Genomic DNA, 44673 nt, shown 5'->3' with positions numbered 1-44673 from the left:
CCGGTCTGCGCGCCTACGCCAACAGCGCACCCGCCGACGGCCAGTACGCCCTGACCTTCCCGCGCGAGCAGTTCTGGTTGTACGCGGCGTAAGCCCCGCGGCAGAAATGAGAAAGGCAGCCTCGGCTGCCTTTTTCTTTGGAGCGGTTGTTGAATGCGGCCATCAGTCCTTGACTACCGGGAGGTGCTCCGGCTCGGCCTCCGGCGCCACGGTTTTCCGCAAGAAGACCGCCGCCAGGATCAGCCCCAGCTCATAGAGCAGCCACAGCGGCACCGCCAGCAGCAACTGCGACATCACATCCGGCGGCGTGACAACCGCCGCAATGATGAACGCTCCCACCACCACATACGGCCGCGCCTGGCGCAGCTTCTCCAGGCTGACGATGCCGAAGCGCACGAGCACCATCACCACCACCGGCACCTCGAAGGTGATACCGAAGGCGAGGAACGTGGTCATCGCAAAGCTCAGGTACTTGTCGATGTCGGTCGACATCTCGGCCCCGAGCGGCGCGTTGTAGTGCGCCATCACCTTGAACACCGTCGGGAAGACGAGGAAATACGCAAACGCCACACCGCACAGGAACAGCACGTAGCTGCTCACCACCAGCGGCATGATCATGCGCTTCTCGTGCGCATACAGCCCCGGCGCCACGAAGCGCCAGACCTGGTACAGCACCCATGGCAGTGCGATGAGGAAGGCAGCCAGCAGCGTCACCTTCATCGGCACGAAGAACGAGCCGGTGACGTCGGTCACGATCATGTGGCCATTCTTGGGGAGCGCCTGGATGAGCGGCCGGGAAAACAGGTTGAAGATGTCCGGCGCCCAGTAGACGAGCCCGAGAAAGATCAGCAGGACACCGGCACCGGCCTTGACGATGCGCTCGCGCAGTTCGACCAGGTGCGAGATGAAGGTTTCCTGCGCGCCGTCCTCGGGCGACTCTTGCGGATCGAGCGGAGCGGCACTCATGTCGGGTGGGAAGGGGATGCGGTCAGGGCGCACATGCCGGCGCCCGGAGGATCATTCGAAGAAAGAGCGCGCACGCGATTGCGCGGCGACGATGGGCGGGCGATGACGCTTGACGCGGGCCGCCCCCGATTGCGCCCACATGCGCACGCCCTGCTTCTGGCGGTACCACTTGGGCATCGAGAGCTGCTTGTTGCGCCAGCTGTTGCGGCCGTTGCGCGACTTGGCCGGTGCGGGCCGCCAATCGGGCGCCGAGGTGGCCGTCTGCTGCAATGCCGGATCGCCGAGCGCCTCATTCAGGCGCTCGTTGATCTCGCTCGTGTGTTTGCTGACCTCTTGGTGGATGGTCTGCTCGACATTGCGTGCGGCCTGTTCGAACTCGGTGCGCATCTTGCGCAGTTCCTCGAGTTCGATTTCGCGGCTGACTTCGGCCTTCACGTCGGCGATGTAGCGCTGTGCGCGGCCAAGCAGGGCGCCAGCGGTCCGCGCCACCTTGGGCAAACGCTCCGGGCCGATGACGACGAGCGCCACCGCGCCAATCAACGCCAGCTTGGAGATGCCGAGATCGATCATCGGTCAGCGCAGCCGTGCTCAGCCTTGCTTGGACTTGTCGCGCGCCTCGACGTCGATCGTCGTCGAGTCATGCAACTCGCGCGGCGGCTGGCCGGCGGTCTGCTGCGGGGCGGCGGGCTTGTCGTCCGCGGCGCCTTCGCGCATGCCGTCCTTGAAGCCCTTCACGGCGCTGCCCAGGTCCGAACCGATGTTGCGCAGCTTCTTCGTGCCGAACACCATCATGATGATCACCAGCACGATCAGCCAGTGCCAAATGCTAAAGGAACCCATGTCCTACTCCCACGTGAAATACCGCAAGTGGCGCCGCAGCGGTGGCAGCGCCATTGGTTGATGTTACTGGTTGGCGTACATCGGCTTGCTGTCGTTCAGATACAGCCAGCCCTTCACAATACGATACAGCATCCAGATGCCCAGAACCCAAAGCACCGCAAAGCCGATGAACGCGAGGGGAATGAGCACCACGCCAACCAAACCCCACAATACGCACCACCAGAACGAACGGATCTGCCACCGGAAGTGCGATTCGTACAGCGTACCGCGCACATCATCGCGCTTGACGTAGTCGATGATGATGGCGATCAGCGCGGTGACGCCGCCGGTCAGCCAGAATATGGCGTAGAGGGCATACAGGATATGCGTCAGGCGCTGCAGTCCGGCCAGACGCTCCGCGTCGTCCGTCACCACCATTGCCGCTCCGTACTTGTCCACGCTGCCTCCCTGCGACGATTCGCCACCGTAGTCAGTCACCCGCTACCTTATTCGCCCACCGCGTCCCGCGCCTGCGACTTGCGCAATGCCTTTTCCTCCAGGCCCGAGAGCCCTTCCCGGCGCGCGAGTTCATTGACGACGTCCTCCGGCGTCAGGTCAAAGTGCGACAGCAGCACCATGGTGTGGAACCAGAGGTCGGCCACTTCGTAGACGACCTTGGCGCGCGCGTCATCGGTCATGCCGGCAGCGCGGGCGTCCTTGGCGGCCATGACGGTCTCGGTGGCCTCTTCGCCGATCTTCTTGAGGATGGCGTCGTCGCCCTTGTTGAACAGGCGGGCGATGTAGCTTTTCTCGGGGTTGCCCCCATTGGCGAGCTTGCGCGATTCGAGCACCTCGCCCAGTCGGCGCAGCGTGTCACTCATGGTGGTGGCCGGTCTTGCCGGCGTAGATGTCGTCAGGATGCTTCAGCACGGGTTCGACCGTGTGCCAGTCGCCGTCTTCCGCGCTGCCCTCGAACTTCTGGAAGAAGCACGCGTGGCGCCCGGTATGGCAGGCGATGCCGCCAATCTGGGTGACACGCAACAGGACCACGTCTTCATCGCAGTCGAGGCGGATTTCGTGCACCTTCTGGATGTGGCCGGATTCCTCGCCCTTGTGCCACAGGCGCTTGCGCGAGCGCGACCAGAACACCGCCTCGCCCGTTTCGACAGTCTTCTGCAGCGCCTCGCGGTTCATGAAGGCGAACATCAGCACATCGTTGCTGCCCTGCTCCTGCACGATCACCGGTACCAGGCCGTTATCGTCCCAGCGGACCTTGTTGAGCCACTTCTTGGTCATGATCCGATCCGTACAGGAATGCCCTTTTCCGCCATGAACTGCTTGGCCTGGCCAACGGTGTATTCACCATAATGGAAGATGCTGGCCGCCAGCACCGCGTCGGCGTGGCCTTGCTGGATGCCGTCGGCGAGGTGCTGCAGGTTGCCGACGCCGCCGGAGGCGATGACCGGCACCGGCACGGCATCGGACACGGCACGCGTGAGTTCGAGGTCGAAGCCGGCCTTCGTGCCGTCGCGGTCCATGCTGGTCAGCAGGATTTCCCCCGCGCCGCGCTGCGCCATTTCGCGCGCCCATGCCACGGCATCCAGCCCCGTGCTCCTGCGGCCGCCATGCGTGAACACCTCCCAACGCGGCGTTTCGCCTTCGGCAGACACCTTCTTGGCGTCAATCGCCACGACGATGCACTGCGCACCGTGGCGGGCGCTGGCGTCCGACACGAGCTGCGGATTCGCCACCGCCGAGGAATTCATGCTGATCTTGTCCGCACCGGCATTGAGCAGGCGACGCACATCTTCGAGCGCACGCACGCCGCCGCCGACCGTCAGCGGAATGAAGACCTGCGAGGCCACGGCCTCGATGATGCCCAGCATCAGGTCGCGCCCGTCGGACGTGGCCGTGATGTCGAGGAAGGTGATTTCGTCGGCGCCCTGCTCGTCGTAGCGGCGCGCGATTTCAACGGGGTCGCCCGCGTCGCGCAACTCGACGAAGTTGACGCCCTTGACCACCCGGCCGTTGGTCACGTCCAGGCAGGGGATGATTCGTTTGGCTAGCATGATGAGTCGGGCGCCACAGCACCCGTTGCGCGCGGCTTATGCCGCGCCGAGTTTGTCCGCGAGGGCTTGCGCTTCCTTGAAGTTCAGGTCGCCCGAATAGATGGCGCGGCCGCAGATCACGCCCTCCACGCCATGCTCTTCGACCGCGCACAGGTGGTCGATGTCCTTCAGGTTGGACAGACCGCCGCTGGCGATCACGGGAATGGTGACCGACTGCGCCAGCTTGACGGTGGCATCGATATTGATCCCCTGCAGCATGCCGTCGCGGCCGATGTCGGTGTAGATGATCGCTTCGACGCCGTAGTCCTCGTATTTCTTGGCGAGGTCTGCGACTTCGTGGCCGGTCAGCTTGCTCCAGCCGTCCGTCGCCACCTTGCCGTCCTTGGCATCGAGCCCGACGATGATGTGCCCGCCGAATGCGGTGCAGGCATCCTGCAGGAAGCCCGGGTTCTTGACGGCCGCCGTACCGATGATGACGTACGACAGGCCGTCGTCGAGCCAGCGCTCGATGGTATTGAGGTCGCGGATGCCGCCGCCGAGCTGTACCGGAATCTCGTCACCGACCTCGGCGATGATGGCCTTGATGGCGGCCTCGTTGCGCGGCTTGCCCACGAAGGCGCCGTTCAGATCGACAAGGTGCAGCCGGCGGGCGCCCTGCTCGACCCAATGCCGCGCCATGGCGGCCGGGTCTTCCGAGAACACGGTGGCTTGGTCCATATCGCCTTGCTTGAGGCGCACACACTGACCGTCCTTCAGGTCGATGGCCGGGATGAGCAGCATAGTCGTAACGACAAAGTTGAGGGGGTGGAGGTAAACGGGGTTCGGTTGCAGCAACGACGATAGCGAGGCCGACTCACGGGTTCCAGTGCACGAAATTCCGGTAGATCTGCAGGCCGGCCTGCGCACTTTTTTCCGGGTGAAACTGTGTGGCAAAAATATTATCCCGGGCGATGGCGCAGGTAAACCGCACGCCGTATTCGGTCTCTCCAACCGACTCTTCGGCGTTTTCGGGCTGCGCGTAGTAGCTGTGCACGAAATAGAAATAAGCTTGATCGGGCACACTTTCCCAGAGGGCGTGGGCACGACTCTGGTGCACGCGGTTCCAGCCCATCTGCGGCACCTTGTACCGCGAACCATCCGGCTGCAACTGCCCGTCGAGATCGAACCGGATCACGTCGCCCTTGATCAGGCCGAGACCGGGCGTGTATTGCTCGCCGACGCGCGCTTCGGTGCTGCGCTCGAGCAGCATCTGCTCGCCCACGCACACGCCCAGCATCGGCTTGGTGCGGGAAGCCTCCAGCACGGCGTCGCGCAGTCCGGATTGGTCAAACGCAGCCATGCAGTCGGGCATGGCACCCTGCCCCGGCAGCACCACGCGGTCTGCCGCGCGGATTTCGTCGGCTTGCGCACTGATGCGCACATCCGCCTCGGGAGCCACGGCCATGAGGGCCTGCGCCACGGAGCGCAGATTGCCCATGCCGTAATCGACGATTGCGATCTTAGTCATGACTTCACTCAAGCCCGAAGGACGGGCAACAGGGTTTTCAGCCCATCAACGATAAATTCCACCGCCAGCGCCGCCAGGATCAGGCCCATCAGCCGCGTGCCGACATTGATGCCGGTGCGGCCAATCACGCGCGCGATGGGCTCGGCGGCGCGCAACACGATCCAGACCACGACCGCGATCGCCGCGCCCACGCCCACCAGGAGAAACAGCTCCCACCAGTGCCGGGTCTTGCCCGCATAGACGATCACGGTGCTGATCGAGCCCGGGCCCGTGAGCAGCGGAATCGCCAGCGGCACGACCGCGATGCTGGCCTTGGCGCCGGCCTCATCTTCTTCTTCGGGCGTGGCCTTGGTGCGGCTCGTCTGCGCATTGAGCATGTTCAGCGCGATCATGAGCATGATGATCCCGCCGCCCACCTGCAGTGAACCGACCGAGAACCCGAAAAAGCTGATGATCTGCTCGCCCAGCAAGGCCGACAGGCCGATCACGATGGCCACGGAAATCGCCGCGACCTGGATCGTGCGCTGCTTTTCTTCGTCGGTCTGGCTCTCCGTCAGGCTGATGAAGAACGGGATCGCGCCGATCGGGTTGATCAGCGCGAGCAGCGAGAAAAAACTCTTGGTGAGATCCATCGGATCGGCGGCCGGTTTTGGATTCGGGTAGGCGCGGCCAGGCCGACGCAGTGATTTACAGGGCGCCCTTGGTCGACGGAATCGTGCCGGCTGCGCGCGGATCGATCTCGACCGCCATGCGCAGCGCGCGGCCAAAGGCCTTGAAGACAGTCTCGATCTGGTGGTGCGCGTTGACGCCGCGCAGGTTGTCGATATGCAGCGTCACGCCGGCATGGTTGACGAACCCGCGGAAGAATTCGATGGACAGGTCCACGTCAAAATTGCCGACGCGCGCGCGCGTGAACGGCACGTGGAACTCCAGGCCCGGACGGCCGGAGAAATCGATGACCACGCGCGACAGGGCTTCGTCCAGCGGCACGTAGCTGTGGCCGTAGCGCACGATGCCCTTTTTGTCGCCGATGGCCTTGGCGACGGCCTGGCCCAGCGTGATGCCGACGTCTTCCACGGTGTGGTGATCGTCGATATGGGTGTCGCCGGTGGCCGAGATGTCCAGGTCGACCATGCCGTGACGGGCGATCTGGTCGAGCATGTGGTCGAGGAAGGGGACGCCGGTGTTCAGCGTCTGCTTGCCCGTGCCGTCCAAATCAAGGGCGACGCGGATCTGCGTTTCGGAGGTGTTGCGAGTGACCTCGGCACGGCGGCTCATGGGGCTTCCTGCAGCGATGCGGCAAACGCATCGAGAAATTGCGCGTTTTCTTCGGGATTGCTGACCGTCACGCGCAGACAGTTGGCCAGCAATGGGTGCATTTTACTGACGTTTTTGATGAGAATCCGCCGATCGAGCAGCCGATTGAACAGCCCTGCGGCATCCGGTACGCGCAGCAGGATGAAATTGGCCGCGCTCGGGAACACCGTCACGCCTGGCTGCGCAGACAACGCTTCCATCAGGCGGCTGCGCTCGGCGCGCAGGGTCGCTGCCTGGGCATCGAGCACATCGACGTGGTCGAGTACGAACTGGGCTGTGGCCTCGGTCAGCACATTCACGTTATAGGGCGGCCGCACCTTGTCCAGTTCGGCAATCCACTTGGCGTGCCCCGCCACATAGCCGAGGCGGATACCGGCCAGGCCGAGCTTGGACACCGTGCGCATGACCAGCACGTGGTCGAAGTCCGTCAGGCGCGGCATCCAGCTGTGCTGCGCGAACGGCTGGTACGCCTCGTCGACGACGACCAGGCTCTGGCATACCGGACCGCGTGCAGCGCGGATGATGGCGTCCATGTCGGCGGCATCGAACAGGTTGCCGGTCGGGTTGTTCGGATAGGCCAGGTAGATGACCGCGGGCTGGTGCTCGGCCATGGCGGCCAGCATCGCTTCGCGGTCCAGCGTGAGGTCGCCCCTGAGCGGTACGCCGACAAAGTTCAGACCCAGCAGCTGTGCCGACATTGCATACATCACGAACCCCGGCACCGGTGCCAGCACGGTCGCGCCCGGCTTGGCCGCGGCAATGGCGATCAGGCTGATGATCTCGTCCGAACCGTTGCCGAGCAGCACTTCGGCGCCGGCCGGCACGTGCATCACGCGCTTGAGCTGCGCCTTGAGCGCATCGGCCGTGGGCACGGGGTACCGGTTGAGCGCCACGTCTGCGAGGCGCTTGCCGAGCGCTTCGCGCAGCATCGCCGGCAGGTGGTACGGGTTCTCCATTGCGTCCAGCTTGACCATGCCGGTCGCGTCGGGCACGTGATACGCGCCCATGGCGCGAACGTCGTCGCGCACGATGCGGGCGAGCAGATCATCAAGGGTGGGCTGGGCTGGAGCGGTGGCGGTCATGGTGAGGCGTCGGATGTTATTCGGATGCGGCGCGTTGCAAGCGGTATTCGGCGCTGCGGGCATGCGCCTGCAGGCCCTCGCCGTAGGCCAGCTCGGCAGCGATCTCCCCCAGCATCTGCGCACCGGCCTCGCTGACCTCGATCAGGCTCGAGCGCTTGATGAAGTCGTACACGCCCAGCGGCGACGAGAAGCGCGCCGTGCGCGAGGTCGGCAGCACGTGGTTCGGCCCCGCGCAGTAATCCCCCAGCGATTCGCTCGTGTACTTGCCGAGGAACATCGCCCCGGCGTGGCGGATGCGCTCGGCCCACTGGCGCGGGTTCTCGGCGGAGATCTCCAGATGCTCGGGCGCGATGTCGTTGGCGATGTCGCACGCCTCTTCCATGTCGCGCACCTTGATGAGCGCACCACGGCCCGACAGCGACTGGGCAATCACGCTCCGGCGCGGCATGTCTTCGAGCTGGCGGGTGATGCTGGCCTCCACCTGCGCGATGAACTCAGCGCTCGGGCACAGCAGGATCGACTGCGCGAGCTCGTCGTGCTCGGCCTGGGAAAACAGGTCCATCGCCACCCAATCCGGTTCGGTCGTGCCATCGCAGATCACGAGGATTTCCGACGGGCCGGCGATCATGTCGATGCCCACGGTGCCGAACACGCGGCGCTTGGCGGCCGCCACGTACGCGTTGCCAGGGCCGACGATCTTGTCGACGGCGGGGACGGTCTCCGTACCGTAAGCGAGCGCCCCCACGGCCTGCGCGCCGCCGATGGTGAAGACGCGGTCCACGCCAGCGATGCAGGCCGCGGCCAGAACGAGGTCATTGCGCACGCCGCCCGGCGTCGGCACCACCATGATGATTTCCTTGACGCCAGCCACGCGTGCCGGGATCGCGTTCATCAGCACCGACGACGGATACGCAGCCTTGCCGCCCGGCACGTAGATGCCCACGCGATCCAGCGGCGTGACCTTCTGGCCGAGCACCGTGCCATCGGCTTCGGCATATTCCCAGCTGTGCGTGCCGCACTCGAGCTTCTGCTTCTCGTGGTAGGCGCGCACGCGAGCAGCCGCGGCTTCCAGGGCGGCGCGGCGCTTGGGTTCCAGGCCGTCCAGCGCGGCCTGCAGCACGGTGGGCGACAGTTCCAGCGCCGCCAGGCTCTCGGCTTCGATGCGGTCGAAGCGGCGCGTGGCATCCAGCACGGCGGCGTCGCCGCGCGCCTTCACGTCGGCCAGGATCTGCGCCGCGGCGCGGTCGATGGCTTCGTCTTCGCTCGCCTCGAAGGCGAGTACCTGGCGCAGTTGCGCCGCGAATCCGGCGTCGGCCGAATCCAGCTTACGGATGGTCAGGCTCATGCGGGTTCCCCAACGCGCTCGCCCTGGGCGGAGGCGCGGTCAAAAGCGTCGAGGATCGGCGCCAGCCGCTCGCGCTTCAACTTCAGCGCAGCCTGGTTGACGACGAGCCGGGACGAGATCTGCACGATCTCCTCCACCTCGACGAGGTTGTTCGCGCGCAGCGTGCCGCCCGTGCTGACCAGGTCGACGATGGCGTCGGCCAGGCCCACCAGCGGGCCCAGCTCCATCGAGCCATACAGCTTGATCAGGTCGACGTGCACGCCCTTCTTGGCGAAGTGCTCGCGCGCGGTATTCAGATACTTCGTCGCCACGGCCAGGCGCGCCCCCTGGCGCACCGCATTGGCGTAATCGAAGCCCTTGGGCACCGCCACCGACATGCGGCAGCGGGCGATGTTCAGATCGATGGGCGCATACAGGCCCGCCATCCCGTGCTCCATCAGCACGTCGCGGCCGGCCACGCCGAAATCTGCGGCACCGTACTGGACATACGTCGGCACGTCGGAGGCCCGGACGATGATCACGCGCAGCGCCGGGTCCGACGTCGGCAGGATCAGCTTGCGCGAGGTTTCCGGGTCTTCGGTCACCTCGATGCCGGCCGCCTTCAGCAGCGGCAGCGTCTCTTCAAAGATGCGCCCCTTGGAGAGCGCCAGCGTGAGCTGGTTGGAAGCGGACTGGAATGCGTTCATGGCGGGCTTAACCCTGGATACGGCGGATCTTGGCGCCAACGGCGGAGAGCTTGTCTTCGATGCGGTCGTAGCCACGATCGAGGTGATAGATGCGATCGACCAGCGTCTCGCCCTGCGCCACCAGGCCGGCAATCACCAGGCTCGCGGAGGCACGCAGGTCGGTCGCCATGACGGTCGCGCCCGACAGTTGCTCGACGCCGGTCACCACCGCCGTCTTGCCCTCGATGACGATGTTGGCGCCCAGGCGGTTGAGCTCCTGCACGTGCATGAAGCGGTTCTCGAAGATGGTCTCCGTCACCGTCGCCGAACCTTCGGCAATGGCGTTGAGCATCATGAACTGCGCCTGCATGTCGGTCGGAAACGCCGGGTACTCGGACGTGCGGAAGCTCACGGCCTTCGGGCGGCCGGTCATCTGCACGCGGATCCAGTCCTCCCCGGTGGTGAGCGTCACGCCCGCCTCGCGCAGCTTGTCGAGCACCGCATCGAGGATGCCTGGCGGCACGTCGCGCAGCGTCACGTCACCGCCGGCGGCGGCCACGGCGCACAGGAAGGTGCCGGCCTCGATGCGGTCGGCGATCACGGTGTGCTGCGCACCGCGCAGCGCTTCGACACCTTGAATCACCAGGCGATCGGTGCCGATGCCCTCGATGCGCGCACCCATCTTCACCAGCAGGTTGGCAAGGTCGGTCACCTCGGGCTCGCGTGCGGCATTTTCCAGCACGGTTTCGCCATCGGCCAGTGCGGCGGCCATCAGTAGGTTTTCAGTGCCCGTGACCGTCACCATGTCGGTGACGATGCGCGCGCCGCGCAGGCGCTTGGCGCCGTTGGCCAGCTTGGCTTCGATGTAGCCGTGCTCGATGACGATCTCGGCCCCCATCTGCTGCAGGCCCTTGATGTGCTGATCGACCGGACGCGCCCCGATGCCGCAGCCGCCCGGCAGCGACACACGTGCGTGGCCGAAGCGGGCCAGGAGCGGCCCCAGCACCAGGATCGAGGCGCGCATGGTCTTCACGAGATCGTACGGGGCTTCCGGCGTGTGGATGGCGCCCGCGTCGAGCGTCACGTCGTGGCCGTTCTGCGTGCCTTCGACGCCCATCTGCCGGAGCAGCTTGAGCATCGTGCGCACGTCCTGCAGGTTGGGCACGTTGTGCAGCACCAGCGGCTCGGGCGTCAGCAGCGCAGCACACATGATGGGCAGCGCAGCGTTCTTGGCGCCGGAGACACGGATTTCGCCCGACAGCGGGCCATTGCCTTCGATCAGCAGTTTGTCCATGAGCGAGACGTCTCGTCGTGCGGGGCGCTCTGCGAGCGCGGAATCGGGAACAGCAGCGGAAACAGCAGCGGAATCGGGATCAGCGACAACAGCCGTGGGATCGAGCTCGGCCATCAGGATTTCCACTCCGCCGGCGTCAGCGTCTTCATGGACAACGCATGGATTTCCGCACGCATGCGGTCGCCCAGCGCTGCGTACACGAGCTGATGGCGCTGGATCAGACGCTTGCCTTCAAACTGCGCGCTGACAATGGTGGCAAAGAAATGCTGCCCGTCGCCCTCGACTTCGAGGTGCTCGCACGGCAGGCCGGTTTGGATGTACTGCTTGACTTGTTCGGGTGTGGGCAACATGGCCGTCCCTTCTCCTGCAAAACGTTAGGGTGAGCGTCGTTCGTTTTGTTATCGACGCGTCAATGGCGCAGCTTGTAGCCCGTGCGCAGCATGTGCAGGGCAATCCCCCCCCCACGACCAGCGCGATCAGCATCACGCCGAGGCTCGTCGCCACCGGCACGTCGGACACGCCGAAGAAGCCGTAGCGGAAGCCGTCGATCATGTAGAAGAACGGGTTGGCGTGGGACACCGCCTGCCAGAACGGCGGCAGCGAATGAATCGAGTAGAACACGCCCGCCAGGAAGGTGGCCGGCACGATCAGAAAGTTCTGGAATGCCGCGAGCTGGTCGAACTTCTCGGCCCAGATGCCGGCAATCAGTCCGAGCGTGCCGAGCACCGCCGCGCCCAGCACGGCAAACACGATGATCCACAGCGGTTGCGCGAAGTGCAGGTGCGCAAACCACGTCGTCACCAGCAACACGCCCGCGCCCACGGCCAGGCCACGGATGACGGACGCACACACGTACGCGCCGAACATCTCCCAGTGCGAGAGCGGCGGCAGCATGATGAACACGAGATTGCCGGTGATCTTCGACTGGATGAGCGACGACGAGCTGTTCGCAAACGCGTTCTGCAGCACGCTCATCATCACCAGGCCCGGCACCAGGAAGGCGGTGTAGCTCAGCTGGTCGAACACCTTGACCCGGTCTTCCAGCACGTGGCCGAAGATCAGCAGATACAGCAGCGCGGTCAGCACCGGCGCGGCCACGGTCTGGAAGCTCACCTTCCAGAAGCGCAGCACCTCCTTGTACAGCAGCGTGCGGAAGCCGACCCAGCGGCCCGGCAGGCTTTCGGGGATGGCGTTCATGCGGCGGGCTCCAGCGCGGTTTCGGGTGTTTGCGGCACGGCAGGGATACCACCCTCGCGGCGCATGATCTGTACAAACACGTCTTCGAGGTCGGCCTTGGCGATTTCCATGTCGTCGATCTCGCAGCCTGCCTGACGGCAGGTGGAGAGGATCTGCTCGACCTCGCCGTAGCCCGACAGGCGCAAGCGCACGCCGCGCTCGCCATGGTTGCCGGGCAGGCGCAGGCCTCCGAGCGAAGCCGGCAGCGCACCGCGCGAGAAGCTGAGCACCAGTTGCAGACCGGCAAATTGCGACAGCAGATTGGCCGTGCGATCGAGCGCCACCACCTCGCCAAACTTGAGCATGGCAATGCGGTCGCACAGGGACTCGGCCTCTTCGAGATAGTGCGTAGTCAGCACGACCGTGTGGCCTTCCCGGTTCAGGCGCGAGATGAACTTCCACAGCGTCTGGCGCAGTTCGACGTCCACGCCGGCGGTGGGCTCGTCCAGCACGATGACAGGCGGACGGTGCACCAATGCCTGCGCCACCAGCACGCGGCGCTTCATGCCGCCCGAAAGCGCACGCATGTTGGCGTCGGCCTTGCTGGTGAGGTCCAGGTTGGCCATGACCTCGTCGATCCAGTCGTCGTTCTTGGTCAGGCCGAAATAGCCCGACTGCAGGCGCAGCGTCTCGCGCACCGTGAAGAACGGGTCGAACACCAGTTCCTGCGGTACCACACCGAGCTTGCGGCGCGCCGTGCGGTAGTCGGAGACGACGTCGTGACCGAGCACCCGCACGCTTCCGGAGTCCGCGCGATTCAGCCCGGCGAGGATGGAGATCAGCGTGGTCTTGCCCGCGCCGTTGGGGCCAAGCAGGCCGAAAAACTCGCCCTGCTCGACAGACAGGCTCACGCCCTTGAGCGCTTGCAACGATTTGTAGCGCTTGCGGACGTCAGCGATTTCGATGGCTTTCATGGCCGACAAAGTGAACTACCCTGCGCATATCCGGCTCGCAGGTCGACGTGGCGACCGCGGCCCGGGTGCCACACGCGGCGGCGGCAGAGCGACAAACCCAGAATTATAGGGGAACTGCACCAAGAGACTGCGGCGCGGCAAACGGCGCCGGCCGGATGCCCGGAACGCACGCGGCGCCCGGCGCGGAGCGCGGCATCGCGATGTCGGGTGGCGGGAATGACCCCGCGCCTCGCACCGGACGCCGCCTCAATGTCGTACGTGAGGGTGGGTTGCGGCTGCCGGCGCCATCGCCAGCAGGGATTCGACGCCGTAGAGCGTCGCAAGATTGGAAAGCGCTTCCGGCGCGCCTGCGATATCGAGCGCGATGCCGTGCGCCCGGGCCGTCCGCTGCCAGGACAGCAGGACCGCCACGGCGGAGGAGTCGACCTGCGACAGCCCCGCGCAGTCGATACGCAGGGCTGCCATGCCGGCCTCGCGCGCCCGGCCGAGCTGCGCCTCGCCCTCGCACAGAACGCGCGGCGCTTCGCGATGGGTCAGCGGGCCGGACAAGGTCAACATGGTCGAAGTCAGAAAAAGAAACAGCGGCCAGACTTGACCGCTGCGTCGATTCTACCGGAAGGCCGCTTACTTCGCCGGGCGCTTTTCGAGCTGCGCGTTGCGCTCGTTCAGGAAGCTGACCAGCCCGGCAACGCCGCCGCGCTTGCTGATGACGTCGGCAAACTGGTTCTTGTACGTCTCCGACAGCCACAGGCCGCTGATGTTGATGTCGTAGACCTTCCAGCCATTGGCGGTCTTCTCGAGGCGATAGTCCAGGGCGACCGGCTCGCCGTTGTTGTTCACGGTCGAACGGACCACCACGTCGGTGTCGTCGGCCGCGGCGCGGAACGGCTTGTACGTGACCGTCTGGTTCTTCACGTTCGACAGCGCGCCCGCGTAGGTGCGGATCAGCAGGGTCTTGAAGCCCTCCTGAATCTGCTGCTGCTGCTCCGGCGTCGCCTGGTTCCAGAACCGGCCCATGGCGATCTGCGTCGTGCGCTTGAAGTCGGCACGCGGCACGATCTTGTCGTCCACGAGTTGGAAGACCTTGGCCATGTTGCCGCTGCGCAGCTCCGGGTCATTCTTGATGGTGGTCAGCACGTCGTCCACGGCGGCTTTGACGGTGGCCTGGGCGTCCGCTTCCTGGGCATGGACAGGTGCGGCAGCCACGGCTGCCGTCAGCGTGAGGCCGGCAAACACGGAGCGGAGAACTTTCTTCAACATAGTCGCGTCCTTCTGATGTGATCTTGGTTTCGCCTGCAGCGTCGTCGCTGCGCTTGTGCTGGCCGTTAGAACAGGCGGCCTCCAGCCGAGTTCGCGCTGCACCGGCGGGTTTTACGGCTTGTCACCATTGAGGCGACATTGTTACGAAGGCCGCCGTCAGCGGCGGAAAATCGGCCAATTGGGGGTGAGGCGCCGCGACGGCGATACCGTCCCGCTGCCGCCCCCCTGCGCGTCGCCATCGGCCTTCGCGCCCTCGCCGTCTTCAGGCAGATTGCCGTCGTAGATCAGGTAACGCCGGCGCTGCAGATACGCATCGCGCATGAAGGTGTACTTATCCACGGCGGCGTCCTCGAGCACGTTGCTGGCGCCCAGCAGGCTGGCGCGCACGTCGACCACCCGCAGCGCGGCCAGCGAATACGTCACCGTGCCGTCGAAGTAAGTGAGGGGATCCAGTTGCCAGTCGACCAGGAACCCCGCCGTATCGCGCACGGTGCTCGGGCCCAGCAGTGGCCACACGATGTACGGACCGGCCGGCACGCCCCACACGCCAAGCGTCTGGCCGAAGTCTTCCTTGTGTTTGGGCAGGCCGGCGTCCGAGGCGATGTCGATCAGGCCGCCCAGGCCGAACACGGTGTTGATGGCCACGCGCATGGTGTCTTCCAGCGCAGCCGTGCCCTTGAACTGCAGCAGGTTGTTGACGGCCGAGTAGACGTCGCCCGCGTTCGAGAAGAAATTCGACACGGCCGTACGCGCCGGGGACGGCACCACGTCAACGTACGTTTGCGCGACCGGCTTCAGTACGCCCTTGTCGAAGTCTTCGTTGATGCGGAAGACCTCGCGGTTGAACGGCTCGATCGGGTCGGCCGGATTGGCGTTCGGGCCGGTGGCACAGCCCGCCAGCAAGGCGGTGCCGGCCGCCACGGCCAGCGCAAGACTGCGCAGCGTGCGGATGGATGTTGTTGTTTTCATGGTTTATTGACTCCCAGTGCCCCCGGCGGGCTTGGTGCCGCCTGCCCCTGCATCGGCCGCCTTGCTGTAGAGGAACTGGCTGATGAGGTTCTCGAGCACCACGGCCGACTGCGTCATGGTGATCTTGTTGCCATTGGCGAGCATCGCCGAGTCGCCACCGGGCTCGATCCCGATGTACTGCTCGCCGAGCAGCCCCGAGGTCAGAATCTTGGCCGAGCTGTCCTTCGGAAACTGGTAGCGCTGGTCCATGTCGAGCACGGCGACAGCCTGGTAGCTCTTGTCGTCGAACAGGATCTGCGACACGCGGCCGACCACCACACCCGCGCTCTTGACCGGGGCCCGCACCTTCAGGCCGCCGATGTTGTCGAACGATGCTTTCACCTGATAAGTCTTGGCAAACGAGAACGCGCTCATGTTGCCGGCCTTGAGCGCCAGGAACAGCAGCGCCACGATGCCTACCAGCACAAACAGTCCGACCCAGAAATCGAGGAGGCTCTTACGCATGATCTTTTTCTCTTTGAACGGCCGCCATGTGGCGGCGGCTTAGCTGAACATCAGCGCCGTCAGCACGAAGTCCAGCGCCAGCACGGCCAGCGACGCGATCACCACCGTCCGCGTGGTCGCACGCGACACGCCCTCGGGCGTCGCCTTGGCCTCGTAGCCCTGGAACAGCGCGATGAAGGTCACGGCCACGCCGAACACCACACTCTTGATGACGCCGTTGAGCACGTCGTCCACCACATCCACGCCGGCCTGCATCTGCGACCAGAACGCGCCGGCATCCACGCCGATCAGGCCCACGCCGACAAAGTATCCACCCAGAATGCCGACCGCGCTGAAGATCGCAGCCAGCAGCGGCATGGCAATGAACCCGGCCCAGAAACGCGGCGCCAGCACACGGGCCAGCGGGTCCACGGCCATCATTTCCATGGCGATCAGCTGCTCGCCGGCTTTCATGAGGCCGATTTCGGCCGTGAGCGACGTACCGGCCCGGCCGGCAAACAGCAGCGCCGTCACCACGGGGCCCAGTTCGCGCACCAGCGACAGCGCCACCAGTAAGCCCAGGGCCTGCTCGGAGCCATAGCGATTCAGCGTGTAATAGCCCTGCAATCCCAGCACGAAGCCGACGAAGAGGCCCGATACCGCAATGATGATGAACGAATCGTTGCCGATGAAGCGCAGTTGCTCGATCACCAGGCGCGGGCGGCGCAGCACGTCGCCGGATGCGGCGAACATGGCCAGCAGCATGCGGGCGCCGTAGCCGAGACGACTGATCAGCGTGCGGACGAGAAAGCCGATGGTCGAGATCATCGCCCACCTCCGTTCGCCGCATCCTGGCCGAGGCCGAAATCGTCAGCCAGCGGCACCCCCGGGTAGTGGAACGGCACCGGGCCGTCGGCCTGGCCGTGCACGAACTGGCGCACGAACGGGTCCGTCGAGGCGGTCAGCTCGGCCGGCGTGCCCTCGGCGGCAATGCCGCCGTTGGCGATGAAGTAGACGTAGTCCGCAATATGGAACGTTTCCTGCACATCGTGCGAGACGATGATGCTCGTTGCGCCCAGGGCGTCGTTCAGCTTGCGGATGAGCGAGGCGGTCAGGCCCAGCGAGATCGGATCAAGCCCGGCGAACGGCTCGTCGTAGAGGATGATCGACGGGTCCAGCGCGATCGCGCGGGCCAGCGCCACGCGCCGGGCCATGCCGCCGGAAATCTGGGCGGGCATGAGGTCGCGCGCGCCGCGCAGGCCGACGGCGTTGAGCTTCATCAGCACGAGATCGCGGATGAGGGGCTCGGGCAGCTTGGTGTGTTCGCGCAGCGGAAATGCCACATTGTCGAACACGGACATATCGGTAAACAGCGCCCCGAACTGGAACAGCATGCCCATCTGGCGGCGCACGGCGTACAGCGCAGGCTTGTCCAATGCGCCGATGTCCTGGCCGAGCACGCGCACGGTGCCCGCCGCTGCGCCGACCTGCCCGCCGATCAATCGCAGGATCGTGGTCTTGCCGCAACCTGAGCCGCCCATGACAGCCACCACGCTGCCCTTGGGCACGCGCATGCACAGGCCGGACAGGATGCGCCGCTCGCCTGGCTGGTAGGCGAAATCGACCTGATCGAGTTCGACAACGGCGTTGGGAGTCTGGCTGGACACGGATATTGTCGGCTGAGGGCTCGGCGGATTGGCGGCTTTGGCTCGCCGCATCTTGTTCTCTTGGTGCCGCGCTGGCTTGCGACGCGGCCCGCCATTATAGGTGGAAACCCGCGTAGCCCGTCAGTCACGCCATGCTTACCGACAGTTTGTGTGGCTTGCGTGCCGCGCTCGCTGCGCTGGCCTTGCAGGTGGCTGAGGGCGCACTGTCGGCGCAGGCCGATTCCTTTGCGTTCATTCGCCGCTGTCGAGTCGCAGATCGGCGTGCCGGATCACCGCCTGCCAGTGGGCGGCGTCGCTGCGCACGGTCTGGGTAAAAGTGTCCGGCCCGTCCCATTCCGGCTCGAAGCCGCCAGCGCGCAGTGTCGCGCCCACGTCTACCGAACGGACCGCGCGGCGCAGTTCGGCCGCGGCCCGCACGGCAAGCAGCCGCGGCGTGCGCGCCGGCATGAAGGCGCCGATCCATGCACTGCGGTCGAACCCCGCCAAGCCGCCCTCGCGCAACGTCGGGACGGCGGGCGCAAACCGCGACCGCACGCCGCCCGTCACGCCCACCAGCCGCAGTTGCCCACTGGCGGCTGCCGCCGCCACGCTCGGATAGCACGCAAAGCAGGCCGCCATCCGCCCTGCGAGGACTTGCTGGACGAGCCCCGCCTCGCCGCGGACGGCCACATGCGGCGCGTGAAAGGCGTAGTCCCGGACAAACTGCTCGGCAACGAGGTGGGACCACGTGCCAAGCACGTCCGACCCGCAATTGACGGTGACGGTTTCAGCACGCGCCCGTGCCAGGAGATCGGTGATGGTGTGGATCGGCAACCGCGCGTCGACCGCCAGGAACAACGGCAGCGCCGCCACCATCGCCACGGGCTGGAAGTCGCGCAGCGGATCATAGGACGCCGCTTCAAGCGCAGGCTGGGCGACAAACGTCGTCTGCTGAAGCAGCAGGGTGTGGCCGTCCGACGGGGCACGGGCCACCGCCTCGCCGGCCGCCATGCCATTGGCGGCGGGCCGGTCTTCCACACCGACGGGGCGGCCGACCTGCTGCTGCAACTGCGCGGCCAACGCCCGCGCCAGCGCATCAAACGCGCTGCCCTCGGCTGACGGCACCACGAAACGCAGCGACTGAGACGGATAGCCCTGCAGCAACGCATGGGCGGGCAACGCCAGCGACGCCGACAGCGCAGCGAGCGACGCCACGACGCACCGCCGCCGCGCATCGGGCGCTTCGGAAACAGTGACGGACGCATGGCGGGCGCGCATTCGCATCGAAGAAGACGGGGCCGGGGAAATTGCATTCTAGAAATCAGCGCGTCCGCCCTGCACCCATGTAAACCATGTCGATGTAAACCATGAAGCCGCCGACCGCCAAAGAAAAAGGCCCGCCAAGGCGAGCCTTGGGGGCCTGGGGTCAGCCGGTCGAACCGCGTGGTCAGCGCGGCAGTTCCGAGTGCCCCATGAGGAACGCGTCCACCGAGCGCGCAGCCTGCCGGCCTTCGCGGATGGCCCACACGACCAGCGACTGGCCACGGCGCACGTCACCGGCGGCAAACACCTTCGGCACGTTGGTCGCGTAGGCGTTGTCGCCTTCGGTGGAGGCGCGTGCGTTGTTGCGCGCATCCTTGGTCACGCCGAAGGCGTCCAGCACGCCGCCGACCGGGTTGGTAAAGCCCATCGCCAGCAGCACGAGGTCGGCCTTGAGCGTAAACTCGCTGCCTTCGATCTCGCTCATCTTGCCGTCCTTCCATTCGAGGCGGACTGCCTTGAGGGACGTCACGCGGCCGTTCTCGCCGATGAGCTCCTTGGTGGCGACCGACCAGTCGCGCTCGCAACCCTCGTCGTGCGACGACGACGTGCGCAGCTTGATCGGCCAGTACGGCCACACCAGCGGCTTGTTCTCTTCTTCGGGCGGGCGCGGCAGCAGCTCGAACTGCGTGACCGACGCGGCGCCATGGCGGTTGGACGTGCCCACGCAGTCCGAACCCGTATCGCCGCCGCCGATCACGATGACGTGCTTGCCATCCGCGCGGATCGGGTTCGGCGCGTCGCCGGCCACCTCCTTGTTCTGCGGGATCAGGAATTCCAGGGCGTAGTGCACGCCATCCAGATCACGGCCCGGCACCGGCAGATCGCGCGGCACTTCCGAACCGCCCGTCAGCACGACGGCGTCGAACTGCTTGAGGATGTCGTCGGCGGAGATCATCTCGCGCGCGTCGTTGCAGATGCCTGCCGGAACCGTCTTGTCGCCGACGATGACGCCGGTGCGGAACGTCACGCCCTCGGCTTCCATCTGCTGCATGCGGCGGTCGATGTGCGCCTTCTCCAGCTTGAAGTCGGGGATGCCGTAGCGCAGCAGGCCGCCGATGCGGTCGTTCTTTTCGAACACCGTCACGTCATGGCCGGCGCGCGCCAGTTGCTGCGCAGCGGCCAGGCCGGCGGGGCCCGAGCCGACCACGGCGACGGTCTTGCCGGTCTTGTGCTTCGGCACCTGCGGCGCCACCCAGCCCTCTTCCCAGGCCTTGTCGATGATGGCGTGCTCGATCGACTTGATGCCGACCGGCAGCTCGTTGATGCCCAGCGTGCAGGCCGCCTCGCACGGTGCCGGGCAGATGCGGCCCGTGAACTCGGGGAAGTTGTTGGTCGAGTGCAGCACCTCGATCGCCGTCTTCCAGTCCTGGCGGTACACCAGGTCGTTGAAGTCCGGGATGATGTTGTTGACCGGGCAGCCGTTGTTGCAGAACGGGATGCCGCAGTCCATGCAGCGCGCGCCCTGGATCTTGGCTTCGTTGTCCGCCAGTGCGAACACGAACTCCTTGTAATGCTTCACGCGCGCTTCGGGCGCTTCGTATGCCTCGTTCTGGCGGGGAAATTCGAGAAAACCGGTCGCCTTGCCCATGGTGTCCTTCCTGACCCGATGCACGCGTGCATCGGATCGTCGTATCAGTTGCGTTGTATTCGGTGGCGGCGGACGGCGGATCACCGAAGATCCGTCATCCGCCTGGTCGCTGGATCAGGCTCAAGCCGCGATTTGCTCGCGACCGGCTTCCTGTTCGCGTTCGTACATCTCGGCCAGCGCGCGCTTGTACTCGGTCGGGAAGACCTTGACGAAGCGGCGGCGTGCGTTGGTCCAGTCGGCCAGCAGTTCCTTGGCGCGCTCGGAGCCGGTGTAGCGGAAGTGCTTTTCCACCAGCGCCTTGAGGAGCTGCTCGTCGAGCACGCGCTCGCCACCGACCTTGTGCCAGGTCGCAGGCGTGTGCGCCTTCTCCTGGTCTGCCGCCGACAGTACGGATTCCAGCGCGACCTGCGCCGTGTTGCAGCGCTTGTCGAACAGGCCGTCCTCGTCATAGACGTAGGCCACGCCACCGGACATGCCCGCCGCAAAGTTGCGGCCGGTCGCGCCCAGCACGACGACAGTGCCGCCGGTCATGTACTCGCAGCCGTGATCGCCCGTGCCCTCCACCACCGTGGTGGCGCCGGAGTTGCGCACGGCGAAGCGTTCGCCGGCCACGCCGTTGAAGAAGGCTTCGCCGGCCAGCGCGCCGTACAGCACCGTGTTGCCGACGATGATGTTCGACGTCGGCTCACCGCGGAATTCGTGCGGCGGGCGCACGATCACACGACCGCCCGACAGGCCCTTGCCGACGTAGTCGTTGGCGTCGCCCACAAGGTCCAGCGTGATGCCGTGGGCCAGGAAGGCGCCAAACGACTGGCCCGCCGTCCCCTGCATCTGGATGTGGATCGAATCGTCCGGCAGGCCTTCATGGCCGTAGCGCTTGGCCACCTCGCCCGACAGCATCGCGCCCACGGTGCGGTTGACGTTGCGCACCGGCTGGATGAACGACACACGTTCGCCCTTCTCCAGCGCAGCCTTGGCCTTCTCGATGAGCTGGTGATCCAGCGCACGATCGAGACCGTGGTCCTGCACGTCAACCTGGTAGCACGGCTCGCCTTCCTTCTTCGCCGGCTGATAGAAGATGCGCGTGAAGTCCAGGCCGCGCGCTTTCCAATGTTCGATGCCGGCCTTCGTGTCGAGCAGGTCGGCGCGGCCGATCAGCTCGTTGAAGGTGCGGATGCCCAGCTGCGCCATGATCTCGCGCACTTCTTCAGCAACGAAGAAGAAGTAGTTCACCACGTGCTCGGGCTTGCCCGAGAACTTCTTGCGCAGCACCGGATCCTGCGTCGCCACGCCCACCGGGCACGTGTTCAGGTGGCACTTGCGCATCATGATGCAGCCCTCGACCACCAGCGGCGCGGTCGCGAAGCCGAATTCATCCGCGCCCAGCAGCGCCCCGATCACGACGTCGCGGCCGGTCTTCATCTGGCCGTCCGCCTGCACGCGGATGCGGTTGCGCAGGCCGTTGAGCATCAGCGTCTGCTGCGTCTCGGCCAGGCCCAGCTCCCACGGCGTGCCGGCGTGCTTGATCGACGACCACGGCGAAGCGCCCGTGCCGCCGTCATGGCCGGCGATCACCACGTGGTCGGCCTTGGCCTTGGCGACACCTGCGGCCACCGTGCCCACGCCGACTTCCGAAACGAGCTTGACCGACACGTCCGCGCGCGGGTTCACGTTCTTCAGGTCGTGGATCAACTGCGCCAGGTCTTCGATGGAGTAGATGTCGTGGTGCGGCGGGGGCGAGATCAGGCCCACGCCCGGCACCGAGTAACGCAGCTTGCCGATGTAGTCCGTCACCTTGTGGCCGGGCAACTGACCACCCTCGCCGGGCTTGGCACCTTGGGCCATCTTGATCTGGATCTGATCGGCAGACGCCAGGTACTCGGCCGTCACGCCAAAGCGGCCCGAGGCCACCTGCTTGATCTTCGAGCGCAGCGAATCGCCTTCCTGCAGTTCGAGATCGCGCTCGACCACTTCGCGGCCGATCACGTCCGACAGCTTGGTGCCCTGCTTGATCGGGATGCCGCGCAGCTCGTTGCGGTAACGGCGCTCGTCTTCACCGCCCTCGCCCGTGTTCGACTTGCCGCCGATGCGGTTCATCGCCACGGCCAGCGTGGTATGCGCCTCGGTCGAGATCGAGCCGAGCGACATCGCGCCGGTGGCAAAGCGCTTGACGATCTCCTTGGCCGGCTCGACTTCTTCCAGCGGAATCGCGCGCGCCGGGTCCACCTTGAACTCGAACAGGCCGCGCAGTGTCATGTGGCGCTTGCTCTGGTCGTTGATGAGGTTCGCGTATTCCTTGTACGTCTGGTACGAATTCGCGCGGGTGGCGTGCTGCAGCTTGGCGATCGAATCCGGCGTCCACATGTGCTCTTCGCCGCGGATGCGGAAGGCGTATTCGCCGCCGGCGTCGAGCATGTTGGCCAGGACCGGCGCATCGCCAAAGGCGTCATGGTGCAGGCGCAGCGCTTCTTCGGCCACTTCGAAGATGCCGATGCCGCCCACGTTGGATGCCGTGCCGTGGAAGTACTTGTCCACCAGCTCGCGCGACAGGCCGATCGCCTCGAAGATCTGTGCACCGGTGTACGACATGTACGTCGAGATGCCCATCTTGGACATCACCTTCTGCAGGCCCTTGCCGATCGCCTTGATGAAGTTGTAGATCGCTTTGTCGGCGGTCAGGCCCAGGCCCGGGGCGAGCTCGGCCAGCGTTTCCATCGCGAGGTACGGATGCACGGCTTCGGCGCCGTAGCCGGCCAACAGCGCAAAGTGATGCACTTCGCGGGCCGAACCCGTCTCGACCACCAGACCGGTGCTCGTGCGCAGGCCCTTCTCCACCAGGTGATGGTGGATGGCCGACGTGGCGAGCAACGCCGGAATCGCGACCTGCTTTTCGTCCACGCCGCGGTCCGACACGATCAGGATGTTGTAGCCCGACTTGACCGCATCGACGGCTTCGGCGCACAGCGAGGCCAGGCGTGCTTCGATGCCTTCCTTGCCCCACGCGACCGGGTAGCAGATGTCCAGCTCGTAAGCCATGAACTTGCCGCCGGTGTAGTGCTCGATGTTGCGGATCTTCGCCATGTCCTTGAAGTCCAGCACGGGCTGGCTCACTTCAAGACGCATCGGCGGGTTGATGTTGTTCAGCTCGAGCAGGTTCGGCTTCGGCCCGATGAACGAGACGAGCGACATCACCACGTTTTCGCGGATGGGGTCGATCGGCGGGTTCGTGACCTGCGCGAACAGTTGCTTGAAGTAGTTGTAGAGCGTCTTGTTCTTGGAGGACAGCACGGCCAGCGGGCTGTCGTTGCCCATGGAGCCGGCGGCTTCTTCACCGTTGGCGGCCATCGGGGCCATCAGGAACTTGACGTCTTCCTGCGTGTAGGCGAAGGCCTGCTGGCGATCCAGCAGCTTGGCAGCCGGCTTGGTTTCGGCCGCCACGTCTTCCGGCTTGGCTTCCAGCTCGTCGAGCTTGATGCGCACGGCATCGATCCAGCTCTTGTACGGCTTGGCATTGGCCAGGTTGTCCTTGAGCTCTTTGTCGTCGATGATGCGGCCCTGCTCCATGTCGATCAGGAACATCTTGCCCGGCTGCAGGCGCCACTTCTTGACGATGCGGGACTCGGGAATCGGCAGCACGCCGGCTTCGGACGCCATCACGACCATGTCGTCGTCGGTGACGTAATAGCGCGCCGGACGCAAGCCGTTACGGTCGAGCGTTGCACCGATCTGGCGGCCGTCGGTAAAGCAGATGGCGGCGGGGCCGTCCCACGGCTCCATCATTGCAGCGTGGTATTCGTAGAAGGCGCGACGGTTGTCGTCCATCAGCGTGTGCTGTTCCCACGCTTCCGGAATCATCATCATCATCGCCTGGGCCAGCGGATAGCCGGCCATCGTCAGCAGTTCGAGACAGTTGTCGAACGATGCCGTGTCGGATTGGCCCGGATAGATCAGCGGCCACAGCTTCGGCAGATCATCGCCCAGCACCGGCGACGAGATGCCGCCCGTACGCGCGTTGATCCAGTTGACGTTGCCCTTGACGGTGTTGATTTCGCCGTTGTGCGCGACCATGCGGTACGGGTGCGCCAGTTCCCATGCAGGGAACGTGTTGGTCGAGAAACGCTGGTGCACCAGCGCCAGCGCCGACACCGTGCGCGGGTCTGCCAGGTCCTGGTAGTAGCGGCCGACCTGTTCGCACAGAAGCAGGCCCTTGTAGACGATCGTGCGCGCCGACATCGACGGCACGAAGTATTCCTTGCCGTGCTTGAGCTTGAGCGCCTGGATGGCGTGGCTGGCGGTCTTGCGAATCACGTACAGCTTCCGCTCCAGCGCATCGGTGGTCATGATGTCGCGGCCGCGCCCGATGAAGATCTGGCGGATCACCGGCTCGGTCTTCTGCACCGTGGGCGACATCGGCATGGTCTTGTCGACCGGCACGTCGCGCCAACCCAGCACGACCTGGCCTTCCAGACGCACGGTGCGCTCAAGTTCCTGTTCGCAGGCGAGGCGCGAGGCATGTTCCTTCGGCAGGAAGATCATGCCGACGCCGTATTCGCCGGCCGGCGGCAGGTTGATGCCCTGCTTGGCCATCTCTTCGCGGAAGAACTGATCGGGAATCTGCAGCAGGATGCCTGCCCCGTCGCCCATCAGGGGGTCGGCACCGACAGCGCCCCGGTGGTCGAGGTTGTGCAGGATGCGCAGCCCTTGCTGGACGATCTCGTGGCTTTTCTTGCCCTTGATGTGCGCGACGAAGCCGACGCCGCAAGCGTCGTGTTCATTGGTCGGGTCGTACAGACCCTGGGCCGACGGCGCCGAAGGCGCGATGGGGAAGGAGTGTTGTTCCACGGCGTTCTTCCGATGTTATCGGTGCAGCTCGCCGTAGGCGGCCCTCTCGATGGTGCGGATGCGGGCAGAACAGCCAATGGCGCGCCGCACCATGAATGCGGGGTGAAACGAATATAAAAGAGCGGTCCGTAACACGCAAAAGGTTTTAAATGGGGTCGGATTAAATTAATAAATGCACACATGCGGTGCAGTCAAAAAAATGGGGACAGATAAAATTCGTGCACACGACTGTGCGCCCCATGCCCCGCGCCTATCGCGCCGACGTCGTGTCTTCCGCCTCCGGCTCGGCGGCCTGTCGGGGCGGTCTCCCCTTGGGCAGCGGCGCGACACGGCGCCCTCCGGTGCGCGCCAACGTAGCGAGAAAAGCATCGCTGCCGAGCGGCCAGCCGCTGTGCACGTGTTGACGGATCTTCGGGAGCTGATCCGAACCCAGCCCCTCGTGCCACAGGGTCCGATAGCGCGACTGGCGCTCGAACGGTGTATTCCCAAGCCGCCAGTAGCAGTAGTGATCGCTCACCCACGGAATCGATTGAATGCCGACATGGTGTCGATACGTGCTCCACCGGTCTTCTTCCGGTGTGGCAACGAACCCGCCGCGTACGGCGTTCGATTCCACATACAACAGCATGGGCAGCACCCATTCGGCCGGATCCAGCACGGTGGACCGGAAACGCCCCTCCCATAAAGTGCCGCTGCGCTGGGCCGCTGCATTGAAGTAGCGGGTATAGCGCCGCCCCACCGCCTGCAGCGTGCGCGACAGACTCTCTGCCACCTTGGGCGTTCCGACCAGGTGCACGTGATTCGGCATCAGCGCGAAGGCGTGGATTGCGAAATCGTGCTCGCGGGCGGCCATGCGAAGCGTGTCGAGGTAGAAGGCGTAGTCGTCGTCGCCGCGAAAGACGAGCTGGCGGTTGTTGCCGCGTTGCAACACGTGTACGGGCACATCGACCGGACTGAGACGAGGCAGGCGGGCCATGGGAAGAGCCGGAGGAGAAAACGCGTATCGTAGCGCCGCCCGCATGAACCTGTCCCCACTTTTTTGCTCGCAAACGCTTGCTACTGAACCGCTCACGAATTTGCGCACCGTCAAACCGGCTCGCGGTCCACAGGCGTGCGGCTGCGTCGACTTGATCGCGCGCAAATCGCGCAGGCAACCTCCCCGCGAGACTGGCACCCATCACATCACGAAACGATTGGAGGGAGCGATTCATGGCCTGCGTCCGCCTAGCCGCTGTTGTTGCCACCGCCGGGTTGCTGGCCGGCAGCCTGAGCTCAACCGCGCTTGCACAAAGCACCGACTTGCCGCCAGCCGCCGGCAACTGGATGGTGCGCCTGCGCGCTGTCAACCTGACCGCGGCCAACAAGTCCGACCCCGTGCCGGCGCTCGCCATTCCGGCAGATGCGATCCAGATCAACAACAAGGTGCTGCCGGAACTGGACGTCTCGTACTTCTTCACGCCGAATGTGGCAGCCGAGCTGATCCTGACGTATCCGCAACAGCATGACGTGACGGTCATGCAAAGCGCGCTCGGCGGCCCGACCAAGATCGGCAGCTTCCGCCATCTGCCGCCAATCCTGACGCTGCAGTATCACTTCACGCCCGCGTCGCGCTTCAAGCCGTATGTGGGCGCGGGCATCAACTACACGCGCATCTCAAACGTCGACCTTCACGTTCCGGGCGTCGGCAACTTGGACATGAGCAGGAACAGCATCGGCCCTGCGCTGCAGGTGGGTTTCGACTATCGCCTGACCGAGCGCCTGTACTTCAACGTCGACCTGAAGAGGACATGGATCAGCGCCGACGTGAAGCTGGCCGGGCAGACGATCAGCAAGGTGAAGGTCGACCCCTGGCTGCTGGGCATCGGGCTGGGGTATCGGTTCTGAGGGAGGCGGTCAGCGAACAGACACTGTCCTGATCGACTTTTCCGGCGTGCCGCAGGGGCCGTCGACGGCGGGGGCGCTCGTCGGCGGTGGTTGGCGCGTTGGGCCCGGCATGCGTTGGGGCGGCCGGGCTATTTTTTTGCTTGCTTTTTCAGCGCGACGGGCGCTCAACGCCCGCCCGATGCCGGCCTCACACCGCATCCACCGCAAAGATGCGGCGATGCTCCTTGATGGCGTAACGGTCCGTCATCCCGGCGATGTAGTGCGCGATCCAGCGCGGCTGCTCTTCGGGCTGGTCCTTGGCTTGGTACTGCGGCGGCAGCAGGCGCGGGTCATCCAGGAAGGCGCCAAACAGGTCTTCGATGATGCGGCGCGCCTTCGCGGCCATGCGCATCACGAGATAGTGGCGGTACAGATTGTCGAACAGGAAGCGCTTGAGCACGCGCGCCTGTTCACGCATCGGTTCGGAAAACGCCACCAGTGCGGGGGCTGCGCGGACGTCGTCGATGCTCTGCGGTCCGGCCGCCGCGATGGCCGCGCGCGTGGTGGCAATGAGATCGACGATCAGCGCGTTGATGATGCGGCGGATCGTCTCGTTGATGAGGCGCCGGCCGCCGACGTCGGGAAACGCCGCCTCCGCTTCGCGCCGATGGACGGTCCACAGCGGCACATCCTCGAGTTGCTCCAGCGTGATCAGCCCCGAGCGCAGGCCGTCGTCGATATCGTGGTTGTTGTAGGCCACCTCATCGGCGAGGTTGGCAAGCTGTGCCTCGAGCGAGGGCTGCTGCCCTTGGAGGAACCGCCGCCCCAGATCGCCGAGCGTGGCCGCATTGTTGCGCGAGCAATGCTTGAGGATGCCCTCGCGCGTCTCGAACGTCAGGTTCAGGCCGTCAAAGCCGCCGTAGCGCTCTTCCAGCCGGTCCACCACCAGCAGGCTCTGCAGGTTGTGCTCGAAACCGCCGTACGGCTTCATGCAATCGTTGAGCGCATCCTGGCCTGCGTGGCCGAACGGCGTGTGGCCCAGGTCGTGCGCGAGCGAGATGGCCTCCACCAGGTCTTCGTTCAGCCGCAGGCTGCGCGCGATCGACCGGGCGATCTGCGCCACCTCAAGGCTGTGCGTCAGGCGCGTGCGAAACAGGTCGCCCTCGTGGTTGACGAAGACCTGTGTCTTGTATTCGAGCCGCCGGAAGGCCGTGCTGTGGATGATGCGGTCGCGATCGCGCTGGAACTCGGTGCGCGAGGTGGACGGCGGTTCGGCGTGCACGCGGCCGCGCGACTGCGCCGCATGCGCGGCGTAGGGAGCGAGATGGCCTTCCAGGTCGAACGGCGCGGGCGGCATATCGAGGCGATCGTTCATCGGGCCATCGCTTGCGGCATCAGGCGACCGGCGCCTCGGTCGGCGGCCGCAGCACCGCATGCTGCAGCGTGGCGCGCAGATCGGCATCGGGTACCGTGGTGACGAACGCCTGGCCGAGCTTGCGCAGCAGTACGAACTTGATCTCGCCGGCTTCGGCCTTCTTGTCGACGCGCATCAGGTCGATGAAGCGTTCGAGGCCCAGGTCCGGCGCCACGGTGGGCAGGTTGGCCGCACGCGTCAGCGCGGTGATGCGGTTGCGCGTGTCGACGTCGATGAAGCCAAGGCGATGCGACAGGTCGGCCGCCATCACCATGCCGCAGCCGACGGCCTCGCCGTGCAGCCATTCGCCGTAACCCAGGCCGGCCTCGATGGCGTGGCCGAAGGTGTGGCCGAAGTTGAGGATGGCGCGCAGGCCCGATTCACGCTCGTCCTGTGCCACGACCGCAGCCTTGATGCGCACCGAGCCGCGCACGGCTTCGGCCATCAACGCCGCATCGCAGGCGTTGAGGCCGGCGATGTTCCGTTCGATCCAGGCGAAGTAGTCGGCATCGGCAATCGCACCGTGCTTGATGACCTCGGCCATGCCGGCGGCCAGCTCGCGCGGCGGCAACGTGCGCAGCGTGTCGATGTCGGCAAGCACCGCCTGCGGCTGGTGGAATGCGCCGATCATGTTCTTGCCCAGCGGGTGGTTGATGCCCGTCTTGCCGCCCACCGACGAATCGACCTGCGAGAGCAGCGTCGTCGGCACCTGGATGAAGGGCACGCCGCGCATGTAGCAGGCGGCGGCAAAGCCGGTCATGTCGCCGATCACGCCGCCACCCAGCGCGACCAGCGTGGTCTTGCGGTCGGCGCCCGAGGCGAGCAGCGCATCGAAGATGCGATTCAGCGTTTCCCACTTCTTGAACGACTCGCCATCGGGCAGCACAACGGTGTCGACGGCCTTGCCGAGGGAGCGGACGGCCGCCTCGACCTTGGCCGCGTACAGTGGCGCCACCGTTTCGTTGGTGACGATCACGGCACGCGCGCCGCGAATGTGGGGGGCAAACAACTCGGCCTGGGCCAGCAGCCCCGACCCGATATGGATCGGATAGGCGCGATCACCAAGGTCGACATCAAGGGTAATCATGACGAGCGGGAGACTTGCGACGGAATGGGGGAACCCGCAGGCGGCGCGACGATGCCGGCCATCTCGAGTTGCATCAGGACCATATTAACAAGCTGGGCGACAGTGGGCTTGCCGGTCTCGATGACGAAGTGCGCCACCTCGCGGTAGAGCGGATCGCGAACCGCATGCAGCTCTTCCAGCCTGGCACGCGGGTTTTCGGTCTGCAGCAGCGGGCGGTTCTTGTCGTGGCGCGTACGCAGATACAGATCGTGCGGATTCGCCCGCAGGTAGATGACCGTGCCGCGCTCGCGCAGGAACGCCCGGTTTTCCGGCCGCAACACTGCGCCGCCGCCGGTGGCCACCACCACCCCCTGGCGCGATGTGAGCTCGTCGATCATGTGCGTCTCGCGGTTGCGGAAGCCGACTTCGCCTTCGTGCTCGAAAATCACCGGCACGCGCACCCCGCAGCGCGCCTCGATCTCATGATCCGAATCGAAGAACGGCAGATCCAGCCGGCGAGCCACGGCGCGCCCGACCGTAGTCTTGCCCGCGCCCATCAGGCCGACGAAAAAAACGTTGGAAACAGACAAAATCGCGCGAAATCAGGAAGTTGTGCCTGATTGTAGTGGCATTTGCCCGCCCTCCCGCACAAACCCGGCTGCAGAACACAAAAAAGCCCGGCGCTCCACGAGGGACGCCGGGCTCCGAGGTCGCACACCCCGCCGCTGTGCTACTTCAGCGACAGCTGGTCGGACAGCACCCGCGGCGTCAGGAAGACGAGCAGCTCGGTGCGGTTATTGATCTTGTTGGTGCTCTTGAACAGGTTGCCCACCACCGGGATGTCGCCCAGCAGCGGCACCTTGTTCACGTCGGTCCGCTCGTTCTGCGTGTAGATGCCGCCGATCACCACCGTACCGCCGTTCTCGACCAGCACCTGCGTCTGCACGTGCTTGGTGTCGATGGCGAAGCCGTTGGTGGTCTGGATGCCGACGCTGTCCTTGTTGACGTCCACATCCAGAAAGACGTTGCCGTCCGGCGTGATCTTGGGCGTGACCTCCAGCTTCAGGTTGGCCTTCTTGAACGACACCGACGTGGCGCCCGAAGACGTCGCCTGCTGGTACGGGATCTCGGTACCCTGCTCGATCAGCGCCTTGATGTTGTCGGCGGTCACTACGCGCGGGCTCGAGATGATCTTGCCTCGGCCATCGGCTTCCAGCGCGGACAGCTCGAGCGCCAGGAAGCGATTCGCGCCGGCATTGAACAGACTCACCGCCAAACTTGCGGCATTCACGCCGTTAATGCCGTTGGCCGGGAAGCTGATCGCCGGACTGTTGTCCCATTTGGCGTTTTCCGTAATCGGCGACAGCACGTTGGTGTACGAGTTGCCCACGCCGGAACCATTCGTCCGGTTCATGAAGCCCAGCTTGGCGCCCAGGTTGCGGCTGAACGTGTCGTCGGCCTCGACGATGCGTGCCTCGATCATCACCTGGCGCACCGGGATGTCGATCTTCTGGATGAAGGCCTGCACCTCTTCCAGCTTGCTCGGGATGTCGGAAACAAAGAGCTGGTTCGTGCGCAGATCGGCGGTCAGCGAGCCGCGCTTGGACAGGACGCGAGACGTTGCGGCCCCGCCGGCCGCGCCGCCGGCGCCACCAGCAGCGCCGGCGCCCAGCAGCATGTTGCGCACGTCGCCCGCGCTCTGGTAGTTCAGGCGGAACACCTGGCTGCGCAGCGGCTCCAGTTCGGTCACCTGCTGCTGCGACTCGAGTTCGGCCTTCTCTTTCGTGGCCAGCTCACCGCGCGGCGCGACCCACAGCACGTTGCCGTTGCGGCGCGAAGCCAGGCCCTTGGAGTCGAGCACGATCTGCAGGGCCTGATCCCATGGCACGTCCTTCAGCCGCAGGGACAAGGTGCCCGTGACGCTGTCGCTCGTGACGATGTTCAGGTTGGTGAAGTCGGCAAAGACCTGCAGCAGCGAGCGCACGTCGATGTTCTGGAAGTTCAGCGACAGGCGCTCACCGCGGTAGCCCGGGCCGGCGATCAGCTTGTTCGGGTCTTCCTTGGTCGGGCGCACTTCGACCACGAACTGCGTGTCGGTCTGGTACGAGCTGTACTGCCAGTTGCCGCGCGGCTCGATGATCAGACGTGCGCCGGTGCCGTTGTCGGTCGCGCGCATGGCCTGCACGGGCGTACCGAAGTCGCTCACGTCGTAACGGCGGCGCAGCGATTGCGGCAGCGTGGCGCCCACGAAGTCGACCACGAGATTCTGGCCCTGCTGAGCAATGTTGATCGCCGAGTTGGCCGTCGACAGGTCAACGACCACGCGGCCCGCCTGGTCTTCGCCGCGACGGAAATCGACGTTGCGCACGGCCGGACGCTCGGCGCCCGCCGTGGGCGGCGGTGCAGAGAACGTCGGCGCCGGCGCGGCCGAGGCCACGGGCGCGGCCTCCAGCGTCAGCACATACTGGTTGCCGCGCACTTCCGACTTGTACTGAGTCTGGCGCACCAGATCGAGCACCACGCGCGTGCGATCGCCGATCTGCACCACGTTGGCCGAGCGCAGCAGCTTGCCGCCATATTGGTAGTTGGCACGGCCCTGTGCGAAACCGGCGCCAAAGAAATCGATGGCGATGCGCGCAGGCTGCTGCGTGCTGAACTCGACCGGCTTCTGCGCCGGCGCGCTCTTGAGCGTGATCGTCACGACGGTGGATTCACCGGCCGTGGCCTGCTCCACCTTCTCGATCGCATTGGCGGCGGCGGCCGCAGCCGGCGCGGCCTGCTGAGCAGCGGCCTGGCCCGCCATGAAAACCCAGCACAGCGCAAGCCATGCCACCGCGCCCCCCCGGGCCACTCGGGCAGCCTGGGACAGGCCGCCCTTCACGAGACGCATCGTCATTGCGCGCCCTCCTGAACTTTCAGGGTCGTCATTTTTTCTTTCCATTCGGTCGTGCCTTCGCGCACCAGCTCACGCAGGGTGAGTTCCTGGTCTCCGATGCGGACGATGCGACCATAGTTTTGTCCGATGTACTGCCCCACATGCACGTGCTGCGTCTTGTCCCCGACAGACAGGACACCTTCCGTCTCGCCATTGCGCTTCATCGTGCCGAGCAGCTTGAAGGCCTCCAGCGGATAGTCTTCCAGCGGCTCGCGACGTCGATTCGGTTCCGGCGATTCGTTCTGGGCTCGCGACAGTTCCGCCACCTTCTGCACGCTGAACGGGTCAGTCTGCCTGGTGGTGGTGTATTCGCGCGGCGCGTAAGGCTTGGGCTGCGGCAGGGGCGGCACCGTGGTGCTGACCTGCTGGCGGGCCTGCTGCATCCATTGCTGCAGCTCCTCGTCTTCACTCGCGCCGCACGCCGTCAGCACGACGGCCAGGCACAGCGGCGACAGGCGCACGAGGTGTGACATGCGGCGGCGGGTCATGGCGTGGCCCTTCATTTGGCGCCCCCCTTGGCGGCAGCAGCAGCCTTGCGTTGCGCGGCCTGCTCGTCGGCGTCGAGCGCACGGTAGGCCTGGGCACGGGCATCCATCACCATGCCACCGTCCTTGGTACCCGTCAGGGAGATGTTCTGCAGCGTGACGATCCGCGACAGCGCGGCCACATCGGCGGCAAACAGCGCCATGTCGTGATAGCGCCCGTTGACCTTCACGGAGATGGGAATCTCTGCGTAGTACGGCTTCACCACCGCGGCGGCCGGACGGAACAGGTCGAACGTCAGCCCGCGGGCGATGCCGGCATGGTTGACGTCGGCCAGCAGCGCGTCCATCTCGGTCTTGTTCGGCAATTGCAGCTCGAGCTTGGCAACGCGCTGCTCCACCTCGGCCTTCTGCTTGCGCAGCGCCTCGAGGTTCACCACCTGCGCGAGCTTGCTCTGGTAAGCGCTCTTGAGCGCCTCCTGCTCGGTGCGCTTCGCATCGCGCTCGTCAAACTTGCCGTTCCAGTACAGCTGCCAGCCCAACCCGATCACGAGTACGGCGGCCAGAATCATGAACAGGATGCGCGGCGCGGTCGGCCAGGTTTCCGGCTCGTTCAGGTTCAGGCCGCGGAACTGGCTGACCAGTTCTTCCAGGGAAACATCGGTCGTGAGCGCCATGGTCATTTCCTCGCCGCTGCACCGGCCGCACCCGGCTTGGCCGACGCTGCGGGCTCGGCCTTCCACTGGAAGCGGATCGTGAAGTTGAACAGGCGGCGCTGCTCCTTCAGGTTGTTCGTCATCGTGGTGGCGACCGACTCGCCCAGCTCCGCATGATCGAGCCAGGGCACGCCGCCCAGGTTGCGCAGCAGGTCCGAGACGCGCTCGTTCGATTGCGCAATGCCGGAAACGGTGTAGAGATCGCCCTCCTGCTTGAGCGAGGTCAGGTAGATGCCATCCGGCACCTGACGCACCAGTTCCTCGAGCAACTGCACGGGGCGGTTGCGTTCGTTCTGCAGGCTTTCCACGGCCTGCTGGCGCTGCAGCAGATCGTCGATGTCCTTCTTCAGCGTGTTGACCTCGGCGATCTGCTTGTCCATCTCGGCATTCTTCTGCGTGAGAATGTCGTTGATGCGCTGGGCCTCTTCAGTCTGGTGATCGATCACCATGCCGCCCGCCAACACCACCACGGCGCCTGCAGCGGCCGCTGCGGCCAGGCTAATGAAGACTTTCTTGCGCTTGCCGGCACGCCGCTCGGCGTGATACGGCAGCAGGTTGACGCTCGGGAGCGCGCTCGCCACATTGGCGCTTTCGTTGGCCATCGCGCCTCCTTATTGCAGCCCGCGCAGGGCCAGGCCCGCGCTGACGATGTACGCCGGAAGATCACGCTGCAGATAGCGCGCGTTGACGTTCTTGGCCGCGCCCATGTTGGCGAACGGATTGGCCAGCGTCGTATTGATCTGCGTCTGTTGCTGAATGGCCGTCTGCACGCCGAGCAGCGATGCATGGCCGCCCGAGAGCACGATCTCATCCACGCGGCCGACGCTGGAGGTCGACAGGAAGTTCTGGATCGTCTGGCTGACTTCCATCGCCAGCGTCTCCAGCGATGGCTTGAGCAGCTGGCTGCGGTATTCGTCGGGCAGCGTGTTCTTGCGCTTCTTGACCTCGGCCTTGAGCAGGTCGAGCGAGAACAGGCGCGAGATGCTCTGCGTGAGCTGGTCGCCCGAGCCCGACAGCGGCTGCTCGTACAGCTCCTTCCAGCCCTGGTAGAACAACGCATGCGAGCGAGCGCCGCCCAGATGGAACATCGCCACCACGGGCATGTCGCGCATCTCGGTCTCGGTAGCGTCCGGCTTGACGGCAAGCATGTGCGTCATGGCGCGCTGGATGGCGTTCTCTTCCACATCCATGACGATGGGCTTGAGGCCGGCCATCTCGGCGGCCGTCACGCGCTCCGTCACGCGTTCCGACACCGTGGCCGTCACGCGCACGCCGATGCCGCCCTCGGTTTCGGACGGGCCGATCACCACATAGTCGAAATTGACGTTCTGCGAGGGCGGAAACAGCCGGTTGGCTTCGCTCTCGACCTGCACGAAGAGTTCGTCTTCGGTCAGGTTGTCAGGCAGGCTGACGGTCTGCGATTCCGTCAGGCTCGACGGAATGGCCAGCACGGCATCCTTGCTGCGGATGCCCGCCTTGGCGATGGCACGCTTGAGCGCATTGCCAACCGCATCGATGTTGACCAGATTGCCGTCGGCGACGGCGCTGCGTTCAACCAGCTCGCTGGCGCACTTTTCGAGACGGAAATCTCCCTGTTTGCCGTTGGCGGACAACTCCACCACCTTGACGCTGGAAGACCCGATATCAATCCCGACGATATTGCGGCGCAGCAGGCCGGACAACAAACCCCGTCGCACAGAGACACCCCACCGTTTATAGTTTTTTGAACCCTGGCGCCCGCTGCAAATCCAACGTGCGCCAAAGCCTGCTTAGATTTGCTGCTGGATTCTCACAAAATCCTTTAGATCAGGCAAACGCTCCGGCGGCCCGCCGCGCATTTCGCAGGCACCGGTTCGCAAAGCGTTGTCAAAACCCCACGGTCGGGGGGATACCCCTTTCGCCTGACTTGATTTCCGCTTCGCCTACTTCTAACGGCGGATTCTTCACGGCCTTGAATCCGGGTACGCCGGGCGCACAAACGGCGCGTTACCGGTGCCTGCCGCGCCGCACAAGTGCTGTCCGGGGCGCCGGCGTGACAGGCGTTACGTGCTGTTACGCCCAGGCGTCCGGGGCCCGCGGGGCGCGACGATATAATCGCCGCCACGCTGACAGACACCCCTCGTAATGGCTACTGCCCAAACCAACCCTGCTTCGCCCAAGCCGCCCAAGGCCCGCCGCCCGCTGTGGGCACGCCTGCTGCTCTGGATGTTCGGCCTGTTCGTTGCCATGGGCATCGTCGGGGCGCTGCTGTTGGGCTATGCCCTGCTCGTTGCTGCGCCTAACCTCCCGTCGCTTGACGCCATCACCGATTACCGCCCGAAGATTCCGCTGCGGGTCTACACCGCCGACAACGTCCTCATCGGCGAGTTCGGTGAAGAGCGCCGAAGCTTCGTGCCGATCTCCCAGATGCCCGACGTGATGAAGCGCGCGGTGCTCGCCATCGAAGACGACCGCTTCTATGAACACGGGGGCGTAGACTTCATCGGCGTGCTGCGCGCGGGCCTGGCCAACCTGCACGGCGGGCTCTCGCAGGGCGCGTCGACGATCACCATGCAGGTGGCGCGCAACTTCTTCCTCTCGAGCGAGAAGACGTATACGCGCAAGATCTACGAGATGCTGCTGGCGTACAAGATCGAGGCGAGCCTCTCGAAGGATCAGATCCTCGAGCTGTACATGAACCAGATCTACCTGGGCCAGCGCGCATACGGTTTTGCCAGCGCCGAGCAGATCTACTTCGGCAAGAACATCAAGGACATCACCCTGGCCGAAGCGGCCATGCTGGCCGGCCTGCCGAAGGCGCCGTCGGCGTACAACCCGGTGGTTAACCCCAAGCGCGCCAAGATCCGCCAGGAGTACATCCTGCAGCGCATGCGCGACCTGCACTACATCACTCCGGAGCAGTACGACCAGGCCATCCACGAACAGCTGCCGGTGCGCAGCGAAGGCCATGAGTTCGACGTGCACGCCGAATACGTGGCCGAGATGGTGCGCCAGCTCATGTACGCGCAGTACCGCGAAGAGACCTACACGCGCGGCCTGAACGTCTACACCACGATCCGCAAGGGCGATCAGGAAGTGGCCTACCAATCGGTGCGGCGCGGCATTCTCGATTACGAACGCCGCCACGGCTACCGCGGCCCCGAGGCGTTCATCGACCTGCCCACCGATCCTGAAGAGCGCGAGCAGGCCATCGACGATGCGCTGCTCGACCACCCGAACAGCGACGATCTGCAGTCGGCCGTGGTGGTGAGCGTGTCACCCAAGCTCGTGCGTGCCACCATGCTGACCGGTGAGACGATCGACGTGTCTGGCGACGGCCTGCGGTTTGCGCAGGCGGCGTTGTCGAACAACGCGCAGCCGAAGATCAAGCTGCGCCCGGGCGCGGTGATCCGCGTGATCCAGGATGCCAAGACGCAGAAGTGGTCGATCACGCAGCTGCCGGAAGTGGCGTCGGGCTTCATTTCGCTGGACCCGCAAACCGGCGCGATCTATTCGATGGTCGGCGGCTTCGATTTCAACCGCAGCAAGTTCAACCACGTCACGCAGGCCTGGCGTCAGCCGGGTTCGAGCTTCAAGCCGTTCATCTACTCGGCAGCGGTGGACAAGGGCTTCTCGCCGTCCACGGTGATCAACGACGCACCGCTGTCGATCCCGACCGGCGACACCGGTGGCCAGGTCTGGGAGCCGAAGAACTACGGCGGCGGCTACGATGGCCCGATGACCATGCGCCGCGCGCTGCAGAAGTCGAAGAACCTGGTGTCGGTGCGGATCCTGCGTGCGATCGGCACGCAGTATGCGCAGCAGTACATCACCCGCTTCGGCTTCGAGGCCGACAAGCACCCGGCCTACCTGCCGATGGCCCTCGGTGCCGGCTCGGTGACGATGCTGCAGATGGCCGGCGCGTATTCGGTGTTCGCCAACGGCGGCTACCGCGTGAACCCGTACATCATCGACCGCGTGGAGGACGCACGCGGCACGGTCATCCAGCAGGCGCACCCGATGACGGCCGGCAAGGACGCCGTGCGCGTGATCGACCCGCGCAATGACTTCATCATGGATTCGTTGCTGCGCAGCGTCGTGTCGAGCGGCACGGGCTATCAGGCCAAGCTCAAGCTCGGCCGCAACGACATGGCGGGCAAGACCGGGACGACGAACGACTCGTTCGACGCCTGGTTCTGCGGCTACACGCCCAAGCTGGTCGGCGTGTCGTGGATGGGCTACGACAACCCGCGCAGCCTGGGCGACCGTGAAACGGGCGGCGGCCTGGCCCTGCCGATCTGGATCAACTACATGAGCTACGCGCTCAAGGGCCAGCCCGAGATGGACCGCCAGCCGCCGGAAGGCGTCGTGCAGATGGCCGGCGACTGGGCCTACGAGGAATACGCCAACGGCCAGGGCATCGCCTCGGTCGGCCTGGGCGACGCATTGCCGGGGACGCAGGCACCGGGCGGCGACCAGCCGCAATCCCAACAGCCGGGCATCAACCTGGCGCCGACGCCGGAGCAGGAGAAGCAACGCATCCTCGATATGTTCCGCGGCAACTGAATCCGTCCGCCACGAAAAAGCCGCCCTTCTGGGCGGCTTTTCTTTTGCGAGGATCGAAGATGCGCAGTGCTTACCTGGCGGCCAGCGTCACATCGACCTCGCATTGCTGGCTCACGTAGCGCGACAGTGCGACGTACAGGTCTTCACCACTGCGCGTGTCGACCCAGCGGCCATCGTTGCGACGGAAGTGAAAGCCGCCCGCACGCGCCGCCACCCACAACTCCTGCATCGGTGCCTGGCTGTTGATGATGATCTTCGAGCCGTCGTCGAACGCGAGCGTCAGCACGTTGCCTTCGCGGGTGACGTCGATGTCGGCATCCGCCTCATCGGCGGCGCTCTCGACAAGGCTTTCGATGTGGTCCAGCTCGGCCTTGGCCAGCGCCAGGAACTCCGATTCGCTCAGGGGGGGCATGCTACACTCCAAAATCTTGCGCGGCGGCTGTTCCGGCGCCGCTGGGCGCCCCGCCTCTTGTGATTCCGACCGCCGCAAGGCCGCAGCCTTGGGGCTCTTTCCGCACCATCTCCGATGATACGAACCGCCGCCATTGTAGCCACTGTCGGCCTGACCCTGACGGCCGCAGGCCTATCCGGCTGTGGGATCCGTGGTCCGCTGTACATGCCGAAGGTGCCACCCGCGCAGACGGCCCCGCAAACCCCCGACCCGGGCATCGCCGGCCCCAACGCGGTGCCGCAGCCGCCCGTGCCGGGGGCCAAACCCGCCGACGCGGCCAGCGCCGTGCCTGCAAACCGCTGACCCCGCATCCTCGCTCAACCGGCGCTGCTGCCCGCAACGGCGCCACCCTCGTTGCCCATCCATGTCCGAGTCCCTGATCCGCCAGGCTGGCGTCCTGATGATCGAAGGCGTCGCGCTCGACGCGATTGCCGCCCAGTTTGGCACGCCTACCTACGTGTATTCGCGCGCCGCGCTCACCGCCAACTACCGCGCGTACGCCGCGGCCTGCGAGGGCCGCAATGCCCACGTGCAGTACGCGATGAAGGCGAACTCGAACCTGGCCGTGCTGCAGGTGTTCGCTCAGCTCGGCGCCGGTTTCGACATCGTCTCGTCGGGCGAACTCAAGCGCGTGCTGGCCGCCGGTGCACCGGCATCGAAGGTCGTGTTCTCGGGCGTGGGCAAGAGCGCGGACGAAATGCGCTTCGCGCTGGAAGCCGGCGTAGCCTGCTTCAACGTCGAATCCATTCCAGAGCTGCACCGCCTGAACGACGTAGCCGGCTCGATGGGCAAGGCCGCGCCCGTGTCGCTGCGCATCAACCCGGACGTGGACGCCAAGACGCACCCGTACATCTCGACGGGCCTGAAGGGGAACAAGTTTGGCGTGGCCTTCGACGAGGTGCTGCCGACGTACCGCGCCGCCGCGGCCATGCCGAACCTGCGCGTCGTCGGCATCGACTGCCACATCGGCTCGCAGATCACCGAGGTCTCGCCGTACCTCGATGCGCTGGACAAGGTGCTCGACGTGGTGGCCAAACTCGACGCCGACGGCATCCGCCTGTCGCACATCGACGTGGGCGGCGGTCTGGGCATCACCTACACCGATGAGACGCCGCCGGACATCACCGCGTTTGCCCGCACGCTGCTCGACCGCATCGAGCAGCGCGGCTTTGGCGACCGCACCGTGCTGTTCGAGCCCGGCCGCTCTCTGGTGGGCAATGCCGGCCTGCTGCTCACGCGCGTCGAATACCTCAAGCCCGGCGCGAGCAAGAACTTCTGCATCGTCGATGCGGCCATGAACGACCTTGCCCGCCCGGCGATGTACGAGGCGTATCACCACATCGTGCCGGTGCGCGAAGGCGAAAGCGCGCCCGTCATGTACGACGTGGTTGGCCCGGTCTGCGAATCGGGCGACTGGCTGGGCCGCGACCGGTCGCTGGCCGTGCAGTCGGGCGACCTGCTGGCCGTCCTGTCGGCCGGCGCGTACGGCTTCACGATGAGCTCAAACTACAACACGCGCAATCGCGCCGCAGAGGTGATCGTCGATGGCGACAAGGTGCACCTGGTGCGCGAGCGCGAGCGCTTTGAAGACCTGATCCGCGGCGAGCATCTGCTGCCGGCATAAGCCAGCGTCATCGCACAAAAAAGCCGCGAACATCCGCGGCTTTTTTCACGTGCGTTGCATGCGGCTCAATCGCGCGCCGGCATCGTGCGCGGCATGGCGCTCTGCCGCGACCCACGCCACGCCCACCACAGGCGCAACCCCAAGACCACGGCCATCACCGCGGCGTAGATCGACACCTCGGCAAAGTCGTTCTTGCCCGCCTTGTGCCACCAGTAATGCAGGATGCCGAGCACGCCCGTCGCATACACCAGCCGGTGCAGCCACTGCCAGCGCTTGCCGCCGAGCCGGCGGACCATGGCGTTGGTCGACGTGGCCGCGAGCGGGATCATCAGCACGAAGGCGGTAAAGCCGACGGTGATGAACGGCCGCTTGCCGATGTCCTTGAGCATCGATGCCGGATCGAGCCCGCGGTCGACCACCAGCCAGATCAGGAAGTGCAGCGTGCCGTAGAAGAACGTGTAAAGCCCCAGCATGCGGCGCAGGCGGATCAGCCAGTTCATGCCTGTCAGCCGGCGCAGCGGTGTGACGGCCAGCGTGCAGCACAGCAGCACCAGCGTCCATGTGCCGGTCGACCGCGTGACGAACTCCAGCGGGTTCGGCCCGAACTGGTCGGTCGCGCCCAGGAAGACGATGCGCAGAAACGGCACAAGCGCGGCCAGCCACACGGCGATCTTCACCACGCGCAGCGACCTGGGCGACAGCATGGACGGCAAATGCATCATCGCTGCCTCAGAAGTTCTTGCGAAGATCCATGCCGGCATACAGCGGCGCGACCTGATCGTAGCCGTTGAACATCAGCGTCTTGCGCTTGGGCGCGAACAGGCCGCCGAAGCCGCCCTTGTCTTCGCCGATGCGGCGCTCGGTGGCCTGGCTCCATCGCGGATGGTCCACGGTCGGGTTCACGTTGGAATAAAAGCCATACTCGTTGGCCGCGGCGATGTTCCAGCTGGTGGGCGGCTGCTTGTCGACAAAGCGGATCTTGACGATGGACTTGGCGCTCTTGAAGCCGTACTTCCACGGCACGATCACGCGCACCGGCGCGCCGTTCTGGTTAGGCAGCACCTGGCCGTAGAGACCGAAGGTCAGCAACGTCAGCGGGTGCATGGCCTCGTCCAGGCGCAGGCCTTCGCTGTACGGCCATTCCAGCACCGGGCTGCCGATGCCGGGCATCTGCCGCTTGTCGGCCAGCGAGATGAACTGGATGTACTTGGCGCTGCCCTGCGGCTCCACGCGCTTGATGAGTTCGGCCAGCGGAAAGCCGACCCAAGGAATCACCATCGACCACCCTTCGACACAGCGCAGGCGGTAGACGCGCTCCTCCATCGGGGCGAATTTCGTCAGGTCGTCCAGATCGTACGTCTTGGGCGTCTTCACCAGGCCCTCCACGCTGACCTGCCACGGGCGCGGGCGCAGCGTGCCGGCATAGCGCGCCGGGTCGGATTTGTCCGTTCCGAATTCGTAGAAGTTGTTGTACGTCGTAACCTCGTCGTAGGGCGTGGGCTTTTCGACGGTGGTGTAGGCGGGGTTCGGCTTGGCCGGCAGTTTGGCCAGCGGAGGATTGGCCGCGAAGGCCTCGCGCGATGTCCAGGGCGCCAGCGCTGCGCCCGCGGCGCCCATGGCTGCGGCGGCCAGGATGCGCCGCCGCTGCTCGAAGATAGGCTGCGGCGTGATTTCGCTGGCGGGAATGTCATCGCCGCGCAGCCAGCGATCGGTCTTGATCAGCATGATGGGTCCTCGTTATGCGGGGAGGCTCGCCCTCCCTGTCCGTTGGTCGTGCGCCTGCCGCCGACCTGACAGCGCATCGCAAAAAAAACTGCACTATTTCCTGCCGCCCGTCGGCCCGGTGAACTCGCTGTACTGCCGGTAGACCGCCTGTGCCACCTCCAGCAGTTGCGTGCGCGCGAGCGGGCCCGAGACCGCAAACCCCAGGCCGTGATCCGCCCAGTAGAACGCCATGGGGGGCGGATGATCCACGGCCGGCTGAAGCGCCCGCAGCACACGGTTGTCCGGGGGGAGGGTTTCGAGCCGGAAGCCGGTGTCGCGATTGTTCGGCATGCGCCGCAACTGCACGGAAATGCGCACCCCGCCCGGCCCTTCGTACATCAGCATGGCGGTGGGCGCATCCGCCACCACCGTCTGGCGGCCGCCGATGAGGCGGTAGCCCAACGAGGTGAGGTCGGGAATGTGCAGCTGCGCATCGAGCCGCCGTGAGAGCCACGTGACGAGATGCGCTTCTTCGTCGGCGGGCACCTCCACCACGTGTTTCGACTCGGGGGAAAAGACAACGTGCGACACCAGCGCGTCGTTGGCGAAACGCTGCATCGGCACGGTGACTTCCGCAACACCCCGACTGAACCAGCCCGCTGCGGCCCCGATGGTCATGCATGCCACGCCGAGGGCCAACGTGCTCCATCCACGCAGTGCGCCAAAGCCCGCAGTGGGCTGCCGCCGTGCCGCAGCCTGTATCGCGGCCGGAATCCGCCGCGGCGGCACGGGTTCGTTGAGCAGCGGGTCAAGCGCGCGATGGAGGTCGGCGTTCATCGCCCGCCACCGCGCCACCTCTGCGGCGGCGTCCGCATGGGCGGCCAGATACGCCTCCACCGCGGCGCGGCGTGTGGCCGGCAAGCGCCCGTCTGCGTAGGCGTGGAGTTCGTCGATGTGAATGTCGGCAGACATGGCTCGCCTCACTTCACACGGTGCAGCGCAGCGCCGCCACCCGCCGGCTGGGATGCCGCAGGGGTGCCGTCGAGTGCCACGCGCATGCGCTCGCGCGCCCGCGACAGGCGCGACATCACCGTACCCACTGGTACACCGAGCACGTCGGCAGCTTCCTTGTAGGCGAACTGCTCCAACCCGACGAGCAGCAGTACAGCACGCTGCTCTTCCGGCAAGGTGGCCAGCGCGCGCAGCAGATCGCGGCGCAGGCCCGGGTTGTCGTCGACGGCAATATCGGGCGGCGCGTCGGTCAGCTCGATCCGATCCGGCCGGCGCACGGCGTTCAGGTGCAAGCGATGCATGATGGTCAGCAACCACGCGAATAGGCCGTCGCTCTCGTCCGTGGCACCCAGCCGGGGACGCAACTGGAAGCGCCACCGATAACGCCAGGCGCGCTCCAGCGTGTCCTGGACGAGGTCATCGGCGCGGCTTGCCTCGCCGGCCAGGCCGCGCGCATGACGGCGCAGGCGCGGCGTCAGCGCGATCAGGCGGCCGGCGAGGTCGGTCATGGGCGCGCAGCCGGCAGACGATTACGGCTTGGCGACGTGCCAGACGTTCAGGACGCCGTCTCCGGTCTGGTCGCCGGGCATCTTGTCCTTGGCAAACAGATAGAGCGGCTTGCCGCGGTAGGCCCACTGCTGCTTGCCGTCGTCGCGGGTGACGATGGTGTAGTCGCCGGAGGGCTTGTCCGCGCTGTTGGCGGCCAGCGGCGGCCAGTTGTTGGCGCAGTTGCCGTTGCAGGCGCTCTTGCCGGCCGTGGTGTCGCGGTCGAACGTGTAGAGCGTCATGCCATGCTCGTCGGTGAGCGTGCCGTTGGTCACCTTGACGGCGGTCGGCGTGGAGGACGCTCCCATGCCCATGCTGGCGCAACCCGCCAGACCAAGCGCGGAAAGCGACACGAGCATCACTGCACCGGCGAAGGCCATGCGCGGACGGAACCATGCGGGGAAAGTTGCGGACTGGCTCATCTTGTTCTCCTTGGTGGAGGGGCGCCGGAAAGGGGACAACCGAGGCGCCCTCACAGAGCAGTAAACACGCCAGGCGCGTCCTTATTCCAGTCCGCTGAGGATTTTTCGTGGCTTACAGCTCGCCGTAGCTGTGCAGGCCCGACAGGAACATGTTGACCCCCAGGAAGGCGAACGTCGTGACGAGCAGGCCAATCAGCGCCCACCACGCCGCCATGCGGCCGCGCAGGCCCTTCATCAGCCGCATGTGCAGCCACGCGGCGTAGTTCAGCCACACGATCAGCGCCCACGTCTCCTTCGGATCCCAGCTCCAGTATCCGCCCCACGCATCGGCAGCCCACAGCGCGCCCAGGATCGTGGCAATGGTGAAGAACGCGAAGCCCACGGTGATGGCCTTGTACATCACGTCGTCCAGCACCTCCAGCGAGGGCAGGCGATCGAGCAGGATGCCGTGCTCCTTGAGCAGGTACGCGGAACCGACCATGGCCGCCAAGGCAAACGTGCCATAGCCGATGAAATTGGCGGGCACGTGGATCTTCATCCACCAGCTCTGCAGCGCCGGCACCAGCGGT

General features: G+C 65.6%; 46 protein-coding genes and 1 pseudogene. 4 read left to right on the top strand and 43 right to left on the bottom strand.

Features of this window, described 5'->3' with window-relative positions; genetic code table 11:
- Positions 1–162: 162 nt before the first annotated feature.
- The 28 genes and pseudogenes from tatC to A6M56_RS14705 form a co-directional block, all read right to left on the bottom strand.
- On the bottom strand, positions 163–966 hold the full coding sequence (tatC, locus tag A6M56_RS14840) for a twin-arginine translocase subunit TatC (protein WP_045784987.1): 804 nt from the start codon (positions 964–966) through the stop codon (positions 163–165).
- A gap of 51 nt (positions 967–1017) precedes the next feature.
- Positions 1018–1536: a Sec-independent protein translocase protein TatB gene (tatB, locus tag A6M56_RS14835; protein WP_045784988.1), complete on the bottom strand. Its 519-nt coding sequence runs from the start codon at positions 1534–1536 to the stop codon at positions 1018–1020.
- A gap of 18 nt (positions 1537–1554) precedes the next feature.
- The gene (gene tatA / locus A6M56_RS14830) at positions 1555–1806 is read right to left on the bottom strand and encodes a Sec-independent protein translocase subunit TatA (protein WP_045784989.1); all 252 of its coding nucleotides are present in this window, start codon (positions 1804–1806) and stop codon (positions 1555–1557) included.
- Positions 1807–1869: 63 nt separating this feature from the next.
- A complete protein-coding gene (locus A6M56_RS14825; RefSeq protein WP_045787677.1) occupies positions 1870–2244 on the bottom strand; it encodes a DUF4870 family protein in 375 nt (124 codons plus the stop codon).
- Positions 2245–2291: 47 nt separating this feature from the next.
- Positions 2292–2666: a phosphoribosyl-ATP diphosphatase gene (locus A6M56_RS14820; RefSeq protein ID WP_045784990.1), complete on the bottom strand. Its 375-nt coding sequence runs from the start codon at positions 2664–2666 to the stop codon at positions 2292–2294.
- Positions 2659–3081 carry a phosphoribosyl-AMP cyclohydrolase gene (gene hisI / locus A6M56_RS14815; RefSeq protein ID WP_045784991.1) on the bottom strand — a complete coding sequence of 141 codons (423 nt, stop codon included), beginning with the start codon at positions 3079–3081 and terminating at the stop codon, positions 2659–2661. The genes A6M56_RS14820 and hisI overlap by 8 nt, the downstream gene beginning before the upstream one ends.
- Positions 3078–3854 (bottom strand): imidazole glycerol phosphate synthase subunit HisF, encoded by a 777-nt coding sequence (gene hisF / locus A6M56_RS14810; RefSeq protein WP_045784992.1) that lies wholly within the window; start codon positions 3852–3854, stop codon positions 3078–3080. Before hisF ends, hisI begins: the two co-directional genes overlap by 4 nt.
- Before the next feature lie 36 nt (positions 3855–3890).
- On the bottom strand, positions 3891–4634 hold the full coding sequence (gene hisA, locus A6M56_RS14805) for a 1-(5-phosphoribosyl)-5-[(5-phosphoribosylamino)methylideneamino]imidazole-4-carboxamide isomerase (RefSeq protein ID WP_045784993.1): 744 nt from the start codon (positions 4632–4634) through the stop codon (positions 3891–3893).
- A gap of 73 nt (positions 4635–4707) precedes the next feature.
- Positions 4708–5361, bottom strand: coding sequence for an imidazole glycerol phosphate synthase subunit HisH (hisH, locus tag A6M56_RS14800; protein WP_045784994.1), 654 nt, complete (start codon positions 5359–5361; stop codon positions 4708–4710).
- A gap of 8 nt (positions 5362–5369) precedes the next feature.
- Positions 5370–5993: a MarC family protein gene (locus A6M56_RS14795; protein ID WP_102080155.1), complete on the bottom strand. Its 624-nt coding sequence runs from the start codon at positions 5991–5993 to the stop codon at positions 5370–5372.
- A 55-nt stretch (positions 5994–6048) separates the two neighbouring features.
- Complete coding sequence (hisB, locus tag A6M56_RS14790) at positions 6049–6639, bottom strand: imidazoleglycerol-phosphate dehydratase HisB (RefSeq protein ID WP_045784996.1); 591 nt, start codon at positions 6637–6639, stop codon at positions 6049–6051.
- Positions 6636–7760 carry a histidinol-phosphate transaminase gene (gene hisC / locus A6M56_RS14785; RefSeq protein WP_045784997.1) on the bottom strand — a complete coding sequence of 375 codons (1125 nt, stop codon included), beginning with the start codon at positions 7758–7760 and terminating at the stop codon, positions 6636–6638. Before hisC ends, hisB begins: the two co-directional genes overlap by 4 nt.
- A 16-nt stretch (positions 7761–7776) precedes the next feature.
- The gene (hisD, locus tag A6M56_RS14780) at positions 7777–9105 is read right to left on the bottom strand and encodes a histidinol dehydrogenase (RefSeq protein ID WP_045784998.1); all 1329 of its coding nucleotides are present in this window, start codon (positions 9103–9105) and stop codon (positions 7777–7779) included.
- Positions 9102–9791 (bottom strand): ATP phosphoribosyltransferase, encoded by a 690-nt coding sequence (hisG, locus tag A6M56_RS14775; protein WP_045784999.1) that lies wholly within the window; start codon positions 9789–9791, stop codon positions 9102–9104. Before hisG ends, hisD begins: the two co-directional genes overlap by 4 nt.
- Positions 9792–9798: 7 nt before the next feature.
- Positions 9799–11064 carry a UDP-N-acetylglucosamine 1-carboxyvinyltransferase gene (gene murA, locus A6M56_RS14770; protein WP_102080156.1) on the bottom strand — a complete coding sequence of 422 codons (1266 nt, stop codon included), beginning with the start codon at positions 11062–11064 and terminating at the stop codon, positions 9799–9801.
- A 113-nt stretch (positions 11065–11177) separates the two neighbouring features.
- Positions 11178–11414: a BolA family protein gene (locus A6M56_RS14765; protein WP_045785001.1), complete on the bottom strand. Its 237-nt coding sequence runs from the start codon at positions 11412–11414 to the stop codon at positions 11178–11180.
- A 59-nt stretch (positions 11415–11473) separates the two neighbouring features.
- Positions 11474–12261 (bottom strand): annotated as a pseudogene (locus tag A6M56_RS14760) (ABC transporter permease).
- Positions 12258–13214, bottom strand: coding sequence for an ABC transporter ATP-binding protein (locus A6M56_RS14755; RefSeq protein ID WP_102080157.1), 957 nt, complete (start codon positions 13212–13214; stop codon positions 12258–12260). The pseudogene A6M56_RS14760 and the gene A6M56_RS14755 overlap by 4 nt, the downstream one beginning before the upstream one ends.
- A 246-nt stretch (positions 13215–13460) precedes the next feature.
- Positions 13461–13772 (bottom strand): STAS domain-containing protein, encoded by a 312-nt coding sequence (locus tag A6M56_RS14750; RefSeq protein WP_102080158.1) that lies wholly within the window; start codon positions 13770–13772, stop codon positions 13461–13463.
- A 66-nt stretch (positions 13773–13838) separates the two neighbouring features.
- Complete coding sequence (locus tag A6M56_RS14745) at positions 13839–14474, bottom strand: MlaC/ttg2D family ABC transporter substrate-binding protein (protein WP_062739464.1); 636 nt, start codon at positions 14472–14474, stop codon at positions 13839–13841.
- Between the two features lie 156 nt (positions 14475–14630).
- The gene (locus tag A6M56_RS14740; protein WP_045785006.1) at positions 14631–15443 is read right to left on the bottom strand and encodes an MlaA family lipoprotein; all 813 of its coding nucleotides are present in this window, start codon (positions 15441–15443) and stop codon (positions 14631–14633) included.
- Positions 15444–15446: 3 nt separating this feature from the next.
- On the bottom strand, positions 15447–15947 hold the full coding sequence (gene mlaD / locus A6M56_RS14735) for an outer membrane lipid asymmetry maintenance protein MlaD (protein ID WP_045785007.1): 501 nt from the start codon (positions 15945–15947) through the stop codon (positions 15447–15449).
- A gap of 39 nt (positions 15948–15986) precedes the next feature.
- Positions 15987–16754 (bottom strand): lipid asymmetry maintenance ABC transporter permease subunit MlaE, encoded by a 768-nt coding sequence (gene mlaE, locus A6M56_RS14730; RefSeq protein WP_045785008.1) that lies wholly within the window; start codon positions 16752–16754, stop codon positions 15987–15989.
- The gene (locus tag A6M56_RS14725) at positions 16751–17593 is read right to left on the bottom strand and encodes an ABC transporter ATP-binding protein (protein ID WP_045785009.1); all 843 of its coding nucleotides are present in this window, start codon (positions 17591–17593) and stop codon (positions 16751–16753) included. Before A6M56_RS14725 ends, mlaE begins: the two co-directional genes overlap by 4 nt.
- A 231-nt stretch (positions 17594–17824) precedes the next feature.
- A complete protein-coding gene (locus tag A6M56_RS14720) occupies positions 17825–18856 on the bottom strand; it encodes a tripartite tricarboxylate transporter substrate binding protein (RefSeq protein WP_045785010.1) in 1032 nt (343 codons plus the stop codon).
- A 163-nt stretch (positions 18857–19019) separates the two neighbouring features.
- The gene (locus tag A6M56_RS14715; protein ID WP_102080159.1) at positions 19020–20483 is read right to left on the bottom strand and encodes a glutamate synthase subunit beta; all 1464 of its coding nucleotides are present in this window, start codon (positions 20481–20483) and stop codon (positions 19020–19022) included.
- A gap of 120 nt (positions 20484–20603) precedes the next feature.
- A complete protein-coding gene (locus A6M56_RS14710; protein ID WP_045785012.1) occupies positions 20604–25325 on the bottom strand; it encodes a glutamate synthase-related protein in 4722 nt (1573 codons plus the stop codon).
- A gap of 250 nt (positions 25326–25575) precedes the next feature.
- On the bottom strand, positions 25576–26301 hold the full coding sequence (locus A6M56_RS14705) for a transposase (protein ID WP_102080160.1): 726 nt from the start codon (positions 26299–26301) through the stop codon (positions 25576–25578).
- 233 nt (positions 26302–26534) lie between these two features.
- Between A6M56_RS14705 and A6M56_RS14700 the strand changes: the two genes are divergently transcribed.
- Positions 26535–27209: an OmpW/AlkL family protein gene (locus A6M56_RS14700; RefSeq protein WP_102080161.1), complete on the top strand. Its 675-nt coding sequence runs from the start codon at positions 26535–26537 to the stop codon at positions 27207–27209.
- Between the two features lie 187 nt (positions 27210–27396).
- Here the strand turns inward: A6M56_RS14700 and A6M56_RS14695 are convergent, their stop codons facing one another.
- The 8 genes from A6M56_RS14695 to pilM form a co-directional block, all read right to left on the bottom strand.
- The gene (locus A6M56_RS14695; RefSeq protein WP_045785015.1) at positions 27397–28563 is read right to left on the bottom strand and encodes a deoxyguanosinetriphosphate triphosphohydrolase; all 1167 of its coding nucleotides are present in this window, start codon (positions 28561–28563) and stop codon (positions 27397–27399) included.
- 19 nt (positions 28564–28582) lie between these two features.
- Positions 28583–29689 (bottom strand): 3-dehydroquinate synthase, encoded by a 1107-nt coding sequence (gene aroB / locus A6M56_RS14690; protein ID WP_102080162.1) that lies wholly within the window; start codon positions 29687–29689, stop codon positions 28583–28585.
- Positions 29686–30258, bottom strand: a complete 573-nt coding sequence (locus A6M56_RS14685) for a shikimate kinase (RefSeq protein WP_180964246.1) — start codon at positions 30256–30258, stop codon at positions 29686–29688. The genes aroB and A6M56_RS14685 overlap by 4 nt, the downstream gene beginning before the upstream one ends.
- 140 nt (positions 30259–30398) lie before the next feature.
- On the bottom strand, positions 30399–32558 hold the full coding sequence (pilQ, locus tag A6M56_RS14680) for a temperature dependent type IV pilus secretin PilQ (protein ID WP_276203705.1): 2160 nt from the start codon (positions 32556–32558) through the stop codon (positions 30399–30401).
- A 2-nt stretch (positions 32559–32560) separates the two neighbouring features.
- The gene (locus A6M56_RS14675) at positions 32561–33106 is read right to left on the bottom strand and encodes a pilus assembly protein PilP (protein WP_045785019.1); all 546 of its coding nucleotides are present in this window, start codon (positions 33104–33106) and stop codon (positions 32561–32563) included.
- On the bottom strand, positions 33103–33762 hold the full coding sequence (locus A6M56_RS14670) for a type IV pilus inner membrane component PilO (RefSeq protein ID WP_045785020.1): 660 nt from the start codon (positions 33760–33762) through the stop codon (positions 33103–33105). Before A6M56_RS14670 ends, A6M56_RS14675 begins: the two co-directional genes overlap by 4 nt.
- Positions 33763–33764: 2 nt before the next feature.
- Positions 33765–34403 (bottom strand): PilN domain-containing protein, encoded by a 639-nt coding sequence (locus tag A6M56_RS14665; protein ID WP_045785021.1) that lies wholly within the window; start codon positions 34401–34403, stop codon positions 33765–33767.
- Positions 34404–34412: 9 nt separating this feature from the next.
- Positions 34413–35483 (bottom strand): type IV pilus biogenesis protein PilM, encoded by a 1071-nt coding sequence (gene pilM / locus A6M56_RS14660; RefSeq protein ID WP_180964262.1) that lies wholly within the window; start codon positions 35481–35483, stop codon positions 34413–34415.
- Between the two features lie 442 nt (positions 35484–35925).
- On the opposite strand from pilM, the gene A6M56_RS14655 reads away from it, so the two are divergent.
- Complete coding sequence (locus tag A6M56_RS14655) at positions 35926–38346, top strand: penicillin-binding protein 1A (protein ID WP_045785023.1); 2421 nt, start codon at positions 35926–35928, stop codon at positions 38344–38346.
- A gap of 70 nt (positions 38347–38416) precedes the next feature.
- On the opposite strand, the gene cyaY is transcribed toward A6M56_RS14655, so the two are convergent.
- Entirely contained in the window at positions 38417–38758 is a 342-nt protein-coding gene (cyaY, locus tag A6M56_RS14650; protein WP_045785024.1) for an iron donor protein CyaY, read from the bottom strand.
- A gap of 114 nt (positions 38759–38872) precedes the next feature.
- Here cyaY and lptM point away from each other — a divergent pair, with 114 nt between their 5' ends.
- Both lptM and lysA read left to right on the top strand, forming a co-directional pair.
- Entirely contained in the window at positions 38873–39100 is a 228-nt protein-coding gene (gene lptM / locus A6M56_RS14645; RefSeq protein WP_045785025.1) for an LPS translocon maturation chaperone LptM, read from the top strand.
- A gap of 61 nt (positions 39101–39161) precedes the next feature.
- Positions 39162–40421 (top strand): diaminopimelate decarboxylase, encoded by a 1260-nt coding sequence (gene lysA / locus A6M56_RS14640; RefSeq protein ID WP_045785026.1) that lies wholly within the window; start codon positions 39162–39164, stop codon positions 40419–40421.
- A gap of 65 nt (positions 40422–40486) precedes the next feature.
- Here the strand turns inward: lysA and msrQ are convergent, their stop codons facing one another.
- The 6 genes from msrQ to ccsB all read right to left on the bottom strand — a co-directional run.
- Positions 40487–41143, bottom strand: a complete 657-nt coding sequence (gene msrQ, locus A6M56_RS14635) for a protein-methionine-sulfoxide reductase heme-binding subunit MsrQ (protein WP_062739458.1) — start codon at positions 41141–41143, stop codon at positions 40487–40489.
- Positions 41144–41150: 7 nt separating this feature from the next.
- Positions 41151–42146, bottom strand: a complete 996-nt coding sequence (msrP, locus tag A6M56_RS14630) for a protein-methionine-sulfoxide reductase catalytic subunit MsrP (RefSeq protein ID WP_045785028.1) — start codon at positions 42144–42146, stop codon at positions 41151–41153.
- Positions 42147–42239: 93 nt separating this feature from the next.
- A complete protein-coding gene (locus A6M56_RS14625; RefSeq protein ID WP_045785029.1) occupies positions 42240–43097 on the bottom strand; it encodes an anti-sigma factor family protein in 858 nt (285 codons plus the stop codon).
- An 8-nt stretch (positions 43098–43105) separates the two neighbouring features.
- A complete protein-coding gene (locus tag A6M56_RS14620; protein ID WP_045785030.1) occupies positions 43106–43645 on the bottom strand; it encodes an RNA polymerase sigma factor in 540 nt (179 codons plus the stop codon).
- 21 nt (positions 43646–43666) lie between these two features.
- Positions 43667–44104 carry a COG4315 family predicted lipoprotein gene (locus tag A6M56_RS14615; RefSeq protein WP_102080163.1) on the bottom strand — a complete coding sequence of 146 codons (438 nt, stop codon included), beginning with the start codon at positions 44102–44104 and terminating at the stop codon, positions 43667–43669.
- Between the two features lie 112 nt (positions 44105–44216).
- Positions 44217–44673, bottom strand: a 457-nt coding sequence (ccsB, locus tag A6M56_RS14610; protein ID WP_286758207.1) for a c-type cytochrome biogenesis protein CcsB, incomplete at its 5' end; no start/stop codon positions are given.

Origin of the sequence: Ralstonia sp. RL, from assembly GCF_001683835.1 — a bacterium.
Taxonomy (GTDB): domain Bacteria; phylum Pseudomonadota; class Gammaproteobacteria; order Burkholderiales; family Burkholderiaceae; genus Ralstonia; species Ralstonia mannitolilytica.
Note: the sequence above shows the minus strand (reverse complement) of the source record. Positions and strands in the feature narration are given on the sequence as shown.

Excerpts from the sequence above, each read along its gene's own strand:
- tatC (WP_045784987.1), bottom strand. The coding sequence starts at position 966 with ATGAGTGCCGCTCCGCTCGATCCGCAAGAGTCGCCCGAGGACGGCGCG.
- tatB (WP_045784988.1), bottom strand. The coding sequence starts at position 1,536 with ATGATCGATCTCGGCATCTCCAAGCTGGCGTTGATTGGCGCGGTGGCG.
- tatA (WP_045784989.1), bottom strand. The coding sequence starts at position 1,806 with ATGGGTTCCTTTAGCATTTGGCACTGGCTGATCGTGCTGGTGATCATC.
- A6M56_RS14820 (WP_045784990.1), bottom strand. The coding sequence starts at position 2,666 with ATGAGTGACACGCTGCGCCGACTGGGCGAGGTGCTCGAATCGCGCAAG.
- hisI (WP_045784991.1), bottom strand. The coding sequence starts at position 3,081 with ATGACCAAGAAGTGGCTCAACAAGGTCCGCTGGGACGATAACGGCCTG.
- hisF (WP_045784992.1), bottom strand. The coding sequence starts at position 3,854 with ATGCTAGCCAAACGAATCATCCCCTGCCTGGACGTGACCAACGGCCGG.
- hisA (WP_045784993.1), bottom strand. The coding sequence starts at position 4,634 with ATGCTGCTCATCCCGGCCATCGACCTGAAGGACGGTCAGTGTGTGCGC.
- hisH (WP_045784994.1), bottom strand. The coding sequence starts at position 5,361 with ATGACTAAGATCGCAATCGTCGATTACGGCATGGGCAATCTGCGCTCC.
- A6M56_RS14795 (WP_102080155.1), bottom strand. The coding sequence starts at position 5,993 with ATGGATCTCACCAAGAGTTTTTTCTCGCTGCTCGCGCTGATCAACCCG.
- hisB (WP_045784996.1), bottom strand. The coding sequence starts at position 6,639 with ATGAGCCGCCGTGCCGAGGTCACTCGCAACACCTCCGAAACGCAGATC.
- hisC (WP_045784997.1), bottom strand. The coding sequence starts at position 7,760 with ATGACCGCCACCGCTCCAGCCCAGCCCACCCTTGATGATCTGCTCGCC.
- hisD (WP_045784998.1), bottom strand. The coding sequence starts at position 9,105 with ATGAGCCTGACCATCCGTAAGCTGGATTCGGCCGACGCCGGATTCGCG.
- hisG (WP_045784999.1), bottom strand. The coding sequence starts at position 9,791 with ATGAACGCATTCCAGTCCGCTTCCAACCAGCTCACGCTGGCGCTCTCC.
- murA (WP_102080156.1), bottom strand. The coding sequence starts at position 11,064 with ATGGACAAACTGCTGATCGAAGGCAATGGCCCGCTGTCGGGCGAAATC.
- A6M56_RS14765 (WP_045785001.1), bottom strand. The coding sequence starts at position 11,414 with ATGTTGCCCACACCCGAACAAGTCAAGCAGTACATCCAAACCGGCCTG.
- A6M56_RS14755 (WP_102080157.1), bottom strand. The coding sequence starts at position 13,214 with ATGAAAGCCATCGAAATCGCTGACGTCCGCAAGCGCTACAAATCGTTG.
- A6M56_RS14750 (WP_102080158.1), bottom strand. The coding sequence starts at position 13,772 with ATGTTGACCTTGTCCGGCCCGCTGACCCATCGCGAAGCGCCGCGCGTT.
- A6M56_RS14745 (WP_062739464.1), bottom strand. The coding sequence starts at position 14,474 with ATGTTGAAGAAAGTTCTCCGCTCCGTGTTTGCCGGCCTCACGCTGACG.
- A6M56_RS14740 (WP_045785006.1), bottom strand. The coding sequence starts at position 15,443 with ATGAAAACAACAACATCCATCCGCACGCTGCGCAGTCTTGCGCTGGCC.
- mlaD (WP_045785007.1), bottom strand. The coding sequence starts at position 15,947 with ATGCGTAAGAGCCTCCTCGATTTCTGGGTCGGACTGTTTGTGCTGGTA.
- mlaE (WP_045785008.1), bottom strand. The coding sequence starts at position 16,754 with ATGATCTCGACCATCGGCTTTCTCGTCCGCACGCTGATCAGTCGTCTC.
- A6M56_RS14720 (WP_045785010.1), bottom strand. The coding sequence starts at position 18,856 with ATGCGAATGCGCGCCCGCCATGCGTCCGTCACTGTTTCCGAAGCGCCC.
- A6M56_RS14715 (WP_102080159.1), bottom strand. The coding sequence starts at position 20,483 with ATGGGCAAGGCGACCGGTTTTCTCGAATTTCCCCGCCAGAACGAGGCA.
- A6M56_RS14705 (WP_102080160.1), bottom strand. The coding sequence starts at position 26,301 with ATGGCCCGCCTGCCTCGTCTCAGTCCGGTCGATGTGCCCGTACACGTG.
- A6M56_RS14700 (WP_102080161.1), top strand. The coding sequence starts at position 26,535 with ATGGCCTGCGTCCGCCTAGCCGCTGTTGTTGCCACCGCCGGGTTGCTG.
- A6M56_RS14695 (WP_045785015.1), bottom strand. The coding sequence starts at position 28,563 with ATGAACGATCGCCTCGATATGCCGCCCGCGCCGTTCGACCTGGAAGGC.
- aroB (WP_102080162.1), bottom strand. The coding sequence starts at position 29,689 with ATGATTACCCTTGATGTCGACCTTGGTGATCGCGCCTATCCGATCCAT.
- pilQ (WP_276203705.1), bottom strand. The coding sequence starts at position 32,558 with ATGCGTCTCGTGAAGGGCGGCCTGTCCCAGGCTGCCCGAGTGGCCCGG.
- A6M56_RS14675 (WP_045785019.1), bottom strand. The coding sequence starts at position 33,106 with ATGAAGGGCCACGCCATGACCCGCCGCCGCATGTCACACCTCGTGCGC.
- A6M56_RS14670 (WP_045785020.1), bottom strand. The coding sequence starts at position 33,762 with ATGGCGCTCACGACCGATGTTTCCCTGGAAGAACTGGTCAGCCAGTTC.
- A6M56_RS14665 (WP_045785021.1), bottom strand. The coding sequence starts at position 34,403 with ATGGCCAACGAAAGCGCCAATGTGGCGAGCGCGCTCCCGAGCGTCAAC.
- A6M56_RS14655 (WP_045785023.1), top strand. The coding sequence starts at position 35,926 with ATGGCTACTGCCCAAACCAACCCTGCTTCGCCCAAGCCGCCCAAGGCC.
- cyaY (WP_045785024.1), bottom strand. The coding sequence starts at position 38,758 with ATGCCCCCCCTGAGCGAATCGGAGTTCCTGGCGCTGGCCAAGGCCGAG.
- lptM (WP_045785025.1), top strand. The coding sequence starts at position 38,873 with ATGATACGAACCGCCGCCATTGTAGCCACTGTCGGCCTGACCCTGACG.
- lysA (WP_045785026.1), top strand. The coding sequence starts at position 39,162 with ATGTCCGAGTCCCTGATCCGCCAGGCTGGCGTCCTGATGATCGAAGGC.
- msrQ (WP_062739458.1), bottom strand. The coding sequence starts at position 41,143 with ATGATGCATTTGCCGTCCATGCTGTCGCCCAGGTCGCTGCGCGTGGTG.
- msrP (WP_045785028.1), bottom strand. The coding sequence starts at position 42,146 with ATGCTGATCAAGACCGATCGCTGGCTGCGCGGCGATGACATTCCCGCC.
- A6M56_RS14625 (WP_045785029.1), bottom strand. The coding sequence starts at position 43,097 with ATGTCTGCCGACATTCACATCGACGAACTCCACGCCTACGCAGACGGG.
- A6M56_RS14620 (WP_045785030.1), bottom strand. The coding sequence starts at position 43,645 with ATGACCGACCTCGCCGGCCGCCTGATCGCGCTGACGCCGCGCCTGCGC.
- A6M56_RS14615 (WP_102080163.1), bottom strand. The coding sequence starts at position 44,104 with ATGAGCCAGTCCGCAACTTTCCCCGCATGGTTCCGTCCGCGCATGGCC.